This window comes from Limimaricola variabilis, from assembly GCF_014195545.1.
Taxonomy (GTDB): domain Bacteria; phylum Pseudomonadota; class Alphaproteobacteria; order Rhodobacterales; family Rhodobacteraceae; genus Limimaricola; species Limimaricola variabilis.
Window position 1 is genome coordinate 27,616 of record NZ_JACIBX010000010.1, and the last position, 57,070, is coordinate 84,685.

A 57,070-nucleotide genomic window follows, 5' to 3' on the forward strand; every position below is an offset into this window, starting at 1 on the left:
GTCGGCGTTCTCGCCCGCCGCGCCGTCGCCGATCTCGGTCACCGCGCCTTCCAGCGTCGAGGCCGCGATCACCGGCGCGTCATTGGTGCCGGTGATGGTGACGGTCAAAGTCGCGGTGGCCTCTGCACCATCGGCGGCCAAGGTTACGTATTCAAGAAGGATCTGGCGCTCCTCGCCCGCGGCAAGGGCATCAGCCAGTGCGGTGATCCGCACTTCGCCATCCGTGTCGACCTCGATCGTCCCCAGAACCATTCCGTCCTGCGCGACCAGGTCACCGACGAACGTTGCGCCGGCCAGCATCAAACCGCTGACGGCGGCCACTTGCACCCCCCGCGCTGCCCCCCCCTCATCCGTCGTCTGGTCGTTGTCGAGCAGGTTCAGCCGGTTGCCGGAGGCCGTCGGATCGGAATTCTCCAGGACAGAGGCAACGTCATGGGACGCAACCCCGACACCCGCATGGCCAAGCTTGAGCGAGCCTTTGCGGCTGCCGCCTTCATCCCCGACCGAGGTGTATCGGATGCCGAAGTCCGCAAGGTTCAACATGTCGAGCGAGAGAGGGCCGCCCGACGCGCTCAGTACGAAGCTGCCGCCCCGGATATCGTCCTTCGCCTCACCTGAGGTGCCGAATTCGATGCCGGCGTCGAAATCTCCGAATTCCTTGGAAACGCTGCCCTTGATGTTGGCGCCGTTCCCGAGATCATTGACGGCGCCCTCCGCATAGGCTTGGTCGGTAACGATCCCGGTGCCTCCGTCATCCACCGACAGGCCGTAAGTCGAACTGTCAATCCCACTGAGATCGAAGAACAACCCACGCAGATCGCCAATGCTGGCGCTGTCATCATCGATGGCGAGATCGAATTTCAGGCGCCCATCGTCAAGTTCGGTGACGGTAATCCGGGTGGCGACGTCACCGGGAATGACAAAGGTAATAGAACGGGTCACGAGGCTTCTCCATGCCATGCGCATGCAGGTCCGCCATCACGCAGGCCTTGGCCTACGCGTTGATCGCGGGGGGATCGATCACGCTCCCTTTGATGCCACCTGTCGAGGGGATGATGAAGCCATCCTTAGCCTCGCCTGCCGGACGCGTGCGGAGACGGGCGAGGCCATCGACCCGGACCGAGTACGGATGGATGGTCTCCGAGGGTTACGAAGACATATCGATCAAACACGAACCTGCAAATTTGGTAATAGCTAATAGAATGACCGTTTCCGGCAGCCCTAACTATTAAGTCGCGTCATGATGAGCGTAATCCCCCATTTGGGGGAAGACTGGAGCAGGGTCTTATGTGCTGGTCGCGAATCCGTTTTCACGGCCCGGCATGGGTCAGGACTTTTTGCGCAATATCAATAGCATCGGCGGCGGGCCGATGGCGACTGCGTGAGAAAAAAATCTCCGTAAGGATGTGTCGCCCCGCCGGGATGTACGTGTTTGACACCCCAGCCGTGGTTTACTGCGGGGGAGAGGGGCTGATGATGCGCTATATCGAGAGGTGACGAGAAGTTCGCGCGATGTACCAGATAGTAGACCGTCAGACGCCACCGAATCCATTGATGGAGAGATCTCCTCTGACACGACTTGGTGGCCAACGGCGATCCTATGGGCCGTGACTGTTAATCTTTGGGCCTAGTCTCAAACAATGAGGTCAAGGAATGACCTGCCGTCTCTCTCACTCAGGAACTCTCATTGCGACGTTACGGGGGCGAGGGAAAAAAAGGTGGTTCTGCCCGTGCTATAAGCGTCGTCCGCTCCGTTAAAGGAGCGCCCCCCGGACCGAGGGAAACTGGCAGGAGCCTCTGGGAGCGGCCGTGAAGAATATTACTGAATTCCAGGGCTGCCATGCTTCAGTCCTATTCCTCCGCCAGCCCAGCATCGCGCAGCGTCTCGGCATGGGGCAAGTCCTACAGGTCCGCTAGCCCGAAGGCCGCAAGGAACCCCGGCGTGGTGACGTAAGTGCAGGGCGCGCCCCGCCGCGGCGTGCGCGGTCCCGGCGATCAGGTCGCGCTCGGACAGGCCGATTTCCCGGTCGTCGTATAGGCGGCAGCGCGGATCACCGCGTCCCTAAGCGGGTCGGGTGCACAGCGACCAGCCCTCGCCGACCCGCCCCATCTCGCAGGGCCGATCGGTCAGTTCCGCGCCAAGGTCGTAGAGCAGTAGGTCGAGTGTTGCCCCGACCCTGCCCCACCCGGACCAGGTTGGTGTGCCCGGCAGCGTCCTGCAAGTGCCCGGTGATACCTCCCGGCACGGCAAAGGTGCTCAACTTCGCGGCAATAGCGGGGTTTCGACACGTCGATCTCCCTACGCGGTCTGGGCGCGCACGTTCCTGGAATGCAGGCCTTGCATGCAAGACTGATCGACCACGGAGCCTCACCCCCATGCCGGACGGTATTGAACGCAGCCTGCTCGCCGCCATCGTCGAGGGCCGTCTCGCCCCCGGCGCGCAGCTGTCGGAGGCGCAGCTCGCCGAGGCCTTTGGCGTGTCGCGCACGTTGGTGCGCGAGGCGCTTGCCCGGCTGCAGGCGCGGCACGTGGTCGCCGTGCGCCCGCGCCGCGGCTGGTTCGTGGCCCGCCCCGACAGCGACGAGGCGGCGCAGGTCTTCGCCGCCCGCCGCGCGGTCGAGCACGGCTTTCTCGCCACTGCGCGCCCCTTCGACGCCGAACAAGTCGCCCGGCTCGAGGCGCATCTGGCCGAGGAGCGCGACGCCATCGCCCAGGGCGACAAGCCACGGCTCACCTATCTGATGGGCGATTTCCACGCCCGGATCGTGGCGCTCTCAGGCAACGAGCCGCTGACCGAGATCATGCGCAACCTGACCGCACGCACCATCCTGATCTCGCTGTGCCGTCAGTCGTCCGACGACGCGCTGGCCTCGCATCGCGACCATGTCCGCATCGTCGGGGCGATCGCGTCGGGCGACATGGCACTGGCCGCAAGGCTCTCGGTCGAACATCTCGATGCGGTCGAGGCAGGTCTGGGGCGCGACACCGCGCCCGACCCGCTGGCCGCACTCCGCGACACCCTCCGTCTCGATCCGGCGCCGGACGGAGCGGCCTCCCCCCTCGCGCCCTCCCCCCACTGACAACGGACCCCTCCCATGATGCACAGACGCAGCCTCCTCGTCGCCGCCACGCTGGCGCTCGGCTTCGCCGGAAACCTCGCGCGCGCCGACGCGCTCTCCGACATCCAATCCTCGGGAACGCTGCGCGTCGCGGTGCCGCAGGACTTCCCGCCCTTCGGCTCGGTCGGCACCGACATGACGCCGCAGGGCTACGATATCGACGTGGCGAAGCTGATTGCCGGAGAGATGGGTGTCGATCTGGAGCTGGTGCCGGTCACCTCGGCCAACCGCATCCCCTATTTACAGACCGGCAAGGTCGATCTGGTGATCTCGTCGATGGGCAAGAACCCTGAGCGTGACGCGGTGATCGATTTCTCGATGGCCTATGCGCCGTTCTACAATGGGGTCTTCGCTCCCGAGGACATCGCCATCGAAGGCCCGGACGATCTCGCCGGCAAGGTGGTCGGCGTCACCCGCGGCTCGATCGAGGATCTGGAACTCAGCGAGATCGCCCCCGAGGAGGCGACTCTGCGCCGATACGAGGACAACAACGGCACCATCCAAGCGTTTCTCTCTGGCCAGGTCGAGGCGATCGCCACCGGCAACGTCGTCGCCGCCGCGATCCTCGAACGCAACCCGCCCCAGCGGCCGGAGATGAAGTTCCTGGTCAAGGATTCGCCCTGCTACATCGGTCTGAACGAGAACGAGCCCGCGCTGATGGAGGCGCTTGACGCCATTCTCGCCGCCGCCAAGACCGACGGCCGCCTCGACGCGATCTCGCAGCAGTGGCTCGGCATGCCGCTGCCCGAAGGGCTGTGATCTCGCGGGGCCGCCACCGCGCGGCCCCGCTCACCCGGAGACATTCATGACCTACAGCTTCGATTTCGGCTGGCTGGCCAGCTACTGGCCGGTCTTCGCCGCGGGCGTGGCGATGACGCTGCAACTGATCTTCATCGGCGGGCTTCTGGGCATCGCGCTTGGCATTGCCTGCGCCTGGGCGCGCAGCCTTGGGCCACGCTGGCTCGGCACGCCGGTCGCCGTCTATGTCGAACTCATCCGCAACACCCCCTTCCTGATCCAGCTGTTCTTCATCTTCTTCGGCCTGCCAGCGCTGGGGCTGCGGCTGGGCGAGGTGCAGGCCGCGACGCTGGCGATGGTGATCAACCTCGGCGCCTATGCCGCCGAGATCATCCGCGCCGGGATTGAGGCCACGCCGAAGGGCCAGTTCGAAGCCGGGGCCAGCCTGGCGATGAGCCGCATCCAGACCTTCCGCCACGTGGTTCTGGTCCCGGCACTGGAGCGGATCTGGCCGGCGCTGGCCTCGCAGGTGGTGATCGTCATGCTCGGCTCGGCGGTGGTCAGCCAGATCGCGGTCGAGGATCTGACCTTCGCCGCCAACTTCGCCCAGTCGCGCAGCTTCCGGGCCTTTGAGGCCTACGCGGTCTCGACCGTCATCTATCTCGGCCTCGCCATCGCGCTGCGCGCCGCGCTGATGCGCTTGGGCGGACTGATCTTCCCGGCACCGGAGACCGCGCGATGACCCAGTTCACCTTCGTCGACATCCTCACGAACCTGCTCTGGGCCAGCCGCTGGACGTTGCTCCTGTCTCTCGCGGCCTTCGCGGGTGGCGGGCTTCTGGCGCTGGGGCTGTTGTTCGCGGCGATCGGCCGAGCGCGCTGGCCGGGGCGACTGGTGCGGCTCTATGTCGAGATATTCCAGGGCACGCCGCTTCTGATGCAGCTGTTTCTGGCCTTCTTCGGGCTGGGGCTTCTGGGCATCGACGTCTCGCCCTGGCTCGCCGCCTGCGCGGCGCTGATCCTGTGGAGCGCGGCCTTCCTGGTCGAGATCTGGCGCGGCTGCGTCATGGCCATCGGGCGCGGACAATGGGAGGCCTCGGCCGCGCTCGGCATGGGCTACGCCGCGCAGATGCGCCACGTGGTGCTGCCGCAGGCGCTCAGGCTCGCGGTGCCGCCGACGGTCGGCTTCTCGGTGCAGGTGGTCAAGGGCACGGCGCTGACCTCGATCATTGGCTTTCTGGAGCTGACCAAGGCCGGGACCGTGCTGTCCAACGCCAGCTTCCAGCCCTTTACCGTCTTCGGCCTCGTGGCCCTGATCTACTTCGCGCTGTGCTTCCCGCTGTCGGTGGGCGCGCGCCGTCTCGAAAGGAAACTGAATGTCGCTCATTGAGATCGCCGGCCTGCGCAAGAGCTTCGGGTCGACCGAGGTGCTGCGCGGCATCGACCTGTCGGTGGCTTCGGGCGAGGTTGTGGCAATCATCGGCCGCTCGGGCTCGGGCAAGTCGACGCTGCTCCGCTGCATCAACGGACTGGAAAGCCCGGATGCGGGCGCCATCACCGTCGCGGGCGAGGCGCTGGGGACGGGCGAGGCGCGGCTGCGGGCGCTCAGGCTCAAGGTCGGGATGATCTTCCAGCAGTTCAACCTCTTTCCGCACAAGACCGCCGGGCAGAACGTGATGCTGGCCCGGCAGGTGGTGCGTGGCCACCCGCGCGCCGAGGCCGAGGCGCTGGCGCGGCGGATGCTCAACCGGGTGGGGCTGGGGGCGAAGTTCGATGCCTATCCGGCGCAGCTCTCGGGCGGGCAGCAGCAGCGGGTGGCGATCGCGCGGGCGCTGGCGATGGAGCCGCTGGCGCTCTTGTGCGACGAGGTGACCTCGGCGCTCGACCCAGAGCTGGTGGGCGAGGTGCTGGGCGTGGTGCGTGAACTGGCCGCCGAGGGGATGACGCTGATCATGGTCACCCACGAGATGGCCTTCGCCCGCGAGGTCTGCGACCGGGTGGTGTTCATGCACGAGGGTCGGGTCCACGAGGTTGGCCCGCCGGCCGAGATCTTCGCCGAGCCACGCACGCCCGAGCTGCGCGCCTTCGTGGCCCGCGGACATTGAGCGGGTGACAAGAGCATCACGCAGCTGGCCATTGCGGCGCGTACCTTGGATGCCCCCGCGAGGGCGAGCATCCGGAACGCTGGCTCGGCGCTCAGACAGGTTTGGTCTCTATCGCGCGAAGTTTGAGTGCCTCCCCGCCAGCCCCGCATCGCGCAGCGCTTCGACATCCGGCAGGTCCCGCAGATCCCTCAGTCCGAAGACCGCAAGAAAGCCCGGCGTAGTGACGTAGGTGTAGGGCGCGCCGCGTCGTGGCGCGCGTGGCCCCGGCGCGATCAGTTCCCGCGCCGCCAGCCGACCGATCAGGTCGCGGGAAATCTCGCGTCCGAAGATTTCGGCCAGCCCGTCACGGGTGATCGGCTGGTGGTAGGCGATGGCGGCAAGCACCGCGAGGTCACGCTCGGACAGGCCGATCTCCCGGTCGCCGACATTGGCGGCGACGCGGATCACCGCGCCGTAGGCGGGCCGGGTGCGCAGCATCCAGGCGTCGCCGACCCGCACGATCTCGTAGGGCCGGTCGGCCAGCTCCGCGGCGAGATCGTCGAGCAGCAGGTCAAGCGCCGCCCCCTGCCCCACGACGCGCGCGAGATCGGCCCGCAGCACCGGTCTGGGGCTGGCGAACAGCACCGCTTCGATCCTCCGCATCCACTCGCGCCAGCGCAACTCGCGAGGCAGCTCGGCCAGCTCGCGGTCGATCATGTCCATGGTCAGAGCCCGTAGAGCCGGAAGCTGTCGCGCCCGGTCAGCTCGCGCAGCGCACCTAGGGCAACCAGGCGGTCGCAGAGCCGCCGCGCGGCGCGGCCCGACATTAGATTGGTCAAAGCTGTAGGCGTCAGCGCGTCCTGCGCGAGAAACAGCTTGAGGGCTGCTTCAGCCCTCTTGGCCCGCAGCTTCGGCGCCACGGCGTGCAGCCGCGCGGCGCGCTGGGTTAGATCCTGCGCCAGACCGGCCGCTCGGGTTGCGGCGCGCACCACGGCCTGGTGGCAGGCCAGCCGCAACTCGTCCCTCTCGCGCCGCAGGTCCCGCGGCGAAAGGCCGGCCGCCAGCAGCGGCACGATCCGCTCCCAGCCGAGTGCCCGGGCTAACGCCGCATCGGCGAGGATCAGTGCCGCCGCTTCGGCCCGGGGGGCCTCTGCCAGCACAGTCTCCAGCGTGGCAGCGGCTCGCGCGATGGCGGCTCCGGGCCGTGCCAGTTCCCGCCTGATCTCCTCAAGCGCCACCCCGGGGAGAGGCGCCAAGCCGCGCGCGGTCAGCGGCCGCGTTACCGCGCGGCGCCAGACCTGGCCGATCTCCCCGGCTGGCCCGAGCGGATCGCCCGGGCGCCCCAGATGCAGCGCGTCGCGCAGTTCCACCAGCCCCTCCGATCGCCCCGAAACCCTCACAGTTGCCGCGGCGGCCTCGAGCGCCAGCCGGTCGCGCCACAACGCCAGAGTCAAGCCAGGCTGGGTTTTCACGCCGTGCAGATGCGCCAGCGCCATGCCGGCGCGGAACGCCGCGTCCTCGGGATCGGCGGCGCGGCCCGTGACGGCCCAACTCGGTGGTGCGGGCCAGGAGGGGGCGGGATAGTCGGGATGCAGGAGAACGGACATGCTCCGCGCGTTATCGAAGCGCGGCGCTTTTGTCCATTATTCGACATTCTTACCGCCGCGCTATGCGGATCTTCACTATGTCCTATAATCTTGGTTTATCGGACATGACTGTGCCGCGCTGGATCTACTCCCAAATTATCTCGCGTCGGCTTGGCATTTGTAGTTCGCTTTACCCGGCTTTGCCGATACGAAGCTGCCCGTCGCCATCGATCTCGAGCGGCACGGGGTCCATCACGTAGCCGCCGAAAGCCTCCTTGCCGCCGTCTCGGAAGCCCATCAGCACGGGGCCCGTTTCGGTCATCAGCACCCTGGCCGCGTAGCGATAGCAGGGCAGATCGCCGTCGAGAAAGCCCGGCGCCACCCGCCATGACCCGCGCGGGCCGTCGCCGACGAGGTAGTGGTTGCCGGTGACCGGCGGCACGCCTGCCTTGGCCTTGCGCTCCTCGGACCAGTGGATGTCGGCGGTGCAGAACAGGCAGTACCAGCGCCCCTTGATCTCGAAGGCCTGCGGCACCTCGAGCTGGCCGTAATCGCCCACGAAGACCGGCGGTTGCAGGGTCCACTCATAGAGATCGGGCGAGGTCGCGAAGCCGATCGCGCCGCCGGCATTGGCTTCCTCGATGCCCGGCGCGCGGGCGGTGAAATACATGAGGTAGCCATCACCCTCGGGGTCCTTCATCACGAAGGGATCGCGCATCGCCCGGTCGGGCCAGAAGCCCACCTGCATCTCGGCCTCGTAATGGACGGCGTTCGGCCCTTCCAGGTCGAGACAAAGGCCGGAGCCGATGCGCTCCCAGGAATGCATGTCAGTCGAGGTGGCGTGGCCGATGCGCTGGTAGAGCCCGTTCTCAGCCGAACCGCCACCGGTGTAGAACAGGTGCCAGACCCCATCGGGGCCCTCGATCACCGATCCGGTCCAGGTCGTGGTGTCGTCCCAAGCGGGCTTCGGCGCGGGCCTCAGGCAGGTGCCCTTGTGCTCCCAGTTCACCAGATCGTCGGAGACGGCGTGGCCTTGGCTTACGTTGAAGTGGCGCAGATCCGGGTCGCCCAGCGACTTGTCGGCTTGCAGGAAATAGCCGTGCCAGCGCTGGCCGTCATGGGCGTACCAGCTGTCCCAGATCCATTTGTCGTCGAGCGAAAGCGGCATGTGTTGTTCCCCGTTGAAATCGTGCGTTGGCCCGGCCGTGAAAGGTGCGCGAAGCTTTGCTGTTTTATGGCGTTTGAAGGGAGTGGAATCGGCTGTCCGTTCCCCCGGTTACGCGCACTTACTCTTGATTCTATTCAGAAATTGAACGGCGCGACGGTCACCCGCCGCCCGAGCGTCATGGCGTCGGCGATATGGATCATCGGCGCGAGGTCGACATCGCTTTCGCCCTTCGCCACCAGCTCGGCCATCCGGGCATAGAGCGCGGGGTATTCGCCGGGATGCTCCGGCAGCGGCGCCGGTGTCCCGTCGATCTCGAGCCGCGCCCCGCCGTCGCGCAGGGCGATCGCGCCCTTGTTGGTCTCGATCTCGATGTCCCAGCTCTGCGGGCCTTCCTGCCGCCAGTCGAACACCGCGCCGACATTGCCGGTGAAGTCGAGCCGGGCCGCGATCGGGGTGTCGCGGTTCTCGGGAAACTCCAGCTCGGCGGAGACGAGATGCACCGGCTCGGGCAGGATCTCGGTCAGGATCGACAGCGCGTTGATGCCCGGGTCCATCACCCCCATGCCGCCGGGCTCGAAGACCCAGTCCTGGCCGGGATGCCATTTGCGCACATCCTCCTTCCAGGTGATGTGCACGCCCTGCACCACCCGCTCGATCAGCCGCGACTTCGCCGCCGCGACGCCCGCCGCCATGCGGCTGTGCCAGCTGGCATAGAGCGTGACGCCCTGCTTTGCGGCGAGCCGCTGCAGCGCCTGCACCTCGGCCAGCGTCTGGCCTGGCGGCTTTTCGAGCATCACGTGCCGCCGCGCCAGCAGCGCCTTGCGGGCATAGGCGAAGCGCGGCTGCGGCGGCAGGCAGAGCGAGATCACCTCGATGTCGGGACGCGCCGCGAGGAAGGCGTCGAAGTCGCGATGCGCCTCGACCCCCTCGACCGTGCCGGATCGGCTCACCGTCGCGGCGAGCTCCCAGTCGGGGCTCGCCTGCAGGGCCGGTACGTGCTGGTCGCGGGCGATCTTGCCGATGCCGACGAGGGCGATCTTGTAGGGACTGGTGCCGTGGGCCATCAATGGCTCTCCTTGCCGACCGCGTTGCCGCGACAGCCGACCAGGAAGTCGAAATCGGCGCCGGTCTCCGGCCCCATCACCCGCTCGTGGTAGAGGCTGGCATAGCCCGAGGCGGGGGCCTGCACCTGCGGCGTCCATGCGGCCAGACGCGCCGCCAGCTCCTCGTCCGAGATGTCGAGATGCAGCCGCCGCGCGGCGACGTCGAGCTCGATCATGTCGCCCGAGCGCACCACCGCCAGCGGCCCGCCGCGCGCCGCCTCGGGCGAGGTGTGCAGCACCACGGTGCCATAGGCGGTGCCGGACATCCGCGCGTCCGAGATCCGCACCATGTCGGTGATGCCCTTGCGCAGCACCTTGGGCGGCAGGCCCATATTGCCGACCTCGGCCATGCCGGGATAGCCGCGCGGCCCGCAATTGCGGAGGACCATCACGCAGCTTTCGTCGATGTCGAGATCCTCGTCATTGATCCGCGCCTTGTAGTCGTCGATGTCCTCGAACACGACGGCCCGGCCCCGGTGCTGCATCAGCGCAGGCGTCGCGGCCGAGGGTTTGAGCACGGCACCCAAGGGCGCGAGGTTGCCCTTGAGCACGGCGATGCCGCCCGACTTGGCCAGCGCGCGCTCGACCGGAAGGATCACGTCCTCGTTCCAGTTCTGCACCTCCTTGACCTCGTCCCAGATCGCGCCGCCTGACACGGTCAGCGCCTCGCGGTGCAGCAGCCCCGCTTCGCCGAGCCGCTTGATGACGACCGGCAGGCCGCCGGCATAGAAGAACTCTTCCATCAAATGCTGGCCCGAAGGCATCAGGTTGACGATGGTCGGCACGTCGCGGCCGCAGCGGTCCCAATCCTCGAGCGTCAGGTCGATCCCGACCCGCCCGGCGATGGCGAGCAGGTGGATCACCGCATTGGTGGAGCCGCCGATCGCCGCATTGGTGCGGATCGCGTTCTCGAAGGCCTCGCGGGTCATGATGTCTGAGGGCTTCAGGTCGTCCTTGACCATGTCAACGATGCGCCGACCGGTCAGATGCGCCATGACCCGGCGGCGGCTGTCGACCGCCGGGATCGCGGCGTTGCCCGACAGCGCCATGCCGAGCGCCTCGGCCATCGAGGCCATGGTCGAGGCCGTGCCCATGGTGTTGCACGAGCCGGGCGAGCGGCTCATCGAGGCCTCGGCCTCGACGAACTCGGCCTCGGTCATCTCGCCCGCGCGCACGGCCTCGGAGAAGCGCCACAGATGCGTGCCCGAGCCCACCCGCTCGCCGCGGAAATGGCCGTTCAGCATCGGCCCGCCCGAAACCACGATCGCCGGCAGGTCGACCGAGGCCGCGCCCATCAGCAGCGCCGGCGTGGTCTTGTCGCAGCCGGCCAGCAGCACCACGCCGTCGATGCATTTGCCGCGCACCGCCTCCTCGACATCCATGGCGCACAGGTTGCGATACATCATCGCGGTCGGGCGCAGCGTCGATTCCGACGGGGAGAACACCGGGAACTCGACCGGCAGGCCGCCAGCCTCGTAGATGCCGAACTTCACCCGCTCCGCGAGGTCGCGCAGATGCGCGTTGCAGGGCGTCAGCTCCGACCAGGTGTTGCAGATGCCGATCACCGGGCGGCCGTCGAACAGGTCGGCGGGCAGGCCTTGGTTCTTCATCCAGCTGCGGTGATAGATCGCGTCCTTCGACGTGCCGCCGAACCATTCCTGCGAACGCAGCTTGCGGGGCCAGGGGGCGGGGGTGAAGCTCATGGAAGGCCTTTCGAAAGCGGGGTGACGCGCGCCATGCCCGCATCGGGGGCCTGCGCGAGCGGGTTGATGAGCGGCAGGCCGAAGGGCGCGGCCTCGATCTCGAACACGTCACTGGTCAATTGGCAGGCTCGGCAAGTCATGAAGCGTAAGCCTCGTCATAGGCGGCGACGATGTCGTAGGCGCGGGTAGCGAGGTCCTCGATCGAAACACCGGGCGTGTAGAGCGCGGTGCCGATGCCGAAGCCATGGGCTCCAGCTTGGCGCCATTCGGCGAAGTTCGACGGCCCGGCACCGCCCACGGCGTAGATCCGCGCCTCCTTCGGATAGACCGCACGCATTGCTTTCAGCCCGTCGGGACCGATCAAGCTGGCGGGAAACAGCTTCAATCCGGTGGCCCCGGCGGCCAGCGCGGCGAAGCCCTCGGTCGGAGTCATCACCCCCGGCCAGCTTTGCATGTCGCGCTTCACCGTAGCGCGGATCACCTCCGGGTCCATGTTCGGCGAGACGATCAGCGTGCCTCCGGCCGCGCGGACCTCGGCCACTTGCGCGGTCGTCAGCACAGTGCCGGCGCCGATCGTCGCGCGGTCGCCACAGGCCTCAACCATGGTACGGATGCTGTCGAACGGGCGCGGCGAATTCAGCGGCACCTCGATCTCCGTGATCCCGGCGGCGATCAGCGTCTCGGCGACCGGGACCGCTTCGTCCGGGGTCACGCCGCGCAGGATCGCAATCAGGGTGCGTGTCATGAGGTAATCCCTTGTTTCCAAGCAGCGGTAAGGCCGGCGAGGGTGACCGCGGTGGCGTCGGCCTGCGTGGCGGGAGCGGCCTGGGCCGCAAGCGCGCGAACATAGAGCTCGGCCAGGTCACCGGCGCCGATCACGCCGATCTGCTGACCCAGCCAGTAGGGCTTGGCGGCAGCGAGTTCCGCCCCGATCAGAAGCCCCGAAAGCCGGGCACGGGCGACGCCGGATCCGTGCCCGTGCAGCAGGTCGGCGGCGCGGATCGAGAACAGGGAAGACGCCAGTCGTTCAGGGCGCGAGAGCGTCTCGTTCACCGCGGCGGCGAACGCCTCCTCTTTCCAGTCCGTCCCCTGCACCGAGTGCCGCAGGACGGTATGGGCCGAGAGCGCGGCGAACAGCTCGCCGGTCATGAAGCTGCGGAAGCTGACCACTTCGCCGGCGCTGACATGCGCCCATTTCGAATGGCTGCCGGGCAGGCAGAGCACGCCGCTCCAGTTCGGATTCAGCGCAAGGAAGCCGGCGATTTGGGTTTCTTCGCCGCGCATCACGTCGGCCGGTTCGGCCTGAGACAGGCCAGGGATGATTGACACGTCGAGCCCGCCCGGCACTTGGGTCAGCTGTGACGCGAGCGGCGCGCAGGGCACCGCCGAATAGGTCGCCTCGACCCAGCCCTGCCGCGCGCCGACCATGCCGCAGGCGATCATCGGCACCGGGCCGTGGTCCAGCCAGTCGCCGCACATCTCGCGCAACGCCGGTTCAAACTGGTCGGGGGACAGCGTGCCCATGCCCTTGGCCGAGCCGCGCTCTTCCAGCACCGCGCCCGAGCCGCTCATCGCCCAGCCTCGCAAATGCGTCGTGCCCCAGTCGAGGGCAATCCAGTCTGGTGTCGTCATCAGATGATCCTTGATCGCCGCGCACGGATTGCCAGCCGCTGTCGGCCGGGCCCCGACGATGTCTCAGTGTTGCAGTTGCTCCGCATCGGCCTTTGAACCGAGCGGTTCCAGAAGATCCAGCCATTCCCGATGCCCCAGACAGCGTTGGGAGGCTTTGCAGTATTCGTCGATGAGCTCCCCATGCAGCTCCGCTGCCGTCCTCCGGTCTGCGGGTCGTGAGCCAAGCGCCTGCTCTGCGGCCTCGCGGTCGAGAAGCCCGAGACCCGCCAGCACCGGTCGCCAGAGCTGCTCCTCGACATGAGGCAACCGCATCGGGAAATGTGCAAAATCCGATCTCTCGGGCATCCGGTTTGCCCAATCGGCAAGTCGATCGGTCAGGGCCGCCGGGTGGCTGCCGGCCACGTCGCGCCAGAAGCCGGTGTCACGTCGCTCCGAGAAGTAATGCGCGCGGATGAAATCTCGAAAATCGTCCACCTGCCGCGCATGCGCGGCGTTGTAGCGCGCGCGGCCTTCCGGATCGTCGTGCCAACCCACGAGCAGCAACAGCTGGACGATGGTGCCATGAATCGAGGTCGCCTCGAGCGGCTCGAGAAAGGACGAGGCGAGCCCGAGTGCGACGGTGTTGCCGATCCAGGGTGCCCGCAGTCGCCCGGCCCGGATCGGGATGTCGGCGCGCGGTTCGATCGAATGACCGAGCGCGGCTTCGATCTCGGCTTGTGCCTGATCTGGCGTTGTATGGAGGTCGGAATAGACATAGCCGCACCCCATTCGGTCACGGGTGGGGATTTGCCACATCCAGCCTGCGCCTTGCGCCCATGCCAGAGTGAATGGCGCGACCTCGGTGTCTGGGTCATGATTGAGCCAGAACGGCATCGCGCGGTTGACCGGCAGCACGTCGCCGTAATCGATCCACTGGGCTCCGAGCGACCCGATCAGTGTCCGGCGGAACCCGGTGCAGTCGAGAAACAAATCGGCCTCAATGCGTCGCCCATCCTCGAGCGCCAGCGTGGTGATGCCAACCGGGCCGGTCTGGACCCCCGTGACCTGCGCATCGATCCGCGTGACGCCGCGCGCCTTGCTGCGTAGCCACATCCCCACACGGGCCTGGTCAAAGTGATAGGCATGGTGAAACGGTCCGGCGGGCACCAGCAGGTCTCCGATCCTTGCCACCGGGGCACGCCCTGCATCCATCAGCGCCTGAAACAGGTGCGCCTCTGTCAGGGGGCGCCCCGACGCCAACGCATACTGGGCCAGCGGCACGCCCGGGGCCACGAGGTGCGGATCGTCGATCGGACCGTCATAGTGATGGCCAATCCGCCGCCAGTCGCGGTGGCGGATGCCGTATTTCACCGTGGCCCCGGTGGCCGCCATGAACTCGGCCTCTTCGAGACCGAGATGCTTGAGCATTTGCCGGAACACCGCAGTGGTGCCTTCACCGACCCCGATTGTCGGGATCTTCGACGACTCCACCACGGTGACCGTTCCCACCTGTCCGCCCCCCCCCTGCCCGGCCCGCAGTTGCGCATCGCGCAGGATCAGTGCCGCGAGCCAGCCCGCGGTGCCGCCGCCGACGATGACGATGCGACCGGACAGGAGGCTCATGTCACGATGCCTTGCGTCGCTCGACCCGCGCGAACTCGGGCAGCCAGTCGCCATGCGCTTCGAGCAGTGCGTCGGTCACCGCCCAGATCTGGTCGAGATCGAGCTCGGCCGCGGTATGCGGGTCGAGCATGGCGGCGTGGTAGATGTGCTCAGGGTTCTGCTCCATCAACGCCGCGACGGTCAGCTCCTGCACGTTGATGTTGGTGCGCATCAGGGCGACCAGCTGCGGCGGGATGTCGGTGACCACCGTGGGCTGGAGCCCGTTGGCGTCGACCAGCACCGGCACCTCGACGGCGCAGCCTTCGGGCAGCTGCGGGATGAAGCCCTGGTTGCGGATGTTGCCGTAGATCACGCTGGGCTGGCCCGTGACCACCGAGTTGATGATCTCGCTGGCGTATTCATGGCTCGGCTTCACGGTGATGCTCTCGGCCTCGCGGTATTTCGCCGCCTGCCGCTCCCAGGCCTCGACCTGCTCGACGCAGCGCTTGGGGTATTCGTCGAGCGGAATGCCGAACTTCTCGATCAGGTCGGGACGGTCGCGCTTGATGAAATAGGGCAGGTATTCGGCGTGGTGCTCCGAGCTTTCGGTGACGAAGTAGCCCAGTCGCGACATCATCTCGTAGCGCACCTTGTTCGGGCAGCGCGGCGAATGCGAGAAGCGCGGGAAGCGGCCCTCGGCATAGCCCTGCTTCAGCGCCGGGTAGAGGTCGCGGAAGCTGCCATCGGGCTGGCGATGCTCGAAGTTCAGGAAATAGGCCATGTGGTTGATGCCGGCCGAACGGTAGCGGATCTCGTCGACGGGGATGCCGAGATCCTTGGCCAACTCCTTTGCGGTGCCCTGAACGGAGTGGCACAGCCCCACCTGCCGGATCTGCGGATACTTCGCGCCGATCGCCCAGGTGTTGATCGCCATCGGGTTGACGTATTGCAGCATGATCGCCTGCGGGCAGACCTCAAGCATGTCCTCGCAGATCGACCACAGATGCGGCACGGTCCTGAGCCCGCGCATGATGCCGCCCACACCCAGCGTGTCGGCGATGGTCTGGCGCAGGCCGAAGCCCTTGGGGATCTCGAAATCGGTGACCGTGCAGGGCTCGTAGCCGCCGATCTGGAAGCAGACCACGACGAAGTCCGCGCCGTCCAACGCCGCGCGTTGGTTGTCGAAGGTGCGCACGGTGGCGGTGCCGCCGAGCGTCTGCGCCATCTTGCCGACCACGACCTCGGATTCCTCGAGCCGCTTGGGATTGATGTCCATCAGCCGGATCTCGGCATCTTTCAGCGCCTCGCGGCTCAGGATGTCGCCGGCGATGTTCTTGGTGAAGACGGTGGAGCCCGCCCCGATGAAGGTGATTGTCGTCATGTCGCTATCTCGAAGGCTGCGCGGACAAGCCGCTGGGTGTAGTCGGTCCGGGGGTTCACGAGCACCTCGTTCACCGGTCCTTCCTCGACGATCTTTCCGTGCTGCATCACCATCACGCGGTGACACAGCGCACGCACGACCTTGAGGTCGTGGGAAATGAACAAATAGCTCAGGCCTTTTTCGGCCTGGAGTTTGCGCAACAGCGCGATGATCTGCGCCTGCACGCTGAGATCGAGCGCCGAGGTCGGCTCGTCGAGCAGGATGAACTCAGGCTCGAGCGCGATCGCGCGCGCGATCGCGAGGCGCTGCCGCTGCCCGCCCGAGAATTCGTGCGGGAAGCGGTGGGTGATGGTGTCGGGCAGGCCCGCATCGCGCAGCGCCTGCTGCACACGGGCGAAGCGGTCGCGGCGGCCCGTGCCGATGCCGTTGACGATCAGCCCCTCCTCGATGATCTGCCGCACGCTCATGCGCGGGTTCAACGAAGAGAACGGGTCTTGGAAGACGATCTGCATCCGGCTCCGGTAGGGGCGCATGCCGGCCCGGTTCAGCCCGTCGATCCGCTCGCCCTGAAACCGCACCTCGCCGCCGTCGAGCCGCCCGATCTTCAGGAGTGCCTGACCGAAGGTGGTCTTGCCCGAACCGGACTCGCCTACGAGGCCCAGCGTCTCGCCACGCCGGATGCGGATGTCGAGGCTGTCCACAGCCTTGAGGCTGTGGAAACTGCCGCGGAAGGCCCCGCCTTTGCGAAGCAGGAACTCGACCTTGACGCCCTGCCCCTCCATCACCGTCTCCGACGCATCGGCGATCGGGTTGGCCTGCCCTTTCGGATCGGAGGCCAGCAGGCGACGGGTGTAGGGGTGGCGGGGGGCCGCAAAGATCTCTTTGGTCGGGCCCTCCTCGCGGACCTCGCCATGCTGCATGACATAGACGTGGTCGGCGAACTGCCGCACCACGGTCAGGTCGTGGGTGATCAGGATCACCCCCATGCCGTGCTTTGTTTTCAGGTCGTCGATCAGGTGCAGGATCTCGGCCTGCACCGTGACGTCGAGCGCGGTGGTCGGCTCGTCGGCGATCAGCACATCTGGCCGGTTGGCCAGCGCCATCGCGATCATCACCCGTTGCCGCTGCCCGCCGGAGAGCTGGTGCGGATATTGCCGCGCCCGCGCCTCGGGGTCCGGCAGCCGCACCTCGTCGAGAAGCTCGACCACACGCGCCCAGGCCGTCTTGCGCGACATCTTCTGGTGCAGGCGGATCACCTCCACCAGCTGCGCACCGACGGTATAGAGCGGGTTGAGCGACGACATCGGCTCTTGGAAGATCATTGCGATCCGGTTGCCGCGCAGCTTGCGCATTTCCCTGGCCGACAGATGCGCCATGTCGCGGCCCGCATAGGTAATGCGGGTGTCGTCGGAGACGCTGGCGCGCTTGGACAGAAGCCGCATCACCGCCCGCGCCGTCACCGACTTGCCCGACCCGCTCTCGCCCACCAGCGCGGTGGTCTGACCGGGCCAGAGCTTGAACGACACGTCGCGCACCGCCTCGACATGGCCGCCATCGACCTTGAAGGTCACGCCGACCTTGTGCGCGTCGATCAGCGGTTCGATCCTGTTCATCTCGGTCATCACCGCCTCCATCAATACGGGTTGATCGCATCACGCAGCCCGTCGCCGAGCGCGTTGAAAGCGAAGACGGTCAGCAGGACGAAGCCCACCGGCGACAGGATCCACGGGTAGGATCCGATGGTCGAGAAGGTGCCGGCATCTTGAAGCATCAGCCCCCAGGAGATCATCGGCGGCTTCACCGCGAGGCCGAGAAAGCCCAAGAAGCTTTCCAGCAGCACGATGGTCGGAATGCCAAGCGTCACGGCGACGATCACGTGAGAGGTAACATTGGGGAGGATGTGGCGGGTAATGATCCGCCCGTCCCGTGCCCCCACCGCCATCGCGGCGCGCACATAGTCGACCTGCCGCAGCGACATGGTCTTGGAGCGGACCTCGCGCGACAGCTGCGCCCAGCCCAAGCCGACGATGACCAGCACCACGAAGGTGATGAACAGCCCCGAAGGCGCGGTGGCCGGGATGAGCGAAGCCAGCGCGAGGTAGAGCGGCAGCTGCGGAAAGGCGAGGATGATCTCGACGAAGCGCTGGAACCAGGCGTCGAACCGCCCGCCGATGTAGCCTGACGTGATCCCCGCCAGCGTGCCGATGATGGTGATCAGAGCGATGGAGGACAGCGCGATCGCCAGCGTGATCCGGCTGCCCACCACCCCGCGCGAGAAGATGTCGCGCCCGAGCTTGTCAGTCCCGAGGATGTGCAGCGGCGAGCCGTCGGCCGAGAGGAACAGGTGCCGCGAGAAGGTCAGGCCGAGGAACTCGTACTCCCAGCCCTTGGCGAAGAATGCGATGCCGCGCGGGTTGTCGTAGTCCGGGCCGGTCAGCGGCTGGAAGGTGATCGGATCTAGCTCGTCACTCTCCGCGATCGGGAACACCACCGGCATGAGCCGCCAGCCGCTCTCCTCGCCCTCGCCCGGCACGTGCCAGGAGATCCGGTCGGGCGGCTGAAACGCCACGTTGGCGGCGCGCGGATCGACCGGGGCCACGAAGGGCGCGAAGATCGCAGCCAGGAGCAGCAGCGCTACCAGCACCAGTCCCAGCATCCCCGGCACCGACTTGCGCAGCCTGCGCCAGACCAAAGCGAGGTAGGACTGCCCCTCGGTCGAAACGGTCGACACGCGGGCGTCGAGCGTCTCGGAGCCGAGATCGTGCTCCCAGTCGACGGGCGGTGTCTCGTCTCCGATGTTGCGCTCGGGGCGCTTGCCCTCGGGCAGGTGGCGGGCGGGATCGAATGTGTCCGACATCACTGGTTCCCCACCCGAATGCGCGGGTCGAGCAGCATGAGCAGCAGGTCCGCGATGATGTTGCCGATGATCAGCGTCGCACCCAGCACCAGCAGCAGCGTCGCGGTGACGTAGGTGTCGCCGATCCCCATGGAGCCGACGATGGCCGGTCCGACAGTGGCAAGGCTGAACACGATCGCCACCTCGATCTCGCCGGTTAGCATGTAGGGCATGACCACGCCCTGATAGGCAACCAGCGGGTGCAGCGCGTTGGGCACGGCGTGGCCCATGATCACCCGGTGCTCGGGCAGGCCCTTGGCCCGCGCGGTCTCGACGTATTGCGCGCCGAGCGTGTCGAGCAGGTTCGCGCGCATCACCCGCATGTTGTAGGCGAGGCCACCGATCGCGGCGATGGCGATTACCGGCCAGATGTGCTCCATCAGGTTGACGAACTTGCCCCAGCTCATCGGCTGGCCGCCCCAATAGGAAGAATAGAAGCTGCCCAGCTCCTGCACGTCGAGCTTGAAGGCCAGGATGTAGAGCACGATCAGTGCCAGCAGGAAGCGCGGCACCGTCATGCCGATGAAGCTGATGAAGCTCAGCACCGTGTCGGTCCAGCCGTATTGCCGTGTCGCAGCGAGGATGCCGAACAGGATGCCCAGCAGGGACGCCACGAAATGGCTTGCCAGAGCCAGCGCGATGGTGCGCGGCAGGCGCTCTCCCACGACCTCGGAGACGGGCTTGTTGTAGTAGAAGGAATGGCCGAAATCGCCGCGCGTCACGATGCCGGTGATCCAGCGAATGTACTGCACCACCATCGGATCGTTCAGCCCGTTCTGCTCGCGATACTGCTCGGCGGCGGCCGTGGCGGCGGCGGGGCTGGCATTGCCCTGGGTGATCATCTGCGTGCGCAGGTAGTCGCCGTAGTCGCCCGGCGGCGCCTGGATGATGGCGAAGGTGATGACGCTCATCGCGAACAGCACCGGGATCGCCTGCAAGAGCCTCATGGAGATGAAGCGGATCATGTCTCGGACCTCCTTCGGGGGATGGCCGTGGGGGGCGGGTCTGGCCGAAGTGCGCGGGATGCGGCGGCGGCCGTGGAAACGGGCCTCGGGATCAGGGCCCGGCCCGGCGGGAGACCGGGTCGGGGATCGGGGACGCGCGTGGGAGGGGGCGCGTCCCCGAGCAGGAAGGGTCAGCCCGCGGTGACGGGGCCGTCCTCGCCGGGCGCGCCCGGCAGGGTCTCGGGATGCAGCTCGTGGTTCTGCTGCTTGTCCTCCGGGACGAAGAGGCGCTCGCGCATCACGTTGTCCTCGGCCCAGTTAAACATGAAGATCGGCGTCCCCTGCGGCACATTGGCAAAGCGCTTGTTGACCACCAGCGCGCCGGGATAGGCGGTCAGACCGACGCCGTAGAGGTTCTCCGTCGCCACGGTCTGGTAGCGCTTCATCAGCTCGGTCTTCTCCTCGGCATCGTTCGAGGACATGAAGTCGCGCACGATCTGGGCCAGCTCCTCCTCGAAGGGTAGAAGGTCCATCTCGCCTTCGGCGTTGGCCATGTGCAGCTGCGAGGTGTTCGGGCCCGTCGGTGCGAGGTTGGCGGTGTTCTGCACCCCGGTCACCAGCTCGGTCCCGGTGCGCTGGATGCGCCAGTCGTAGCGGCCCGCGTCGCGGGTGGCATCGAAGTCGTTGCCGGCAAGCAAGTTCAGCGAGACGTTGATCCCCGCATCCTGCAACATCGCCACCACGCCCTCGGCCACGGTTCGGTCGGTGCCGTAATCGGTATTGGCCATCAGGGTCATCACCACGTCACTGCCCCCCATGTCCTTGGGCAGGTTGAGGATGCCATTGCCGTCCGTGTCCTCGAGCCCGGCCTCCGCGAAATGCGCCTTAGCGCTCTCGAGGCTGTAGGGATAGAAGACGGTGCTCTCACGGTCGAAATAGGTGGTGTCGGGCAGCAGGCCGCCAGCATAGGGGGTGGTGAACGGTCCCTTCACCAAGCTCTCGCCGAGCCGCTGCCGGTCGAGCGCCTGGGCGATGCCCTTGCGGAAATGCTCGTTGCGATTCAGCTCGCGGATCGTCTGGGCCCGCTCGTCCGGTTCGCCCCAGCCATTGCCCGAGAGGTTCGGATAGAGGCCGTAGCCGATGATCCGCGGCCCGAATTCGAGGGCGGCGGGCGCATCCTCCTCGGCGGCGCGCCGCAGGCTCTCGACGAAGTTGGCCGGCTGTTCGAGGTTCGAGAAATCGCCCGTACCGGCCACCGCCTGAATGTCGCGATCCGCCCAGGTCGAGAGGCGATAGTGCATCTCGTCGAGATAGGGCAGCTGGTTGCCGTCGCTGTCGACCTTCCAGTAGTATGGGTTGCGTCGCATCACCACGATGTCGTCGGGACGGTACTCGACCGGCACCCAGGCGCCCATCACCGGAAAGTTCAGGAAATCCGGCGGAAACGCGTTGCGGAACTCCTCGTAGCTGTTGTCCGAGAACTCCGGATGCGCTGGCCGCAGCATGTGCTCGGGTCCGGGGCAGAAAGTGCCGTAGCCCATGGCGTAGAGGATCTGCTCGGGCCGTTCGGTGGTGAAGTCGAAGCGCACGGTGAAGTCGTCGACGCGGGTCAGCGTGGTGCCCTCGCCAAAGGTGCCTGGGTTGGCACCGTTGAGCGGCGTGACCTCTGGGTCCTGCACGATGTGGTCCCAGTAGAACATCACGTCGGCGGCGTCGAACGGGTCTCCGTCGGACCACTTCGCACCCTCGACGAGATGCACGGTCAACGACTTGCCGTCTTCGGACCATTCCCAGCCCTTCGCGAGGTTCGGCAGTGGCGCGAGATCCTCTGGCTCGACCTGAAACAGCGGACCGACGCGGGTCAGGCACTCCATGGTGCCGATGTCGATCCCGCCCCAGCCTTGGCTGTTGCCGGCGGCATAATTCCAACCCTCGGGGCGGCCACCGATCACGTGGCGCATCACGTCGCCGTAGACACCGGCGCCGTCGGGCATGTTGGCGGTTTCCATGACCAGCGGCTCGGCGGGCAGCCGCTCCTCGACGGGGGGCAGCTTGCCCGCCTCGACGAAGGCCTTCACGAAGTCCGGCTCGTTGTAGCTGTCGAGCTTGCGGAAACCTTGGATCGCGTCGCGCGGCACGAAGATCGGCGCACCTTGCGCGGCGAAGGCCGGCGGTTCGGGCGGGGCCGTCGGCTCGACGATCTGGGCCATGAGGGCGCCGGGCGCAGCGCCCGCCATCAGCATGGTCAGCAAGGTGCGCTTGAACGTTGTCATTCGTGTTCCTCCCCTGTCGGCGGTCCATCTCGGCCGGCCTGTTTGCGTCCCGAGCCCGCCTTCGGCTTGCTTCAGGTCCCTCCGCCTCCACGGACGGGATGCCGGCAACGTTGCGCTCGACACGCCCTTGCGGCAATGTCGGAACCGGACGATGTTTTCCGGCTTTCTCAGGTTTGCGGAGGATTTCATGACCAGATCGTCGCGGGATCGGGCACGCAGCATTCACGAGCGGCAATTCTACGCGCTCAACCGCGCCGTGGGACGCTTCGGGATTCGCAGCTTCAGGCCGCAGATCATGGCGGCGCCGCATTGGCACGGGCATGTCGAGTTCAACTACCTCGAGAACGCATCGATGACCTATGACGTCGACGGGCGCGTGGTGGAACTGCCGCCCGGACGACTTGCGCTGTTCTGGGCCGGGGTGCCGCACCAGCTGACCGCGGTGACGCCGGTGGGCGAGGCCCCGCCCCGGCTGACCAATCTCTACCTGCCGCTCGACGCCTTCCTGTTCATGCCGCATGTCGCCGCCTTGCAGATCACGCTGCTCAATGGCGGGCTGGCCCTGATGCCGGAGGCGGTCTGCGACGCGGCGACGCTCGACCGCTGGTATCGCGATTACCGCTCGAACGATGTCGAGCGGGTCGAGATCCTGAAGATGGAGCTGAACGCCATGCTCCGGCGCGGGCTTCTGGGCGGCATCGATTGGCTTCTGGGCGATCCCGGCGCGGAGAGCGGCCGGACCCAGGCCCCGGCGCATGCCCATCACGTCGTGGCGATGATCCGTTTCATCGTCGAGAACCTTGCCGAGCCGATGAGCAATGCAGACATCGCCGCTGCGACTGGGCTGCACGAGAACTACGCCACGACGCTGTTCAGCCGCGCGATGCGGCTACCGCCGAAGCAGTTCCTGATCCGGATGCGGCTTCTCAGGGCCCGCGCTTTGCTGATGGAGAGCGGCACCCCCGTCACCGCCATCGCCGCCGCCTCGGGCTTCAGCTCGAGTAGCCAGTTCTACGCGCATTTCCGGGCCGCCTACGGCATGCCCCCTCAGGTGATGCGCGACCGGTACATGGCGATGACACTGAGGTAATCGGATGAGCCGATTAGTGGCGGACTTGCTTCGGTCTCCGGTGAGGTTCATTCGCCATTGTGCTTACCGAGGGCCAGACTGGTATCAACCTTGCTTGTCTGACAGGAAGTTATACTCCGCTATTCTTCAGACCCTCAGCAAAGTGGGTTTCCGATGCTCCTTCATGTCCAGTAAAATCCCCTATCGGATATGACCGTGCTACGCCCGTCTGCATGCCGGACACGCTCGAAATCCCCCCAGATCGCCCTGCCCGACCACGTCGCGGGCTCCGGCCAGCTCGACCGGCTGGTCGACACCGCCCGGGGCTACGCCGACCACGCCATCGCCGAGAACACCCGCAGGGCCTACGCGCGCGATTGGGCCGGTTTTGCCCGCTGATGCCGCCTGAAGGGCGCCGATCCTTGCCCCCTCCCCTGAGTTGGTCCTGGGCCTACGCGCAGCGCGGAGTTCGACTCGATCGCCGCGACCGGCACATCGTCTCCGTCCTCGCTGGCATCCGCCGCCGCCACGCCCGGCCACCGGTGCAGAAGGACGCGATCGGACCCGACGATCTGCGCGCCATGCTCGCGACCCTCGGCCACGACCTGCGCGGGTTGCGCGACCGGGCGATGCTGCTGGCCGGCTTCGCGCGGGCGCTGCGGCGCTCGGAACTCGTCGGGCTCGACCGGACCAAGGACGACACCATCGACGGCAGCGGCTGAGTCGAGATCTTGGAGGCCGGGGTGCTGGTGACGCTGCGTGGCAAGACCGGGTGGCGCACGGTCGAGATCGCGCGCGGCTCCAGCGCCGCGACCTGTCCGGTGCAGGCACTGGAGCGCTGGCTGGACTTCGCGAAGATCGACTTTGGCCCGCTGTTCACGGCCGTCAGCCGGGGCGGGACCCGGGCGTTGGAGCGCCGCCTGAACGACCGCCACGTAGCACGACTGGTGCAACGCACGGCCCTCGCGGCGGGGCTGCGGCCTGAGTTGCCCGAAGCCGAGCGCCGCGCACTGTTCGCCGGGCACTCTTTGCGCGCTGGCCTCGCGACATCGGCGGAGATCGACGAGCGCCACGTGCAGAAGCAGCTCGGGCATGCCTCGGCCGAGATGACCCGTCGATATCAGCGAAATCGGGATAGATTTCGGTTCAATTTGACCAAGGCTGCGGGACTGTAACGGGCCCCTTGCCCCAAATTTAGTGAGGACAGCGTCCACAAGACACGGGGCTATTCAGCTCGCTTAATAGGCCAAGTCCAGAATACGACTGCTCGGTCGCTACCACGTAGCTTGCACTTTCAGCGTCTTGTCCGGCCCCCTGCCGGAAATGAGGTCGGGGATCTCCGAAAGCGGCAGCTGGTGCGAGACCAGTCGTCCGATATCGGGCCCGAAACTGCGGATTGCCTCCAAAGCTGCGTCGATGTTGTGGTTCAGCGAATGCGCTCCGGCCATGGTAATCTGCCGTCGGAAAATCTCGTAAGGTGAAACTGAAATCTTCGCTTCGGGCGCGCAGACACCGAAGAAGAGAACCTTGCCCCCATTCGCCGTGTAGCGCACCAGGCTCTCGGCCACCGCTGGACGTCCGGTCGCATCAACCGAAAGGTCCATCTGCCCCAGCAGAGGCTTCAGCGCTTCGCCTTCGCTGAGAAGCGGCCTGAAGCCGAATGACTCCGCGAGTTCGAGCCGCCCTCCATCGATATCCGCCACGTGAATATCCGAGACGCCGCGGGTTCTGAGCGCGATCGCCATCAGCAGGCCGATCGGCCCCGCTCCGAAGATCAGTGCCCGCTCGACGCTATTGCTACCAACTGCCTCGATACCGTTGAGCACGCAGCCCATGGGCTCCGCGAGGGCCGCGATCGCGAAAGGCATGTCGCCGATTGAGACCAGGTTGCTTTCTTGAACGACGCTGAACTCGGCGAACCCGCCGTTCCGGGTGACCCCGTAGGCCCCGAGCATTTGGCACAGGTTCGTCAGCCCTTTCCGACAGGGTCGGCAACTGCCACAGCTGATATTCGGATCCACAACTACGCGGTCACCAGCCTTGAAGGCTTGCACCTCTTCGCCGACTTCCACGACCTCCCCGGCATATTCGTGACCGGGCACGAGGGGAAAGCGTCCCTCCCCGTAGCGGCCGTGTAGAATGTCTATGTCCGTATGGCAGACGCCACTTGCTCGACACCTGAGCAGCACCTCCTTCGCGCTTGGTTGCGGCGGAGCGATATTCGCGACCTCGGCCCGGCCGAGAGCTTCGTAGACCATTGCTTCCATCGGGGTTGATCCTGGCTCGGGAATGCAGATCCCCCAGCGGCAGCATGCCGCTGGAGACGACGATCACGCCGTCAGCTCATCCACTGGCCGCCATCGACGTTGTAGGTCTGCGACACGATGTAGTCGGCCTCGTTCGAGGCCAGGAACACGGCCATGCCGGTCAGGTCGTCGGGCGTGGCGAAGCGGCCGGCGGGGACGCCGGCGGCGACCTCGGCCTTCTTCTGGCCGGGCTGCTTGCCTTCGAGCTTGGCGAACATGGCATCGACATGCGCCCAGTGCTCGCCGTCGACCACGCCGGGGGCGATGGCGTTGACGTTGATGCCGTGCCTGATCAGGTTCAGCCCCGCCGACTGGGTCATCGAGATCACCGCGGCCTTGGTCGAGCAGTAGACCAGCACCAGGCTCTCGCCGCGGCGGCCCGCCTGGCTGGCCATGTTGATGATCTTGCCGCCATGGCCCTGGGCGATCATCTGCCGCGCCGCCGCCTGCATGGTGAACAGCGTGCCGGCGACATTGACGGCGTAGAGCCTGTCGTAGCTGTCGCGGGTGATGTCGACCGTCTCGGCGGCGTCGAACAACGCGGCGTTGTTGACGAGGATGTCGATCTTGCCCGCCTGCTCCACCACCGTGGCGATGGCGGCGTCGATGCTGTCCTGTTTCGCGACGTCGATCTGCACCGCGTAGGCGCCCGCGCCGATCTCGGCCGCGGTGGCCTGCGCCGCATCGAGGTTGATGTCGGCAATGGCCACCGTCGCGCCTTCGGCCACGTAGCGTGCGGCGAAGGCCTTGCCGATGCCGCGTGCGGCACCGGTGATCAGGGCAGATTTTCCAGTAAGGCGTGTCATGCTGCTCGCAGTCCTTTGCTGTCAAAGCGGTGAATCTTGTCATGTTGGGGGGTCAGGAACACGGTGTCACCGTGATGGAGGCCGACCTCGCCGCCGGCGCGGATGGTGATGGTTTCCGCCAGGCCGGTGTCGTGCACGTGGAAGAACGTGTCCGAGCCCAGATGCTCTGCGACGCCGATGCGACCCTTCCAGGTGCCCTCGCTGGCCGAGACGTCGATATGCTCGGGCCGTACGCCGATCGTCTCGGCGCTGTGCTTCTTGGCCTCGGCGCCATCGATCAGGTTCATCTTGGGCGAGCCGATGAAGCCCGCCACGAAGGTGTTGCGCGGGTTGCGGTAGAGCTCGAGCGGGCTGCCCACCTGCTCGATGTTGCCGGCGCGCAGTACCACAATCTTGTCGGCCATGGTCATCGCCTCGACCTGATCGTGGGTGACGTAGATCATCGTGGTGTCGAGCTTCTTGTGCAGCTCGGAGATCTCCATCCGCATGCCGACGCGCAGCGCCGCGTCGAGGTTCGACAGCGGCTCGTCGAACAGGAAGGCCGCCGGTTCGCGGACGATGGCGCGACCGATCGCGACCCGCTGACGCTGGCCGCCCGAGAGCTGGCCGGGGCGCCGGTCGAGATAGTCGGTGAGGTTGAGCGCGCGCGCCGCGTTGTCGATGCGCCGCTTCTGCTCGTCCTCGGGCATGCCCGCCATCTTCATCGGGAAGGCGATGTTCTTGCGCACCGACATGTGCGGGTAGAGCGCGTAGCTCTGGAACACCATGGCCAGGCCGCGCTTGGCGGGCGGCAGGTCGGTGGCGGGCTTGCCGTCGATGCGGATCTCGCCGCCCGAGACGTCCTCGAGCCCGGCGATCAGCCGCAGCAGCGTGGACTTGCCGCAGCCCGAGGGGCCGACGAAGACGACGAACTCACCGTCTTCGATGGTCAGGTCGAGGGGCGGGATGACCTCCACATCCCCGAATTTCTTGGTCACCTTGTCGAGCGTGATGCGTCCCATGGGTATATTCCTTATTTCACTGCGCCGAAGGTGAGCCCGCGGACGAGCTGCTTCTGGCTGAACCAGCCGAGGATGAGGATCGGCGCGATGGCCATGGTCGAGGCGGCCGAGAGCTTGGCGTAGAACAGGCCCTCGGGGCTCGAGTAGCTGGCGATGAAGGCGGTGAGCGGAGCGGCCTTGGCGGCCGTGAGGTTGAGCGTCCAGAACGCCTCGTTCCAGGCGAGGATGACGTTGAGGAGCAGCGTCGAGGCGATGCCCGGCACGGCCATCGGCGTCAGAACATGGATGATCTCGTCGCGCAGGGTGGCGCCGTCCATCCGGGCCGCTTCGAGGATCTCGCCCGGGATCTCCTTGAAGTAGGTGTAGAGCATCCAGACGATGATCGGCAGGTTGATCAGCGTCAGCACGATCACCAGACCGGTCTTGGTGTCGAGAAGGCCCACGTCGCGGAAGATCAGGTAGATCGGGATCAGCACGCCGACGGGGGGCAGCATCTTCGTCGACAGCATCCACATCAGCACGTCCTTGGTGCGTTTGCCGGGCACGAAGGCCATCGACCAGGCGGCCGGGATCGCGATGATCAGGCCCAGAACGGTCGATCCGAGCGAGATCACCACCGAGTTCCAGAAGTGCCGGAAGTAGTTCGAACGCTCCTGCACCGTGGTGTAGTTCTCGAGCGTCCAGTCGAAGAACAGGAAGCTCGGCGGCGATGAGATCGCCTCGGCCTCGGTCTTGAAGCTGGTGAGGATCGTCCAGAGGATCGGGAAGAAGATCGCGAGGCCAACGGCCCAGGCGGCGATGGTGAAGCCGATCTTGCGGCGGGTGGAGACGGCGCGGGCCATGTCAGGCGCTCCCTCTGTTCGGCGTGCGGGGCGTGCGCGGGGTCTGGCCCCGCGCGGCGAAGGTGATCTGCTCAGGCATCGAGGTTCTTTCCGATCATCCGCATCAGGAAGATCGCGACGATGTTGGCGAGGATGATCGCGACCACACCGCCGGCCGAGCCGCCGCCCACGTCGAAGTTCAGCAGCGAACGGGCGTAGACGAGGTAGGTCAGGTTGGTCGAGGCGTTGCCCGGACCGCCATTGGTGGTCACCAGAATCTCGGCGAAGACCGACAGCAGGAAGATCGTCTGGATCAGGATCACCACGGTGATGGCGCGCGAGAGGTGCGGCAAGGTGATGTACCAGAACCGCGACAGCGCCGAGGCCCCGTCCATCTCGGCCGCTTCCATCTGCTCGCTGTCGAGCGACTGGATCGCGGTGAGCAGGATCAGCGTGGCGAAGGGTAGCCACTGCCAGGACACGATGCCGATGATCGAGGCCAATGGTGCCTGACTGAGAAAGTCGAATGGCGCCAGTCCCACTGCCTTGGAGAACTCCGCGAAGAGCCCCGAGACCGGGTTCATGAACATGTTCTTCCAGACCAGCGCCGACACGGTGGGCATGACGAAGAAGGGCGCGATGACGAGGATGCGCACGATCCCCTGCCCCCAGATCGGCTGATCGAGCAGGATCGCCAGGAGGATGCCCCCGACCACGGTGATGATCAGCACCCCGCCGACCAGCAGCAGCGTGTTCAGCATCGCGGTCCAGAAGGCCGGGTTCTGGTAGAACAGCTTGTAATTGAGAAAGCCCACGAAGCGCTCGGTGCCCGGCATCAGCAGGTTGTAGCGCAACAGCGAGAAATACACCGTCAGCACCAGCGGCACGATCATCCAGGCGAGCAGAAGCACGACGGCGGGCGAAATCATGATCCGCGCAGCGGAGCGGGAATGTTGGGTGGCCATCGGAGTTCCTCTGGTCGTGTGACGGACGGGCGACGGCGCGCCACCCCATGCAGAGAAGCATCGAGGGGTGGCAGGCGGTAACCCGTGACGATGGGAGGGAAGACCGTAGGGTGGCGGGGCCGACTGGGAGGAGCCGGCCCCGCCTCTCATGCAGGCCAGGTTACTGGGTGTAACCGGCCGCCTGCATTTCTTGCATGGTCGACTGCTGCGCCGCCTGGAGCGCTTCTTCGGCCGACTTCTGACCCGCGAGTGCGGCCGAGAACTGCTGGCCGACCATAGTGCCGATGCCCTGGAACTCGGGGATCGAGACATACTGGATGCCGGTATAGGGCACCGGCTCGGCGGTCGGATCGGAGGGGTCAGCCGCCTTGATCGAGTTCAGCACCGTTTCGGCGAAGGGCGCCGCGTCGATGTAGTTCTGGTTCTCATAGGTCGAGACGCGCGTGCCCGGCGGTACCGCGACCCAGCCCTTTTCCTCGCCGACGAGGTTCACGTAGTCCTCGCTCGTGGCCCAGGCGAGGAAGTCCTTAGCGACCTCGGTCTTGCTCGAGCTGGTCGGGATCGCAAGGCTCCAGGCCCAGAACCAGGCATTGCCCTTGTCGGTTTCGGCGATCGGCGCGGCAGTGAAGCCGACATGCTCAGCGATGTCGGACTGAGACGGGTCGAACACCCGGCCAGCCGCCGAAGTGGCATCGATCCACATGGCGCATTTGCCGGTCTGGAACAGCGCCTGGTTCTCGTTGTAGCCATTGGAGGTGGCACCCGGGGGGCCGTATTTTTCCATGACGTCGAGATAGTAGGTCAGCGCGTCGTTCCACGGCTGCTGGTCGAGCTGCGGCACCCAGTTCTCGTCGAACCAGCGGCCACCGAAGGTGTTCACCAGCGTGCCGATGAAGGCCATGTTCTCACCCCAGCCCGGCTTGCCACGCAAGCAGAGGCCGTAGAGCTCGTTTTCCCTGTCGGTGAGCGTCTCCGCGAACTGCGCGATCTGCTCATAGGTCGGCTGATCGGGCATCTCCAGACCAGCCTCTTCGAACAGGTCCGTGCGGTAGAGGGTGAAGGAGCTCTCGGCATAGAAAGGCAGCGCATAGAGCGTGCCTTCGTGCGAAAGGCCTTCGCGCACGGCGGGGATCAGGTCGTCGTAGTCGTAGCCCTCGATGTCGCCGACCGGCTCGAGCCAGCCCTGGGCACCCCAGATCGGTGCCTCGTAGGAGCCGATGGTCATGATGTCGTATTGCCCACCACCGGTGGCGATGTCGGTGGTGACGCGCTGGCGCAGCACGTTCTCTTCCAGCGTCACCCAGTTGATGGTGTTGCCGGTCTCCTCCTCCCACTGCGAGGACAGTTCCTGCATGATGATCATGTCACCGTTGTTGACGGTGGCGATGGTGATCTCTTCGGCATGCGCTGCGGATGCCGCGATCGCGAGACCGGCCGCCGACACGAGCAGATTGCGCTTGATGGACATTTCTGTCTCCTCCCATTTTTACGCGAGTAAAGTTTTGCGGCAGGGCAAGACAGGAGTCAACAGAAATCGGGCCAGAAACGTTACGTTCGTAAAATTTTGCTCGGCTGGCGTGCGTCAGGCGGAATCGCGCAACCGTAAAGCCGCCTCGAAGGTCTGCTCCATGGCGCTTGCGTCGCGCGGAGCGTCCGCCCGCACCCGCTGCATGAGCATCCGCATCGCGGCATTGGCGATGGCAGGGGCATCCTGCGACACCGTGGTCAGCGGCGGCGTCATGTAACGGCTGAGCGGATGATCATCGTGGCCCGCGATGCGCAGTGCCGGGGCCTCGCGCGCGTCGGGCCGAAACAGCCTGTGCCGATTGGCGGCGCGAATGGCCCCGATCGCCAGGCGGTCATTGGCGCACAGGATCGTGGCCTTGGTGTATGTCCCGTGGCTGAAATGCCGGTCGAGAAGTTCGTAGGCAAAGCCCTCGAAGTCCCAGCTGTCCTGCTGCCCCCCCGCCTCGACGAAGGCCGGCTCATGACCCAGGCGTTCCATCTCTCGCAAATAGGCCGCCTCGCGCTCCTGGCTGTTGGAGTTCAGCCGCGGCATCCTGAGGAACACCGGTGCAGGCCCCGTGCGGCAGAGATATTCCACGATCAGGCGGATGCTCTGGCGATTGTCGGTCCCGACGAAGTCGGCGTTGTCCGGCATCGAGATGGGACGCGAGTCGACGAAGACCAGCGGCAGGTTGGCGCTGAGCCGTTCGATGGCGGCCGGGTCGCTCGATGCGCCCAAGGGTGCCACGATCGCCCCGTCCGCGTTCATAGACAGCAATTTCTCGACGGCCCGGGCTTCCAGAGCCGCATCCCCATGCGAGCTCTGTGTGATGACGGTGTAGTCCGCGGCGATGGCCGCGCGTTCGATCGCCTCGAGCAGGCTCGTGTAGAACAGGTCGTTCAGGTAGGGGATGATCACGCCGATCAGGCCGGTCGCCTTGCGGTTCATACGTGTGGCGAAGAAGTTCGGCACATAATCGACACGCTGCAAGGCCGTCTCGATCTTGGTGCGCGTCGAGCTGCGCACGCTTTCGGGGTCCTGAAAGTAGCGCGACAGGGTCGGTCGCGACACGCTGATCGCGCTCGACAACTCCTCCATGGTGTTGATCTTCGGCTTCCTCATCGCCCGCCGGCCCCCGTCCTTCGCTGCGCCCATCCCTGGTCGAAACGTCATCGACGCTCTTGCAAGCGAGCGCAACAGCAGCATCATCCCACCAGATATTTTGACACGCGTAAAGTTTTTTGTTACATGACGGGGAAACAGCGCGCCCGAGGAGGATTCATGGACGCTCCCACCCTTTGCACGATCGGCGAGCTTCTGGTCGAGTTCGTCTCCCACAAGAAGGGCTGCGGCCTCAGGACGATCGCCGATTACAGCGGGCCCTACCCCAGCGGCGCACCAGCCATCTTTCTGGATCAGGCGGCTCGTATGGGGGCTCGCACGCGCATGTATGGCGGCCTCGGCGAGGACGGTTTCGGTCAGCTCCTGCGTGACCGGCTCGACCGAGACGGCGTCGGCACCGAGGGCGTCGAAAACGTGCCTGGCCGCACGACCGGAACGGCCTTCGTGTCGTATTACGACGATGGCAGACGCGATTTCATCTTCCATCTGGCGAATACCGCCGCCGACGGCTTTTCCTTCGACGCGGGCACGCTGCCGGACGGCGATTTGGTGCTCCATGTCTCGGCCGCCTCCCTCGGCGCGGCGCCCCTCCGGCATGCCATCATGCGGGGCGTCGAGGCCGTTCTGTCCCGTGGCGGCCGGATCACCTGCGACCCCAACGCCCGGCCAGAGCTGCTGCGGGACGATGCCGCGCGCGAGGCGCTGGAATACGTCGTGGCCCGAAGCTGGTGCCTGATGCCCAGCACGAGCGACCTCGGCTTTCTCTACCCCGATCTCGACGAGAGCGCCGCGATCGACAGGTTGCTGGACTCCTCGGCAGAGATCGTCGCGGTGAAGCGTGGCGCCGGCGGCGCCACCCTGGTGGGCCATGGCGAGCGACACGACCTTCCGGGCCATGCCGTCACCGAGATCGATCCCACCGGGGCCGGTGACGGCTTTTGCGGGACGCTCGTCGCCCTGCTTCTCCAGGGCCGGCCCCTTGCCGAAGCCGGCCGCTTGGCGAACGCCGCCGGTGCCATCGCGGTCACGCGACGCGGCCCCATGGAGGGCAATTCCACGCCCGCCGAGATCGAGGCTTTCCTGGCCTCATCGCTCAATCCCGAAGGAAAATCCGCATGACCGATATCCATGCCCTGATCGAGGCCAATCGCACCGGTGACACCGTGGGCCTGCCCAGCTTCTGCACCGCCAACGCGCATGTCCTGCGGGCCATCCTCGGCTGCGCCGGCCGGGTCGACGCGCCGATCGTGATCGAGGCGACCTGCAACCAGGTGAACCAGGAGGGCGGCTATACCGGCATGACCCCGGCCGACTACATGGCCTGGATCACGGAACTGGCCAGCGAGGCCGGCGTCTCCATGGATCGCCTGATCCTCGGCGGGGACCATCTCGGCCCCAACCCCTGGCGCAAGGAGACGGCGGAGAGCGCCATGGAGAAGGCGCGCGAACTGGTTCGCCAATACGCCGAGGCCGGTTACCGCAAGATCCATCTCGACGCGAGCATGGCTCTTGGCGGTGAGCCCCAGCCGAGTTTCGAGCTGGTTGCCGAGCGCGCCGCCGAGCTGTGCGCCGTGGCCGAGAAGCATGCCCCGGAACCAGAGGCACTGATCTACATCATCGGGACCGAGGTACCGATCCCCGGCGGCGAAACCGAGGACACCGATACGCTCGACGTCACCTCGACCGAGCGGCTCGAGAAAACGATCGAAACCCATCGTGCCGCCTTCGCCGCGCGGGGCCTCGAGGCCGTCTGGCCGCGCATCGTCTCCGTGGTCACCCAGCCCGGCGTCGATTTCAGCCACACCTCGATCTATCCCTTCGATCCCGCCCCCGCCGCCCCGCTGCGGGACGCCATAAAGGGGGTCGAGGGCCTGAGCTTCGAGGCGCATTCTACCGATTACCAGTCGACCGAGGCTCTGGCGCAGCTCGTGGCGAACCACTTCTTCTTTCTGAAGGTCGGACCCGAGCTGACCTTCCGCTTCCGGGAGGCGGTCTTCGCCCTGGCGGCGATCGAGGCGGAGCTGGGCCTGTCGGATCCGAGCCGGATCATCGAGACGCTGGACGCATGCATGGCCGAGCGGCCGGACCACTGGCAGGATTACTATCAGGGCAGCGCGCAGGAGATCAGGCTGCTCAAGCGCTATAGCTACAGCGACCGCATCCGCTATTACTGGGGCGACCCGCAGGTCGCCGGTGCGCTCGACAAGCTGCTCACAAACCTGCGGGGCGCCAGGCTCAGCGAAAGCCTCGTGTCGCAGTATTTCTCCGGGTTCGACTTCGGCACCATCCCGACCTCCCCGGACGAGATGATAGCCCGGCACGTGCAGGGATCGGTGCTGCGCTACTTCGCGGCCTGCGGGTTCAAAGCGCACTGAGCGAGGCGCGCGCATCGCAGCTCCCCGGCCCTCAGCGGCCGGGGAGCGTCTCGAGATCGTCCTCGAAACGCGCCGCAGCCAGCGCGGCCTCCTTCATCAGCGTGTCGAAATCGTCCGGCGGGTTGCCGCTGTCCAGCATGCCCTTGAACGTCGCATAGGCATCGGTCCTGCGCCCATAGGCCCGCAAGGATCGCTCGTCGTTCACCCAAGCGAGCACGATGACCTTGGCAGAACTGTCGAAGCGGTAGAACAAGCGATACTGCTGGAAGAATTTTGCACGAAACCAGTGTTTTCGCTGTTCGCCCAAGGTATCACCCTGTCGAAAAGCCGGCGCGGCGGGATCGGCAGGAATGTTCTCGCAGACCAGTTTGAAGATCGCCGCGAGCCGCTTCGTGCAGTTCTTCTTCTGCCAGGTTTTCGGGTCACGTTGTCGGCGTGCCTCGACTTCCTCGATCAACCCTTCGAGCTGATCAAGGAAAACGGGATGGGCATAGATTGACCAGCCATTGACGAGGAGCGGCGCATTCACGTCCGGACCGCCCTTGGTCATTCATCCTCGGGGGAAAGCGGTTCGTCGAGATCGATCTCGATCTCGCCCACGAGCCCTGCGAGACGATCCCGCAGGCCCCCATCGAACGCACGGAGGCGTTCGGGATGCGTCTGGATATCTGCTTCGAGGAAATCGAGGAATGCTGCCAGGGCAGGATCTTTTTCCCCAGACCGCATGGGCTCGATGTAGACCCGGCCGCTCGGCTCGATGCAATAGGCGATCTCATCGCCCTTGCCGAGTTTGAGCTGCTTGCGCACGCCCCGCGGCACCGTCGTCTGATAGCGATCCGTCAGTTTCGAGCGTTCCTGAGCGAGCGGGGTCATGGCAACCTCCCAAGGCGAGCGTGTGGCCGACAATGTAATGCAACCGCATTACATCATCAAGCGGGCCTTCACTTCCGATTTCAGAGTTTTCGGCAGCCGCCCGTTCAACCCCAATCCAGAGTTATCCAGCGCTGGAGACAAGCTTTCCTCGCAACAAAAGCACCGTTGCATACAAATTGACGCGCGTAAATTTTATATGATACACATGATTCATTCGAGGCTGGGGAGCCCTCGATCACTTCGACCATGCGCTCCCCTTCAGCATTCATCGCAGGGAGGAGAACCCGCATGTCCCGTATTCTCATCAAGAGCCTTGCCACCGGGGCTTTCGTTCTGGCCGCAGGTGCAGCCTGGGCCGACGGCATCGGCGCATCGCTGCTGACGCAGCAGCATCCGTTCTACATTGAAATCGCCAACGCGATGACGGCCGAGGCCGAGGCTCGTGAGGTCGATCTCGAGATCTCGATCGCCAACCAGGACCTGTCCAAGCAGCTTGCCGATGTCGAGGACTTCATCGTCAAGGGCGTGGACGTTCTGGTGATCTCGCCGGTCGACAGCCAAGGCGTTCTGCCCGCGATCCTCAAGGCCCAGCAGGCAGGGATCGAGGTCATCACCGTAGACGTCCCGGCTCAGGGCGTCGAGGTCACGTCCTATGTCGGCACGGACAACTACACCGGAGGCGTGAAGGCGGCCGAGCTGATGGGTGAGGTTCTCGGGGGCGAAGGCAAGGTGGCGATCATCGACTATCCAACCGTGCAATCGGTGGTCTCGCGCATCGAGGGCTTCAAGAAGGGGCTCGAGGATTTCCCCGGCATCGAGATCGTTGCGCAGCAGACCGGCATTACCCGCGCCGAGGCTCTGGCGACGGCCCAGAACATGCTTCAGGCCAATCCCGAGATCACCGGCATCTTCGGCTTCGGCGACGATGCCGCGCTTGCGGCGGCCGTGGCGGTGAAATCGGCCGGGCTCGAGGAGCAGGTCAGGGTCATCGGCTTTGATGGCATGGAAGAAGCCCGCAATGCTGTCGACACCGACCCGGTGATGGTCGGCGTGATCCAGCAGTTCCCCGATCAGATGGGCAAGATCGCGGTCGAGACCGCACTCAAGGTCGCGAGCGGCGAAGCCGTCCCGGCAGAGCAGCCGATCGTGCCGGGCGTCTACACCAAGGAGTGACGCCCGCGGGCGGCTGCGGGCTCCTCCCGCCCGCAGCCGCCTTGTCGCCCCCAGGCCTGCAAACCGAAAGGAGGCCTCCATGTCGCAACCCGATGCCAGCGCCGTGCTCACTCTGAAGGATGTCGAGAAAACCTTCGGCCCGGTCGTCGCGCTGAAACGCATGAGCCTCACCGTTCGGCCAGGCCGGGTTCACACCCTTCTCGGCGAGAACGGCGCCGGCAAATCCACGCTGATGAAGATCCTGGCCGGGGTGCATGCGCCATCCGCTGGCACCATCACCCTTGAGGGTCGGCCCTTCGTCCCGCTCTCGCCGCAGGATGCGGCGGCACGCGGGCTGGCGATCGTTTTCCAGGAGCTGAGTCTTTGCAACAACCTGACGGTGGCCGAGAACATCCTCGCCACGCGCGAGCCGGCTGTCGCGGGGTTTATCTCCGACCGCAAGCTGATTGCCCGGGCGCGTCAGCTGGTCGAGGAGCTCGGCCTACCCGTCAGCGTCACCGCGCGCGTTGCCGACCTGTCGATCGCGCAGCGCCAACTTGTGGAGATAGCCAAGGGGCTCAGTCACGACGCGAAGGTTGTCATCTTCGATGAACCAACGTCTTCGCTGTCGGACTCCGAAGCCGAGATCCTGTTCCGGATCATCGGCCGGCTGAAAGCCCAAGGAAAGGCGGTCATCTACATTTCGCACCGCATGGAAGAGATCATGCGTCTCTCCGACGACATCACCGTCATCCGCGACGGCGAATACATCACCACCGTCGAGGCCCGCGAGACCACGATCGATCACCTGATCGCGCTGATGGTGGGACGGCGGATGGACGAAATCTATCCACCTCGGATCGGAGATGGGCCCAAGCTCCACGTGGCGCCGGTGCTGGCGGTCAAAGGTCTGACCCGCATGGGCGATTTTGAGGATGTGAGCTTCGACCTGCACGCCGGCGAAATCCTCGGCGTCTTCGGTCTTGTGGGTTCCGGCCGCTCGGAGGTGATGAACGCCCTCTTCGGCATGCGCCGCGCCTCCGGCGAAATTCGGCTGGACGGCAAGCCGGCAACGATAGGATCGGCGACCGAAGCAATCCGGCACGGGATCGGGTTCGTTACCGAGAACCGCAAGGAGCAGGGGCTCGTGCTGTCGCACGCCCTGCGCCCCAACATCTCCATGGCGGCCCTGCCCCGTTTCTCGGCGAAGGGATTTCTCAAGCCCCGCGACGAGTGCGCCGAAGCGCGGGCCGAGGTCGCCCGGTTGGCGATCCGGACCAACTCGATCGAAACCATCACCGGCACCCTGTCCGGCGGCAACCAGCAGAAGGTCGTGCTGGCCAAGTGGCTGGCGACGCATCCGCGCGTGCTGATCCTCGACGAGCCCACCCGCGGTGTCGATGTCGGCGCCAAGTTCGAAATCTACCGCATCATTCGCCAGCTCGCGGCGGAGGGCACCGCAATCCTCATGGTTTCCTCCGAGCTGCCAGAGGTTCTGGGTCTCTCCGACCGCGTGATGGTCATGTCCGAAGGACAGGTCAAAACCATAACACCGCGCGAGGAACTGACGCCCGAGCGGGTCATGTCCTTTGCCACGGGAGGCCAGAAATGAACCAGACACCCGCGACCACGTCCCGGCCGACGCTCGATCGATCCGCGCGGCAGGATCTCTTTCGCTCGATGCTGCGCCAGTATGGCGGCATCCTGCTCGCACTTCTGGTGCTGTGCATCTTCTTCTCGGTCGCCAACCCGCGCTTCATGTCGGTAGCCAACTTCATGAACGTGTTCCAGCAGGTCGCGGTCATCGCCATCGCCGCCTTCGGCATGACCTGGGTCATTCTCCTGGGCGAGATCGACCTGTCGGTGGGCTCGATCATCGCGGTCGCCGGCATGGTCGGTGCGCAGATGTTCGCCTTGGGCTGGGGCTTCGCGCCGGCCCTACTCGTGACGCTGCTGACCGGGGCGGTGATGGGCTTGGTGAACGGCATGCTTACCGCGAAGCTGCTTCTGCCCTCCTTCATCGTGACGGTGGCCACGATGAGTATCTATCGCGGGATGGTCAGCCTGCCGACCAACGGCGCACCGGCGATGATCACCGACCCGACCTGGACGGCGATCGGCGCCAACGCCTTTCTCGGCCTGCCAATCATCATCTGGATCGTCGTCGCGCTTTTCCTCGTCAACCACATAGCGCTGTCGCGCACGACCTTCGGACGCAAGACCTATCTGACCGGCGGCAACCGGGAGGCGGCGCTCTATTCCGGAATCAAGGTCGACCGGATGAAGATCGTCATCTTCATGATCTCGGGCCTGATGGCCGCGATATCCGGAATCCTGCTGTCCTCGCGTCTCTATTCGGCGCAGACCAACGCCGGAATGAGCTATGAACTCGACGCCATAGCCGCGGCCGTTCTCGGCGGCACGTCGTTGGCCGGCGGCGTTGGGACCATGGTCGGCACGCTGATCGGGGCGCTCATCATTGGAGCGCTGAACAACGGCATGAACATGATGTCGGTGCCCTACTTCTACCAGCTGATCGTGAAGGGCCTGGTCATCATCGTGGCCGTCTGGCTCGATGTCCGGTCGAAGCGGAAAAATGCCTGAACCTGGCACAGCGGGGATCCGTCATTCTATCGCTAACAGCGACTAAGATTCAGGTGCGCCATTCTCAATGGCTTGACCGTGGTCTACCTATCGGGGTTTGAACTGCCCCCTGCCTCACTTGCTTTGCCAGCCCATACCGCGCACTCAGGCAGGCCCAACCGGCAGGTCAGCATAGCGGCCATGCTGACCTGGTGGCTACCGAAATCGCCCACACGTCTTTTTCCTGTGACTGAGCCGCTATGCTTTTGGTAAATTTTGCTCAGAACTCCTCCAGGTCTCGGAGCGATTTTTCTGCCGTCTTTTTGATCGACACTGCTCGAGGAGGTTGGATGCGTCACGCGGATGGAATGACGAGCAAGCGCTTGCAGCGAATATTCATGGCACGGGCACGTTTGGCGGTAGCTACCATCACCTCATGGCGCTCCTTCCATGCTCCGGATGGTCAGTAGGCGCGAAACGCGTCGAACGAACTGGACCTGACACTCATGAGCGCAACGCAAGCTATGGCCGTACGGATCACTTCTCGTGTCCCTCAACGCGCATGCCCGACGGCCAGCCTGCCGCCCACTAAGTAGGTTAAGCATTTGAATTTAATGTGTTTTACATGAAATAAGCAAATCAGCCTCTATGATCGGCGTCGAAGTTCCGGAGGCCTTCCGCCAAGTTCTCAGTCGCCATCGCGTCGACTTTTATTTCCCCGCGAAACCTGGCTTCGCCCACCTCCCGGACCTCCATCTCCACGACCTGTTCCTGTCTCAGAGCATGGGGCAGTTCAGAGGTATCTTGCGACAGCTCGCACAGAAGGGCCGGAGCGATGGTCAGCCTGTCATACCCAGCCAACGCCTTGATCTGCGCCACGTTGCGGAACGACGCTCCCATGACAATGGTCCCGATGCCACTGGAATTGTAGTAGTCGAAGATCCGCCGCACCGACCGCACCCCTGGATCGACGTCGGAGGCATAGCCATCGACGCTGTCGGCTTTCCAATGCCAGTCGGTGATCCGCCCTACGAAGGGCGAGATCAGATAGACCCCGGCATCAGCACAAGCGGCCGCTCGGACCAGTAAAAACAGTAGCGTGAGGTTGCAATCGATGCCCTTGGCCTGGAGGATATCCGCTGCACAAATACCCTCCCAGGTCGCCGCGAGCTTGATGAGGGCGCGATCCTGCGGCATGCTACGCGCTGCGTAATCAGTGATGATCTCATGCGCGCGGACCACCGACCCGGCGGTGTCGAAGGACAGACAGGCATCGACCTCAGTCAACATCCGGCCAGCACCAGTAACGGGTTGGTGGTGCAGTCGACCGGCGCATATCGCCGCATCGCCATCAGATCGCCGGTATCTGCAACCGCCGTCGTTATCTCGCGCAGTTGATCGAGAACGCTTGCGATCAATCGGCCTCCAAGGTGATCTGTTGAAGGCGAGCGCGGGAGTCCTCTACCCGTTCCGCGCTCTCCCTGATCCCGGCGGGACCGGTCGCCGCCAGGTCGCCGAGCGCGGTCATTGCGGCGATCAGTACCGGATCACGAGTTAGCGCCTCATACTGGCGATAAAGCCGGGTATACACGGAATGGGCCCCGGGATCGGAGCGGTATCTTCGCGCGGTGGTGGTGCCGAACCGCGCGGCGCCTTCACCGAAATCCGCGACGAGACCCGATGCGACCGCGCCATGTATCGCGGCACCGACTGCGGTGGGATTAGCGATCTCGGGAACCTCAACATCGCGTCCCAGCACATCGGCCATGATCTGAATCAGCAGCGGATTGCGAGCCGCCAGCCCGCTGGTCATCACGACGCGATTGATCTCGAACCCACCCGCCTCGTAAAGCTCGACCATTAGCCGCATTCCGAAACACAGCGACTCGAGGAGCGCTCTGTACATACCCACGGGGTCGCTGCGGTGGGTCAGTCCCACGAACAGGCCGCTCAACGCGGAATTGGCATGCGGCACCCGGTTACCGTTCCACCAGTCCAAGGCCAGAAGCCGGTTCTCGCCCGGTGCAAGCCAGCCGGCGGCGGCGTTGTAATGGGCGAAACTCTCATCGCGATCAGCGCCACGCGGAAACGCATTAACGAACCAGCTCAACATGTCGCCGAAGCTGGCCTGCCCGGCCTCATAGCACCACAGGCCGCGGATCGACCCGTCATGGGCCGTCCCTTCGATCCCCTCTGGCAGCGGGCGATAGGCGTCGGTGAGCATGAGCGAAACTGCCGAGGTGCCGAGTGCACCGACAAAGCAACCATGATCGACCGCTCCGATGGCGGGCAGCACGACATGGCTGTCGATTACCGCCACGGCGACGGCGCAGGGACCGATGATCCCGGTCCGCGCCAGCCACTCCGACGACAGGTGACCGGCTATGTTGCCAACGGGTTCGGGCCGGCCCAGCCGCGTCGCCAAGCCCGGCACGACATTGTCGGGATAGCCCGTGTCCGGGTCGTATTGCGCCTTGTAGGCGGCGAAGCCGAGGCTACGCACCTCGTGCCCGGTCAGTTGCCAGACCAGCCAGTCGCCCGCCTCAATGAAACGCTCCGTGCGATCCCAGCTCTCAGGACTTTCCTCGGCGATCTGGGCGGCCTTGGCCAACAGCCATTCGCCCGACACCTTGCCGCCGAAGCGATCCATGAAAGCCCCGCCCGTCGCGTTGATGCGATCGGCCTGGCCCTGGGCGGCGCCGTGCTTCCACAGCTTGACATAGGCATGCGGATCCTCCGGGTGCAGTACTGACAATGGAGTGCCGTCGGCCAGCGTCGGCATTGGCGAGCTGGCGGTGAAGCCGATACCGATGCCCGCCACCTCGCGGCCCCTGCCGATTGCACTGAGAATCGCTTCGGCGGCCTCGGTGTAATCGGTGGCAACCTGAAGTGCCCAGCCATGCGCCAGCGGTTCTCCGCACGGCAATCCGGTGGTCAGCGTATCATGACGATACGCATGCACATGCGATGCGATCTGCCGGCCGGTGTCGGCCTCGAGCAGCACGCCACGGGCCGAGGCCGAGCCGAAATCGAGGCCGATGACGTGACGGGTCATGATCCGAGGCTTTCCACGGCTTGGATGACCGCCTCAGGCGTCAGCCTGAAATAATCGAACAACGCATCGGGTGCGGCGGATTCTCCGAAGCTGTCGATGCCGATGCAGCGCCCGTTCGGCCCGACGTATTTGTGCCAGCCGCCGGTGGCCCCCGCCTCGATGGACACCACGGGAACGCTCGCGGGCAGCACCGAATCGCGGTATTCCGCTGGCTGGCTGTCGAAGCGGCCGGTCGACGGCATCGACACGACGCGCACATGGACATTGCGTTCTGCCAGCCGCGCGGCGGCGGCGGTCGCGATCTCGACTTCCGAACCAGTGGCCAGCAGGATCGCCGCCAATGCGCCCTCTTCGCGACGGAGCACATAGCCGCCCCGGCGGATCTCGCAGACAGTCTCGGGGGTGCGATCCTGCCGGGTCAGACCCTGACGGCTGAGCGCGAGCACGGTCGGCTTGGCCCTGTTCTCGATCGCGACAGTCCAAGCGACCGCGGCTTCCACCGCATCGCAAGGTCGCCAGAGGTCAAGGTTCGGCATTAGTCGCAGGCTGGCGAGATGTTCGATCGGCTGGTGCGTCGGACCATCCTGCCCCAGTGCGATGGAGTCGTGGGTCAGCACGTGGATCGTCCCGAGCTTCATCAGTGCGGCCATACGGATCGCGTTGCGGGAGTAGTCCGAGAAGGTCAAATAAGTGGCACCAAAAGGCCGCATCCCGCCGTGGGCGGCAAGGCCGTTCATGATTGCCGCCATGCCGAATTCGCGCACGCCGTAGTAGATGTAGTTGCCGCCTTGCTCCGCCGTGATCGGATCCATCCCGGACCAGTTCGTTAGGTTGGAACTGGCCAGATCGGCCGAACCACCAATCAATTCCGGCAACAACGGGGAAAAATGGGTGATCGCATCGAGACTGGTCTTGCGAGTGGCCACGGAGGCCGTCTCGGCCCCGATCCGAGCGATAAAGGCCTCGGCCTGCGTCTCGAAGTCCACGGGCAAGTCTCCCGCCATCCGCCGCTCGAGAGAGACCGCCAGATCGGGGAACGCTCGACGGTAGTCGGCGAAGCGCTCAGTCCATTCCGCCTCGCGGATTTCGCCCTCACTGCGCATGTCCCACGCCTCGGCAATCTCGCGGGGGATCTCGAAGGGTTCGTGCGGCCAGCCGATGGCGGCGCGCGTCGCGGCGATCTCGGCATCGCCCAGCGGCGAGCCGTGGCTGTCATGACTGTTGGCCTTGTTGGGGGCGCCCTTGCCGATCGTGGTCTTGCAGCAAATCAAGGTTGGGCGCGATGCATCGGCCCGGCCCTCGGCGATGGCGCGGTCGACCGCATCGACATCGTGGCCATCGACATCGGCGATGACCTGCCAGCCGTAGCTGGCAAAGCGTCGTGGCGTGTCGTCGGTGAACCAGCCATCGACATGGCCATCGATCGAGATGTTGTTGTCATCGTAAAGCACGATTAGCTTGCCCAACCCCAACGTACCGGCGAGCGAGCAGACCTCGTGCGAGATGCCTTCCATGAGGCATCCATCGCCGAGAAAAACATAGGTGTAATGGTCGACGACGTGGTGGCCGTCGCGGTTGTATTCCGCAGCCAGCGCCTTCTCCGCGATAGCCATGCCGACGGCGTTCGCGATCCCCTGCCCCAGCGGTCCGGTCGTAGTCTCGACGCCCGGGGTATAGCCGCGTTCGGGATGGCCGGGCGTCTTGCTGTGCAAGCTCCGAAAGGCCTTGAGATCGTCAATCGAAAGATCGTAGCCACTCAAGTGCAGCAGCGCATAGATGAGCATTGAGCCGTGCCCGTTGGACAGGACGAACCGATCGCGGTTTATCCAGTCCGGGTTGGCAGGATTGTGACTCAGATGCCGCCGCCACAGCGCCGTGCCGATCTCAGCCATGCCCATCGGCATACCGGGGTGGCCAGAATTGGCCCTTTGGACTGCGTCCATGCTGAGCGCACGAATGGCATTAGCCATATCTGTCGTGTTGCTGGTCATTGAACTGGCTCTCCTTCGGGAATCTTATGGACGACCGGGGGCGCCATGGCGCCGGTCATCATGGCCACGACATCGGGCATGGTCGTTTCGGACGTGGGCAGAACGCACAGGCGGCGCCCCAGCCGATGGATGTGGATGCGGTCCGCGATCTCGAAGACATGTGGCATGTTGTGGCTGATCAGCACGATCGGCAGTCCACGAGCGCGCACGGCGAGGATCAGGTCGAGAACCCGGCGCGATTCCTTGACGCCAAGGGCAGCGGTAGGCTCGTCGAGGATCACCACCTTGCTGCTAAAGGCACAGGCACGGGCGACCGCGATGCCCTGCCTTTGCCCGCCCGACAGCGTCTCGACCCGCTGGCTGATGTTCTGCACGGTAGTCAGGCCCAGAGCCGTGAGCTGTTTTCGGGCTTCGGCATCCATCGCTTTGCGGTCGAGATCACGGGACAGTCGGCCCCAGATCCCGCCCTTGCGGCGCTCCCGGCCCAGGAACAGGTTGTCCGAGATCGACAGCGCCGGCGACAGGGCCAGGCCCTGATACACGGTCTCGATCCCGGCATCCCGCGCCTCGAGCGGCGACGCGAACTGCACCGGCTTGCCCTCCAGCCAGACCTGACCAGCCGAGGGCTGCACCGCGCCCGACAGCGCCGAGATCATCGTCGACTTGCCGGCGCCGTTGTCGCCGACCACGGCGAGGATCTCGCCGGGCATCAGGTCGAAATCGGCATGGTCGATGGCTGTGACGCGTCCGAATTTCTTGACGAGGTTGCGGGCCTTGAGAACGGGAGTGCTCATTGCGACACCTTTCGGATCCACTGGTCGAGAAGCACGGCGAGGATGACCAGCAGGCCGACCGCGAATTCCTGCCAGAGGATGTCGGCGCCCGACAAGGCCAGGCCGTTGCGGAACACTCCGACGATCAGCGCGCCGATCAGGGTGCCGAGCACCGAGCCCCGCCCGCCGAACAGGCTGGTGCCGCCGATCACCACGGCGGTGATGGAGTCGAGGTTGGCGAGCGCGCCGGAGGTCGGCGAGACCGCGCCCACCCGGCCGATCATCAGCCACCCGGCGAAGGCGCAGATGGCGCCCGCCACCACGTAGACCGCCAGAAGCGTGTTACGAACGTTGATGCCCGACAGGCGCGCGGCGTCGGGGGCGTCGCCCACCGCGTGCACGTGGCGGCCGAAGGCGGTGCGGGCGAGCACGAACCACAACACCGCCGCCAGCACGAGCAGCAGGATCGAGCCCACGGTCAGCTGCGCGCCTCCGATCCGGAACGATGTCCCGGTCAGCAGCAGGCTCGGCGTGGTCTCGGCCAGCTCGCGGCCGCTGATCGTCTGCGAGCCGGAGACATAGAGAACCATCGCGCCGATCATCGCGAAGGTGCCCAGCGTGACGATAAAGGGCGGCAGGCGGAACACGGCCACCAGAAGGCCGTTCAGCAAGCCGCAGCCCAGGCCCACGGACAGCCCGATGGCGAAGATGAACTCGGCGGGCAGTCCGAAGCTGACCGCGGCGCGCCCGGCGACGACCGTGGTGAGGATCATCACGACGCCGACCGAGAGGTCGATGCCGGCGGTCAGGATGATCAGCGTCTGCGCCATCCCGACGGTCCCAATGATCGTCACCTGCTGGAGGATCAGCGACAGGTTGTAGGGATGCAGGAAGGTCCGCCCCGAGATCCAGCTGAACAGCACGACACCCAGCAGCAGCACCAGCAGGGGAACGGTGGTCGGATACTCGTTCAGGAAGGTCTGGATCCGACGCAGCCACCCGCCATCGGTTTCGGCGAACTGTGCGGTGTCGCTGGAGGCTCCGGCAGCCGCAACCTCGTAATCCGCAGGCCCGCGCCGCAGCACGGCGAGCTTTTCATCAGTCATCTGCGTGTCCGATCATGAGAGGGGACGGGGCCGCGCGGTGGCACGGCCCCCGGGGAGGTGGAGGGATGCTCGGGCGGGCCCGATCAGCCCCAGCATTCCTCCAGCGCTTCCTCGGAGGTGATCGAGGGCACGCCCTCGACCGGCGCATCGGTCACCAGCTTCACGCCGGTGTCGAAGAAATCGAGCCCCTCGGTCGGCGTCGGCTTCTCGCCGGTCCGGGCGAACTCGACCACCGCCTCGACGCCGAGCGCCGCCATCTTCAGCGGGAACTGCATTGCCGTGGCGCCAATCACCCCGGCCTGCACGTCGCGCACGCCAGGACAGCCGCCGTCGACCGAGGTGATCAGCACGTCGTCCTGCACGCCGGCGGCCTTCAGCGCCTCGAAGGCCCCGGCCGCGGTCGGCTCGTTGATGGTATAGACCACGCCCAGATCGGGTGCCTGCTGGAGCAGCATCTCCATACCGGTGCGCCCGCCCTCCTCGGAGCCTTGGCCCCAGCGATGGCCGACGATGCGGGGATCATCCTCGTCGAGATATCGGCTCGGGTCCTTGGCGTCGATTCCGAAGCCCATCATGAAGCCCTGGTCGCGGGCGACGTCGACCGTGGGCTGGTTCTCGAGCGCATCGAGGAAGGCGACCTTGGTGGTCTCGGCCGCGTCACCCAGCGTGCCGGCGGCCCACTGGCCGATCAGCCGGCCCGCCATCACGTTGTCGGTGGCGAAGGTCGCGTCGGCGGCCTCGGCCGGATCGAGCGGCGTATCGAGCGCGATCACGAGGATACCTGCGGCCCGTGCCCTCTCGATAGACGGCACGATGGCCTTGGTGTCGCTGGCGACGATCAGGATGCCGCTGGCACCGGCCGCGATTAGGTTCTCGATGGCGGCGATCTGGGTCTCGTTGTCGCCATCGAACTTGCCGGCGAATGAGCGAAGCTCGACGCCGAGCCTGTCGGCCTCGGCCTGGGCGCCCTCGTCCATCTTGGCGAAGAAGGCGTTTGAGGCGGTCTTGGTGATCAAGCCGACGATGATCGGTTCCTGTGCAGACGCACTGCTTGCAAGAATGCCCAGGCTCAGCGCGGCCGCCGCAGTGCGGGCGACGGTTTTCTTGATGTTCATTTGGGTCTCCTCCCCAGAAATCTCCCGGCTTACCGGGATGAGCGGAGTAGATCTTCAGTTTATGATAAAATCAATACATAAGTATTGATGCTAAAGTATTATATTTTTCATAAGCATGGGTTTATATTGTAAGTCAGTAGGATAAGGCGAAGCTCTTCCTCGATGACTTTCACCCCTGACAAGCTTTTCCAACCATCTATGCAGCCTAACCGTGCACACCGGCAGCTGGCAGGCGGCAGCGCCGGACTTTTGTAAAGAATCGTATATATCTCCTTTCCGTGACGCGCGCGGGCCTTTACACTCATGTCGATGCAGAATGACAGGTGTGACTTGCCCTCCTCCGACAAGACGTCCGCTCATCCCTCTCACGGGGCATTGTCATTGTTGACTCATATCGCATTGGCCCGCGGGGACATGTCGCGGTCCGATCTGGTCGATACCACCGGCCTCAGCCGCGTCACAGTGGGCCAGCGGCTCAACGAGCTTTTCGAGCATCGGCTGATCGTGGAGGCAGAGCGGACCAAGTCGTCCGGCGGACGCCCGACCCGGCCGGTCACCCTCAATCAGGATGCCGGGCTGATCGCGGTGGCGGATCTGGGAGAGACCCATGTCCATTTCGGACTGACGGATCTCGACGCGCGGCTGTTGATCGAGGACACGACTGCCTTCGACATCCGCCAGCCGCCTGGTGAGACCCTCGACCTGATCTCCGACGGCATCGGAGACCTGATGTCACGGCTGGGCGGCGACGGTCGGCGGCTGGCTGGCCTCGGCCTTTCCCTTCCTGCACCGGTCAACTTTCAGGCCGCCACGGTCGAGGGGCCGTCGGTCATGACCGGATGGGACAATTTCGACATTCGCGGACATCTCGCCCGTCGCCTTCCGGTGCCGGTCATGGTCGACAACGACGTGAACCTCTTGGCCATCTCCACCGTCGCGGGCATGCAGGACCGCTCCGCGCAGATCGTCTTCATCAAGGTCGGGACCGGCATCGGCTGCGGCATCATCGCCGATGGCCTCGTCTTTCGCGGCGCCAACGGCGCGGCCGGTGATGTCGGCCACATGCAGCTGACGGCCGAGCCGGACAAGCTGTGCCGCTGTGGCAAGCTCGGCTGCGTCGAGGCCGTGGCCGGCGGATGGGCGATCGCCCGCGATCTCCGGGCGCTGGGAATCGAGGCTGAAACCGCCCGCGACGTGGCCGATCTCGTGCGTCAGAACGTACCCGAGGCGATCCAGCTTGTGCGCCGCGCCGGCCGCGTCGTGGGCGAGGTCGTCGCCAGCCTCGTCAGCGTGCTCAATCCCGGGCGGATCGTCGTCGGCGGGATGATGGCGGAAACCGGCGAACACCTGCTCTCCGGCGTGCGCGAGATCGTCTACCAGCGCTGCCTGTCGCTGGCGACACGCGACCTGACCATCTCGATGGCCCCCCACGATCCGTCCGCCGGCCTGCATGGCGCGGCGTTGCTGGTGCGGGAGACCATCTTCACCCCGGCCAACGTTGCAGAAACGACGATCCGGCTCCTGTCCCCCCCGGAGGCCGCGCGGCAGTCCGCTTGACCGGCCCGCGCGCTCCGACGGCTCACCGCCGCAGTTCGGTCCGCGCGTCGAAGACGTGCAGCGTCGCCAGGTCGGGGCGCAGGCCGACGCGCTCGCCTACCGCGACCGGGCGCCGGTCGCGATAGAGGACCGTGAGTTTCGCCTCACCCACCGCGACCGTCGCCACCGTCTCGCCCCCCATCGGCTCGATCGCGTCGATCACGCCGTCGATGCCGTCCTCTGGCGCGCAAAGCTGAAAGTTTTCCGGGCGAACACCGCAGACGACATCCTCGGGAAGCGTTTCGGCCTGACGCCTTTGCTCCCATGGAAACGTCACGCCGAACAGCGTGAGACCTGTGTCGTCGGTCGTGGCCGGCATCAGGTTCATTGAGGGCGAGCCGATGAACCCCGCGACGAAGACGTTGCGCGGTGCATCGTAGACGTCGATCGGTCGGCCAGCCTGCTGGATCTCTCCGCCGCGCATGACCACGATCTTGTCGCCCATCGTCATCGCCTCGACCTGATCATGCGTCACGTAAATTGAAGTTGCCCCCAGCCGCCGATGCAGCGCCTTGATCTGGGCACGCATCTCGACCCTCAACTTGGCGTCGAGATTGGACAACGGCTCATCGAACAGGAACACGGAAGGATCGCGCACGATCGCCCGCCCCATCGCGACCCGCTGCCTCTGCCCGCCGGACAGGGCGCGCGGCGTGCGATCCAGCAGCGGGGTGAGCGCGAGAAGCTCGGCCGCCTCGGCGACGCGACGTTCGATCTCGGCCTTCGGAAACTTCCGCATCTTCAGCGAGAACCCGATGTTCTGACGAACGGTCTTGTGCGGGTAGAGCGCGTAGTTTTGGAACACCATGGCGATGTCGCGGTTCTTGGCCGCGACGGTGTTGACCACCCTGTCGCCGATCCGCGCCTCGCCGCCGGTGATCGCCTCGAGCCCGGCGATCATGCGCAGAAGTGTCGATTTTCCGCAGCCGGACGGGCCGACCAAGACGACGAACTCGCCATCCGCGATTTCGAGATCGAGGTTCTGGATCACCTCCACCATGCCATAGGTCTTGTTGAGGGCCGATAATGTCACCGAGGCCATGGCCATCTCCTGAGTTAGGTTCCGCGAGGGTTACTTGACGGCGCCGCTGGTCAGGCCGCTGACGATCTGCCGCTCGAACAGCAGGTAGAGAAACAGGATCGGGATGATCGTGGTGATCGTGAATGCATTGATTAGCGGCCAGTCGGTCAGCCCCATGTTGTCGCGCATGGCAAACAGCTGGAACGGCAGCGTGCGCATGTCGCCCGAGGTAGTGAAGGCCAGCACGAAGGGGAATTCGTTCCATGCCTCGCGCAGCGACAGGATGCCGGCCGTCACCATTCCCGGCAGCGAGATCGGCACCACGATCCCCCAGATCCGCTGCCAGATCGAAGCGCCGTCGATCGCCGCCGCTTCCTCGAGTTCACGCGGCACGGCTTGGAAGAAGCCGATCAGGATCCAGGTCGCCATCGGGACTGCGGTGGCGGTGTAGGTGACGATCAGCACCGTATAGGTATCGAGCAGGTCGAGCCGAGCGATGACGTCGTAGAGCGGGATGATCAGGCTGGCACGCGGCAGGATGCGCGGCACCAGGATGAACAGCAACAGGACATGCCGCCATGCAAAGGCGTATCTGGCGAAGCCGTAGGCTGCCAGCACGGAGACAAACAGTGTCAGGACGGTGGAGGTGATCGCGAGATACAGGCTGTTGCCGAGATACTGATAGAACCCTTCCGAGGAGAGGACCCGGCCGTAATTGTCGAGTGTCGGATTCTCGGGGATGAAGCCCTCGGAGTAGAGCGTCAGCGGCGTCTTGAACGAGGCCGACAGCGACCACAGGATCGGCAGCACGGCCCAGATCGTCAGCAGGACAAGGGCGGTCCAGGCTGCGAAGCGCGTGCCCTTGGAGGCGATGCCGGTTTCACTTGTCATGTTGCGCCCTCCCGGCGGCACGGAGAAAGACCGCGCTCAGAGCGATGTTGATGATCAGGATCACGATCATCACCGCCGCCCCGGTGGAATAGTTCAGGTCGCGGAACGCCAGCTGGTACATGTAGACGGCCAGCACTTCGGTCGACCGGCCCGGGCCGCCGCCGGTCAGCGGCAGGATGATGTCGAACATGTTGAAACTCGCGAAGCTCAGCCACATCAGCGCCAGCGACAGCATCGGCACGATCGAGGGAACCGTGATATGGACGAATTTCTGCGGTGCGGAGGCTCCGTCGATGTCGGCGGCGGCATAGAGCTCGGGATCGATGGTCTGCAGCCCGGCCAGCAGGATCAGCGTCGAGAACGGCGCGATGAACCAGACATTCGCCATGGTGATCACCATTAGCGCCTTGGTCGGATCGGCCAGCCAGGAAACCGTGGAATAGCCGAGTGCGCCGGAAATCTGGGTGACAATGGCGTTGTCGCCGGTGAATAGGAACCGCCACATGACGGCCGTCGCGACACCGGAAACGAGATAGGGGATCAGCGCGATGGCGCGAAACAGGCTGCGCGCGAAACGGATCTGGTTCAGGGCAAGCGCATGAACCAGCGACATCAGCACGCCGATCACGATGGTGGCGCCGACGAAGATCAGCGAGATGACCAGCGAATTGCGGAACCCGTCCGATCCGAACAGATCCCTGTAATTGCGCAACCCCACGAAAGGTTGGCCCGGCTCCCAGACCTCGATCTGGTAGAATGACATCAATATGCCCCGCACTACCGCGTAGCCCAGTACCCCGGCGACGATGGCGATGGCGGGAAACAGCAACAGATAGGGCGTCAGCCCTTGGGCCAACCGGTCGCGGAAGCTTGGTTGGATCGTGTTCATCGGATCACCTCACATGCGTGCGGCGGACAGGGCGGGGGCCGGATGTCTCCGGCCCCTGACTGGCGTAGCGTTGCGCGGATCAGCCGCCGACGAGATCGCGGATGGCGGCCTGATGCTTGGCCGCGATCGCGGCCGGATCGCCGTCGGGCGTGTTCAGCGCCTCCTGCATCGCGTCGAGCAGGATCTGGTAGATTTGCGTCTGGCGCGGATGCGTCGGCAGCGGCGCCAGATCGGAGAAGGCTTCCGCGAAGCTGGAGGCCCAGGGTTTGACCCCGTTGTAGTCCTCGGACTCGAACACCGACAGAACCGTGCCCGGCTGGTAACGCGCCGAGACCTCGCCGACATTCTCCGGGTGGGCCAGATACTGCATGACCTTGAGGATAGCCGCGTCCTCGGCCGCGTCCGTCGTCACCAGGAACGGCCAGCCGAGCGTCATGGTGCGGGCCGCCTCCTCCGCGCCCGGGCGCGCCGGCGGACGCGCGCCCGCCCATTGCGCATCCCACTCCAGGCTTTCGTTCAAGGTCGGATAGATGTTGTCGCCCAGCAGCGCCTGCGCCGCCTCTCCGCCGATGAAGGCCGTGCGCATGGCGCTCGAATCCCAGGCCAGCACATCGGGAGAGGTCAGCTCTTCGCGCACAAGCGTCTGGTAGAAGCCCAGCAGGTAGTGCCCGGCCTCGCTGTCGAGCTGCGGCACACCGTTCTCGAACTGCCCGCCCATAGACATGAAGGCCGACAGGAACCAGACCGGATCATGCGCCCTGCTGCCGATGAGCGCAAAGCCTGTATAACCCTCGGCCTTGGCCGCACGGGCGAACTCAAGGACATCGTCCCAAGTCTGCGGCTCATCCAAGCTGACCTCGTTCAACCAATCCTTGCGATAGGTGTACCAGAACGGACCCGCATAAAGCGTCACACCATAGGGCGTGCCATCGAGGGAGGCCATCTCAAGGCCGACCGAGGAGATATCGTCGAGTGCCGCCGGATTTTCGGCCCGCCAAGCCTCCAGTAGGCTCGAGACGTCCCTGACTGCGCCCTGCGCCACCAACGGGGCAAGCCCGTCAGCTGGAACCTGCACAATATCCGGCGCCCTGTTAGATTGCGCCGCCCGGAGCGTGTCGGCTACGGCCTGCTCAAGCCGTACCACGTCGGTGGTCACCTGAATATCAGGGTTGGCCGCGTGGAAGCTCTCGAACGCATCAGCAGGGATGAAATTTTCGCGGCCGAACCACACGGTGATCTCCGTCGTTTCCTGCGCCAGCGCGCTCTGCGCAAAGCCCATGAGCATCGCGCCCGAGATCATCAATCTGTGCGCTATCGGTCGCCAACGTCCCAGTACGGTGGTGGTCTGAATCTGCGTCATATGGGTCTCCTCCCAGCAATGGTCGCTTCACTCTGTGTCGGAGAAGACCGAGACAATGCGCTTAACCAGGGCTACCTGCACAGGCACCTACGGCACCCCCTTTCGTTGCCGCCCCCTCGACCTCTCCGGGTCGGCCCTCCTGCCAACAGAACCAAAGTTACCCCAAGGATTTTCATATATGCAATATGTTCTATCATTTTTCTTACATAAGAATACCATATCATGTCTGTTTTTTTCGTAAGTGGCCCGGATTTGAAGACTTGGTAAGTTTCCATGCTCGGCTCTCCCGCTCGGTCAGTGCGTCGACACCATCCGCAGGCATGCCGCCGTCGGCGCAAAAGACGCGGGCAACCGACGTGCGTGACCGCGCTATGACTTGCAACGCCCAGCGATGTTCTGCGTCGGTTGCGTGAGTGGGAGGTGCTGCTGATAGGCTATTCGGTCAGAGCCCGAAGTAGCAGCTCGATTACTACCTGCACCGCCCCACTCGGCTCTGAAAAACATCTCATCCGCCAAATTTGCCATGAAAACGACATTGGACCAGTAGGCCACATAGCCTTAGATCGTGACCTGCTTCCGGGAAATTGGACCGCTGGCATTGGGAAAAGTCTCGTAAACTGCCGAGCAAACAACGCAAGGAAGACCGATGCGGACATTTTGGTTCAGCAAACAGCAGATCGCCTTCATCCTGAAGAAGGCGGATGACGGGCTCAGGTCAGAGTCTCAAGAAAGGCGGGTTTTATGTCATCAGGCATAATGGCCATACGCCCGACAGCATGACCGGATCGGCAGAACGGCTGGCCTCCACCACTACGCCGCGAGATTTCTTCTGACTTGCCCTCGCGAAGAATGAGAAATCCGGGGGATGTGGCATCAGCCTTAAACCAAGCTACAGGAAGCCATAGGTTGGAGCTGACAACCTTCTGATACGGTATCAGCTATCATCCAATAGTGAGGAATCCGGGGTAGCCTTCCGCCTTAGGCGCTCTTTGCGCAAAGAGATTGCTATAGAGGGCAAGGGTGCAATGTGCTGCACCTGTCCTGCGATGCGGGCACGTCGACCGACCTTGGGCCTCTGCGCTTCTGCCCAAGCCGCCTTGAGCTCTTCTTCCGACTTCCGCCACCAACCGACACGGATATGCGTGACCCGTCGCCCGGTCTTCAAGGGCGCGACCGTGATATTGAAAGGCGCAAGGGCGTTGATTTCGTCTACTGCCGGTTTCAGCACATGCTTGTTAAGTGCGCCGAAGGCCGGATACTTGCCCTCTTCTACGCCCAGCATCTGCCGGAAGTCGTCCAGCCCGATCTCTTGAAACACCTTGCGGCTCAGATTTGACCACTGAGAAGCGTTTTCATAAAGTGAAACCGCATACTTAGAGCTGAACGCCATCAGTACCGGCAGTGCGATCTTGCCCCAGATCGAACTATCGCGAAGCATCTCCACCAACCGCTTGTCGAAGGAGTAGCTAAGCGTTCCGGCTCGGCGGTCAGGGTCATCCATGTCGTTGCCACCGAGAAACTGTACCCGGCGCGTCCGCCCCCCCGAAAGCTTCACAGTTAGAATCGTCTGCATCAGCGAAACGATCGCTTCCTCGACCATTTCAGAGCCTTTATGCCCATCCGGCCGCAACTCAGCCAGCTCGATAGTATAATCCTTACCCTCGCGGATCCCCTGCTGGTGGGCATTGTGCCAAAGGATCGTGATCGCCCGGCGCGCGTTTAGTGTAAGCGTCTGATGGCCCGTGATTTGAATCAGTTCGGAGGGCTTAATGGCCTCATCACGGGATGGCGTTAAGGCCAAGACACGGAGCTCTTCAGACATGGCGCCACCTTAGGGTGAGTCGGATTTATTGTGAAACACAATTTTGCTCAAGATTCACATTTTAAGCCCAGCAAAGACGTCTGTGGATAAGTCGAGCCGCGTTCCCCCGGAAACCTCACATTTAGGCCCCGAAGTCCTCATCCGTCGCCCCGGAGACCTCACTTCTTGCCCCGAGAACCTCACCGCAAACCCCGAAAACTTCACAGATTGGCCCGTAGCATCCTGAATACATGAGAAAAAAAGGACCCTGAATCTATGAATCTATGAATCCCGAAAGGGATAGAAGTGACTCACCGCCGCCCCTGCCCTTCAAACTCACGCATCAGGATGTCGAGCATATCGGCATAGGTCCGACGATCGGATTTGCAAAGAAGCTTGAAGCGCTCGATGATATCGAGCGGCGCCTTGATAGAGATCTGACCATCTCGAACTTCTTGGCGGCTTGGCCATCGTGCTGGTGAGGCCGCGTAACTTCCTTCCCGAGATGATTCGGAAAATGAGGAATCCGGGGCCTCTCGTCGCGGTCGTACCTCATCACGTGGCGCCGTCCGCTGGCGAGACTCGGGTTCGAACTGTTGCAAGCGGCTGAAATCAAGCGACTTGGGCATTCATGGCCTCCTCAAGCATGTCTATCACCTCGGACGCGAAGCGCTGCGCGTTCTCGACCGCTTTGTCGATGCCATTCACATCGGCAGGGTTGAGATCGCGAAGTCCAGCGCCGGCATTGTGCAGCGATGAAAACGCCGTGCGGCGGTGCAGTTGCGTGGCAAAGACTGGAGCCGCGGCCTTTAGTTCGGCTTGAATATGGCGCTCCAGCTTACTCTTTACAGCAGCAGAGGTGCGCGCGAACAAGATGGCCGCAGGAATGTCTCGACGGCGAGCCCTGCCCTCCATGGCTACTTCAGCCAAGGTCTCGATCGCGGCATCTGCATCCTGTTGTTCCTCACCAGCAGGAATGATGACGAGATCGGACTCGGAGATAGCAAACGACGTCAATCGGCTGGCGGTCCCTTCCAAGTCAATCAGTACGAACGGAGCGCGGCCTCGTGCGACAGCAATCTCATCCTGAATGTGACGTTCTCCAGCGCTCGCGACCACCTCGATGCCCTGCGGTAGCGGCGCAAGCTGCGACCACCGTTTCAGACGCTGCGCCGGATCAGCGTCTATGATGACGACTTGTGTGCCTTGTGCCGCAAGTTCAGTGCCCAGGACGATGCAAGACGTGGTCTTGCCTGCGCCACCCTTTGAACTGGCGAATGATATGGTAGGCATGAACCAGCTTCCCTGTTCTTGACTGCTCTGCCTCAACCTACCCATAGGAAGGAGTAGCATGGCAAGGCCAGGACTGCACCGACATGGCTGACCATTGGTATCGTGTGGCTTGAATGCCATTGGTTGGATACCCACGGGTACCCTACGGTACCGCGGGGAACGGTACAGTATCGAAAATCGGCGGATCAATAAGCAGTCACTCCTGATGTAATAATGCAGGTTCGCGACGTATAGTATTGTTATAAGATAGTATTATTCTGTCAACGTTCACGCGACGCACAGCATGATCGCGAATGTCTACACAAGTGTAGGGTAGGGTCCGAATGCTACGGATACTCTTGGCTGTCCCTGGATATCCTATGGTACCAAGTAGTGCTCATTGGAGGAATTGAACTGACGCGCATTGCAATCGAAAGAAGTGACGGACACCTCCCAACCAAAGCCGAAAATCTAAAATTATGACAGGCGATTTGGCATGGCTCGCCTGTTGATGCCATGCAGAGCAGTGCTTCGATGTCGCTCGTGTTCCATCCAAAAAAGGGCAGGGAACAACCGAAGAAAAACCATCATACTCACGCTTACCTCCATGTCGGTTTAGTTCGAAGCATATCCAAGGCCGCCCTCTATTAAGTACTTGGTTCAGGAAGCGGAGAGAGATCTGCCTTTGGGCGAGAGCGCTGCACCCCGTATGACCCACAAAGCTCAACAAGGGCGCCATGGATGCGCTCGATGATCTCGCCACGCGTCGAGACTTGCCGTTCCACCAGTCCGATCCGTCGGGTCAGTTGGGGCTCGCCGAACGGAATGCGTACCAGCGCCTCGTTCTCTGGTTCCTGCAATGCAACGTGGGGCACCACCGAGATACCAAGGCCTTGGCGCACGCAGGTCATGATCGCGCCGATCGTGTCGATAGCGGCCACGTCCTGTGTCACCACCCCCAAGCGCGACAGTTCGGTGTCGATCAGGTTGGCCAGCGGTACTGGACTCTGGAACCGGACGAAGGGCAGGGTAGCAAGCGCCTGCGCCGCGCCCTCGATTTCAGTGCCCGGCGGCGCAACCAGCCAAAGGGGCTCGCAAAGGAAAGGGCTCCAGCGTAGGGCAGGGGGGAAGCCGACATGCTCGGCCACCACAGCGGCGTCGAGCCGGCCCGCCGCCACGTCGGAGATAAGCGTGGTGGAGTTAGCGACGACGAGGCTCGTCTTCAGCTCGGGATAACGTGCCCGCATCTGCACGTCATTTCGAAGCACGGGGTCGGGGTGGACAACATCGATCTCGAGGCCGCGGCGCGGCGGGGCATCCCGGTGCTGGTGGCCACCGGAGCGAACGCCGTCTCCGTGGCCGAGCATGCCATTGCGCTGTTGCTGGCCGTGGTGAAACGGGTCGTGCCGCTG

50 protein-coding genes and 2 pseudogenes (1 of these 52 cut by a window edge) are annotated in these 57,070 nt (G+C 64.8%); 14 read left to right on the forward strand and 38 right to left on the reverse strand.

The window, feature by feature from the left end; translation table 11 throughout:
- The coding region (locus FHS00_RS17915; RefSeq protein WP_183474420.1) for a VCBS domain-containing protein at positions 1-942 on the reverse strand (942 nt) is incomplete at its 3' end.
- Between the two features lie 1,434 nt (positions 943-2,376).
- On the opposite strand from FHS00_RS17915, the gene FHS00_RS12990 reads away from it, so the two are divergent.
- Genes FHS00_RS12990 through FHS00_RS13010 form a run of 5 tightly spaced genes read left to right on the forward strand, consistent with a single transcriptional unit; the run spans position 2,377 to position 5,962 of the window.
- Positions 2,377-3,081 carry a GntR family transcriptional regulator gene (locus FHS00_RS12990; protein WP_183474422.1) on the forward strand — a complete coding sequence of 235 codons (705 nt, stop codon included), beginning with the start codon at positions 2,377-2,379 and terminating at the stop codon, positions 3,079-3,081.
- 15 nt (positions 3,082-3,096) lie between these two features.
- On the forward strand, positions 3,097-3,879 hold the full coding sequence (locus FHS00_RS12995) for a transporter substrate-binding domain-containing protein (RefSeq protein WP_183474425.1): 783 nt from the start codon (positions 3,097-3,099) through the stop codon (positions 3,877-3,879).
- A 46-nt stretch (positions 3,880-3,925) separates the two neighbouring features.
- Entirely contained in the window at positions 3,926-4,600 is a 675-nt protein-coding gene (locus FHS00_RS13000; protein ID WP_183474428.1) for an amino acid ABC transporter permease, read from the forward strand.
- Entirely contained in the window at positions 4,597-5,247 is a 651-nt protein-coding gene (locus tag FHS00_RS13005) for an amino acid ABC transporter permease (RefSeq protein ID WP_183474431.1), read from the forward strand. The genes FHS00_RS13000 and FHS00_RS13005 overlap by 4 nt, the downstream gene beginning before the upstream one ends.
- Positions 5,234-5,962, forward strand: coding sequence for an amino acid ABC transporter ATP-binding protein (locus tag FHS00_RS13010; RefSeq protein WP_183474434.1), 729 nt, complete (start codon positions 5,234-5,236; stop codon positions 5,960-5,962). The genes FHS00_RS13005 and FHS00_RS13010 overlap by 14 nt, the downstream gene beginning before the upstream one ends.
- Positions 5,963-6,070: 108 nt before the next feature.
- Here the strand turns inward: FHS00_RS13010 and scpB are convergent, their stop codons facing one another.
- The 13 genes from scpB to FHS00_RS13075 form a co-directional block, all read right to left on the reverse strand.
- The gene (scpB, locus tag FHS00_RS13015) at positions 6,071-6,664 is read right to left on the reverse strand and encodes an SMC-Scp complex subunit ScpB (protein WP_183474437.1); all 594 of its coding nucleotides are present in this window, start codon (positions 6,662-6,664) and stop codon (positions 6,071-6,073) included.
- Between the two features lie 2 nt (positions 6,665-6,666).
- Positions 6,667-7,548, reverse strand: a complete 882-nt coding sequence (locus tag FHS00_RS13020; RefSeq protein ID WP_183474440.1) for a DUF1403 family protein — start codon at positions 7,546-7,548, stop codon at positions 6,667-6,669.
- Positions 7,549-7,717: 169 nt separating this feature from the next.
- Positions 7,718-8,695, reverse strand: coding sequence for a glycoside hydrolase family protein (locus FHS00_RS13025; protein WP_183474443.1), 978 nt, complete (start codon positions 8,693-8,695; stop codon positions 7,718-7,720).
- Positions 8,696-8,829: 134 nt separating this feature from the next.
- A complete protein-coding gene (locus FHS00_RS13030; protein ID WP_183474446.1) occupies positions 8,830-9,759 on the reverse strand; it encodes a Gfo/Idh/MocA family protein in 930 nt (309 codons plus the stop codon).
- Positions 9,759-11,501, reverse strand: a complete 1,743-nt coding sequence (gene araD, locus FHS00_RS13035; RefSeq protein WP_183474449.1) for an L-arabinonate dehydratase — start codon at positions 11,499-11,501, stop codon at positions 9,759-9,761. The genes FHS00_RS13030 and araD overlap by 1 nt, the downstream gene beginning before the upstream one ends.
- 136 nt (positions 11,502-11,637) lie before the next feature.
- The gene (locus tag FHS00_RS13040) at positions 11,638-12,246 is read right to left on the reverse strand and encodes a 2-dehydro-3-deoxy-6-phosphogalactonate aldolase (RefSeq protein ID WP_183474452.1); all 609 of its coding nucleotides are present in this window, start codon (positions 12,244-12,246) and stop codon (positions 11,638-11,640) included.
- Positions 12,243-13,133: a 2-dehydro-3-deoxygalactonokinase gene (locus FHS00_RS13045; RefSeq protein ID WP_183474455.1), complete on the reverse strand. Its 891-nt coding sequence runs from the start codon at positions 13,131-13,133 to the stop codon at positions 12,243-12,245. Before FHS00_RS13045 ends, FHS00_RS13040 begins: the two co-directional genes overlap by 4 nt.
- 63 nt (positions 13,134-13,196) lie before the next feature.
- Entirely contained in the window at positions 13,197-14,735 is a 1,539-nt protein-coding gene (locus FHS00_RS13050) for a tryptophan halogenase family protein (protein ID WP_183474458.1), read from the reverse strand.
- Between the two features lies 1 nt (position 14,736).
- Positions 14,737-16,095 carry an alpha-glucosidase/alpha-galactosidase gene (gene melA, locus FHS00_RS13055; RefSeq protein ID WP_183474461.1) on the reverse strand — a complete coding sequence of 453 codons (1,359 nt, stop codon included), beginning with the start codon at positions 16,093-16,095 and terminating at the stop codon, positions 14,737-14,739.
- The gene (locus FHS00_RS13060; protein ID WP_183474583.1) at positions 16,092-17,708 is read right to left on the reverse strand and encodes an ABC transporter ATP-binding protein; all 1,617 of its coding nucleotides are present in this window, start codon (positions 17,706-17,708) and stop codon (positions 16,092-16,094) included. The genes melA and FHS00_RS13060 overlap by 4 nt, the downstream gene beginning before the upstream one ends.
- A gap of 20 nt (positions 17,709-17,728) precedes the next feature.
- Complete coding sequence (locus FHS00_RS13065; protein ID WP_183474464.1) at positions 17,729-18,952, reverse strand: ABC transporter permease; 1,224 nt, start codon at positions 18,950-18,952, stop codon at positions 17,729-17,731.
- Positions 18,952-19,956, reverse strand: a complete 1,005-nt coding sequence (locus FHS00_RS13070; protein WP_183474467.1) for an ABC transporter permease — start codon at positions 19,954-19,956, stop codon at positions 18,952-18,954. The genes FHS00_RS13065 and FHS00_RS13070 overlap by 1 nt, the downstream gene beginning before the upstream one ends.
- Positions 19,957-20,126: 170 nt before the next feature.
- A complete protein-coding gene (locus FHS00_RS13075; RefSeq protein WP_183474470.1) occupies positions 20,127-22,208 on the reverse strand; it encodes an ABC transporter substrate-binding protein in 2,082 nt (693 codons plus the stop codon).
- Between the two features lie 187 nt (positions 22,209-22,395).
- Between FHS00_RS13075 and FHS00_RS13080 the strand changes: the two genes are divergently transcribed.
- On the forward strand, positions 22,396-23,298 hold the full coding sequence (locus tag FHS00_RS13080; protein ID WP_183474473.1) for a helix-turn-helix domain-containing protein: 903 nt from the start codon (positions 22,396-22,398) through the stop codon (positions 23,296-23,298).
- Between the two features lie 189 nt (positions 23,299-23,487).
- Positions 23,488-24,452 (forward strand): annotated as a pseudogene (locus tag FHS00_RS13085) (tyrosine-type recombinase/integrase).
- A gap of 99 nt (positions 24,453-24,551) precedes the next feature.
- Here FHS00_RS13085 and FHS00_RS13090 read toward each other — a convergent pair.
- The 7 genes from FHS00_RS13090 to FHS00_RS13120 form a co-directional block, all read right to left on the reverse strand.
- Positions 24,552-25,544 (reverse strand): alcohol dehydrogenase catalytic domain-containing protein, encoded by a 993-nt coding sequence (locus FHS00_RS13090; RefSeq protein ID WP_183474476.1) that lies wholly within the window; start codon positions 25,542-25,544, stop codon positions 24,552-24,554.
- Between the two features lie 71 nt (positions 25,545-25,615).
- Positions 25,616-26,389, reverse strand: a complete 774-nt coding sequence (locus FHS00_RS13095) for an L-iditol 2-dehydrogenase (protein ID WP_183474479.1) — start codon at positions 26,387-26,389, stop codon at positions 25,616-25,618.
- Entirely contained in the window at positions 26,386-27,390 is a 1,005-nt protein-coding gene (locus FHS00_RS13100) for an ABC transporter ATP-binding protein (RefSeq protein ID WP_183474482.1), read from the reverse strand. Before FHS00_RS13100 ends, FHS00_RS13095 begins: the two co-directional genes overlap by 4 nt.
- Before the next feature lie 11 nt (positions 27,391-27,401).
- Positions 27,402-28,232 carry a carbohydrate ABC transporter permease gene (locus FHS00_RS13105; RefSeq protein WP_183474485.1) on the reverse strand — a complete coding sequence of 277 codons (831 nt, stop codon included), beginning with the start codon at positions 28,230-28,232 and terminating at the stop codon, positions 27,402-27,404.
- Between the two features lie 71 nt (positions 28,233-28,303).
- Positions 28,304-29,176, reverse strand: coding sequence for a carbohydrate ABC transporter permease (locus FHS00_RS13110; protein WP_183474488.1), 873 nt, complete (start codon positions 29,174-29,176; stop codon positions 28,304-28,306).
- Between the two features lie 160 nt (positions 29,177-29,336).
- On the reverse strand, positions 29,337-30,644 hold the full coding sequence (locus FHS00_RS13115) for an ABC transporter substrate-binding protein (protein ID WP_183474490.1): 1,308 nt from the start codon (positions 30,642-30,644) through the stop codon (positions 29,337-29,339).
- A 114-nt stretch (positions 30,645-30,758) separates the two neighbouring features.
- Entirely contained in the window at positions 30,759-31,892 is a 1,134-nt protein-coding gene (locus FHS00_RS13120; RefSeq protein WP_246391320.1) for a LacI family DNA-binding transcriptional regulator, read from the reverse strand.
- 72 nt (positions 31,893-31,964) lie between these two features.
- On the opposite strand from FHS00_RS13120, the gene FHS00_RS13125 reads away from it, so the two are divergent.
- Together FHS00_RS13125 and FHS00_RS13130 are read left to right on the forward strand one after the other, a co-directional pair.
- Positions 31,965-32,924, forward strand: coding sequence for a carbohydrate kinase family protein (locus FHS00_RS13125; RefSeq protein WP_183474493.1), 960 nt, complete (start codon positions 31,965-31,967; stop codon positions 32,922-32,924).
- Positions 32,921-34,180 carry a class II D-tagatose-bisphosphate aldolase, non-catalytic subunit gene (locus FHS00_RS13130; RefSeq protein ID WP_183474496.1) on the forward strand — a complete coding sequence of 420 codons (1,260 nt, stop codon included), beginning with the start codon at positions 32,921-32,923 and terminating at the stop codon, positions 34,178-34,180. Before FHS00_RS13125 ends, FHS00_RS13130 begins: the two co-directional genes overlap by 4 nt.
- Positions 34,181-34,211: 31 nt before the next feature.
- Here the strand turns inward: FHS00_RS13130 and FHS00_RS13135 are convergent, their stop codons facing one another.
- Together FHS00_RS13135 and FHS00_RS13140 are read right to left on the reverse strand one after the other, a co-directional pair.
- Positions 34,212-34,730 (reverse strand): type II toxin-antitoxin system YhaV family toxin, encoded by a 519-nt coding sequence (locus tag FHS00_RS13135; RefSeq protein ID WP_183474499.1) that lies wholly within the window; start codon positions 34,728-34,730, stop codon positions 34,212-34,214.
- Positions 34,727-35,053 carry a type II toxin-antitoxin system PrlF family antitoxin gene (locus tag FHS00_RS13140; protein WP_183474502.1) on the reverse strand — a complete coding sequence of 109 codons (327 nt, stop codon included), beginning with the start codon at positions 35,051-35,053 and terminating at the stop codon, positions 34,727-34,729. Before FHS00_RS13140 ends, FHS00_RS13135 begins: the two co-directional genes overlap by 4 nt.
- A gap of 288 nt (positions 35,054-35,341) precedes the next feature.
- Here FHS00_RS13140 and FHS00_RS13145 point away from each other — a divergent pair, with 288 nt between their 5' ends.
- From FHS00_RS13145 to FHS00_RS13155, 3 genes are all read left to right on the forward strand, one after another.
- Positions 35,342-36,226, forward strand: a complete 885-nt coding sequence (locus FHS00_RS13145) for a substrate-binding domain-containing protein (protein WP_183474505.1) — start codon at positions 35,342-35,344, stop codon at positions 36,224-36,226.
- A 79-nt stretch (positions 36,227-36,305) separates the two neighbouring features.
- Positions 36,306-37,817: a sugar ABC transporter ATP-binding protein gene (locus FHS00_RS13150; protein WP_183474508.1), complete on the forward strand. Its 1,512-nt coding sequence runs from the start codon at positions 36,306-36,308 to the stop codon at positions 37,815-37,817.
- Positions 37,814-38,809, forward strand: a complete 996-nt coding sequence (locus tag FHS00_RS13155; RefSeq protein ID WP_183474511.1) for an ABC transporter permease — start codon at positions 37,814-37,816, stop codon at positions 38,807-38,809. The genes FHS00_RS13150 and FHS00_RS13155 overlap by 4 nt, the downstream gene beginning before the upstream one ends.
- Positions 38,810-39,427: 618 nt before the next feature.
- Here the strand turns inward: FHS00_RS13155 and FHS00_RS13160 are convergent.
- The 7 genes from FHS00_RS13160 to FHS00_RS13185 all read right to left on the reverse strand — a co-directional run bounded on the left by FHS00_RS13160 (position 39,428) and on the right by FHS00_RS13185 (position 46,828).
- Positions 39,428-40,078 (reverse strand): transaldolase family protein, encoded by a 651-nt coding sequence (locus tag FHS00_RS13160; protein WP_246391322.1) that lies wholly within the window; start codon positions 40,076-40,078, stop codon positions 39,428-39,430.
- The gene (locus FHS00_RS17875) at positions 40,072-40,206 is read right to left on the reverse strand and encodes a hypothetical protein (protein ID WP_281372315.1); all 135 of its coding nucleotides are present in this window, start codon (positions 40,204-40,206) and stop codon (positions 40,072-40,074) included. The genes FHS00_RS13160 and FHS00_RS17875 overlap by 7 nt, the downstream gene beginning before the upstream one ends.
- Positions 40,203-41,843, reverse strand: coding sequence for an FGGY-family carbohydrate kinase (locus tag FHS00_RS13165; protein ID WP_221188837.1), 1,641 nt, complete (start codon positions 41,841-41,843; stop codon positions 40,203-40,205). The genes FHS00_RS17875 and FHS00_RS13165 overlap by 4 nt, the downstream gene beginning before the upstream one ends.
- Positions 41,840-43,834 carry a transketolase gene (gene tkt, locus FHS00_RS13170; protein WP_183474514.1) on the reverse strand — a complete coding sequence of 665 codons (1,995 nt, stop codon included), beginning with the start codon at positions 43,832-43,834 and terminating at the stop codon, positions 41,840-41,842. The genes FHS00_RS13165 and tkt overlap by 4 nt, the downstream gene beginning before the upstream one ends.
- Entirely contained in the window at positions 43,831-44,628 is a 798-nt protein-coding gene (locus FHS00_RS13175; RefSeq protein ID WP_183474517.1) for an ATP-binding cassette domain-containing protein, read from the reverse strand. Before FHS00_RS13175 ends, tkt begins: the two co-directional genes overlap by 4 nt.
- Positions 44,625-45,713 (reverse strand): ABC transporter permease, encoded by a 1,089-nt coding sequence (locus tag FHS00_RS13180; RefSeq protein ID WP_183474520.1) that lies wholly within the window; start codon positions 45,711-45,713, stop codon positions 44,625-44,627. The genes FHS00_RS13175 and FHS00_RS13180 overlap by 4 nt, the downstream gene beginning before the upstream one ends.
- A gap of 83 nt (positions 45,714-45,796) precedes the next feature.
- Positions 45,797-46,828 carry a substrate-binding domain-containing protein gene (locus tag FHS00_RS13185; RefSeq protein ID WP_221188838.1) on the reverse strand — a complete coding sequence of 344 codons (1,032 nt, stop codon included), beginning with the start codon at positions 46,826-46,828 and terminating at the stop codon, positions 45,797-45,799.
- A 414-nt stretch (positions 46,829-47,242) separates the two neighbouring features.
- Here FHS00_RS13185 and FHS00_RS13190 point away from each other — a divergent pair, with 414 nt between their 5' ends.
- Positions 47,243-48,385 (forward strand): ROK family protein, encoded by a 1,143-nt coding sequence (locus tag FHS00_RS13190; RefSeq protein WP_221188839.1) that lies wholly within the window; start codon positions 47,243-47,245, stop codon positions 48,383-48,385.
- Positions 48,386-48,407: 22 nt separating this feature from the next.
- On the opposite strand, the gene FHS00_RS13195 is transcribed toward FHS00_RS13190, so the two are convergent.
- From FHS00_RS13195 to FHS00_RS13230, 8 genes are all read right to left on the reverse strand, one after another.
- The gene (locus FHS00_RS13195; protein WP_183474523.1) at positions 48,408-49,466 is read right to left on the reverse strand and encodes an ABC transporter ATP-binding protein; all 1,059 of its coding nucleotides are present in this window, start codon (positions 49,464-49,466) and stop codon (positions 48,408-48,410) included.
- Between the two features lie 30 nt (positions 49,467-49,496).
- Positions 49,497-50,336: a carbohydrate ABC transporter permease gene (locus tag FHS00_RS13200; RefSeq protein ID WP_183474526.1), complete on the reverse strand. Its 840-nt coding sequence runs from the start codon at positions 50,334-50,336 to the stop codon at positions 49,497-49,499.
- The gene (locus FHS00_RS13205) at positions 50,326-51,225 is read right to left on the reverse strand and encodes a carbohydrate ABC transporter permease (protein WP_183474529.1); all 900 of its coding nucleotides are present in this window, start codon (positions 51,223-51,225) and stop codon (positions 50,326-50,328) included. Before FHS00_RS13205 ends, FHS00_RS13200 begins: the two co-directional genes overlap by 11 nt.
- Positions 51,226-51,304: 79 nt before the next feature.
- Positions 51,305-52,585: an ABC transporter substrate-binding protein gene (locus FHS00_RS13210; RefSeq protein ID WP_183474543.1), complete on the reverse strand. Its 1,281-nt coding sequence runs from the start codon at positions 52,583-52,585 to the stop codon at positions 51,305-51,307.
- 934 nt (positions 52,586-53,519) lie between these two features.
- Positions 53,520-54,407, reverse strand: a complete 888-nt coding sequence (locus tag FHS00_RS13215; RefSeq protein ID WP_183474545.1) for a replication initiation protein — start codon at positions 54,405-54,407, stop codon at positions 53,520-53,522.
- A 290-nt stretch (positions 54,408-54,697) separates the two neighbouring features.
- Positions 54,698-55,015 carry a hypothetical protein gene (locus FHS00_RS13220; RefSeq protein ID WP_183474547.1) on the reverse strand — a complete coding sequence of 106 codons (318 nt, stop codon included), beginning with the start codon at positions 55,013-55,015 and terminating at the stop codon, positions 54,698-54,700.
- Complete coding sequence (locus tag FHS00_RS13225; protein WP_183474549.1) at positions 54,999-55,679, reverse strand: ParA family protein; 681 nt, start codon at positions 55,677-55,679, stop codon at positions 54,999-55,001. The genes FHS00_RS13220 and FHS00_RS13225 overlap by 17 nt, the downstream gene beginning before the upstream one ends.
- A 626-nt stretch (positions 55,680-56,305) precedes the next feature.
- Entirely contained in the window at positions 56,306-56,905 is a 600-nt protein-coding gene (locus tag FHS00_RS13230; protein WP_183474551.1) for a LysR substrate-binding domain-containing protein, read from the reverse strand.
- Between FHS00_RS13230 and FHS00_RS13235 the strand changes: the two are divergent.
- A pseudogene (locus tag FHS00_RS13235) lies at positions 56,795-57,070 on the forward strand (hydroxyacid dehydrogenase); it runs 641 nt beyond the window's last position. The gene FHS00_RS13230 and the pseudogene FHS00_RS13235 sit on opposite strands and share 111 nt — an antisense overlap.

Coding starts and splice junctions, on each gene's coding strand:
- FHS00_RS12990 (WP_183474422.1), top strand. CDS start 2,377: ATGCCGGACGGTATTGAACGCAGCCTGCTCGCCGCCATCGTCGAGGGC.
- FHS00_RS12995 (WP_183474425.1), top strand. CDS start 3,097: ATGATGCACAGACGCAGCCTCCTCGTCGCCGCCACGCTGGCGCTCGGC.
- FHS00_RS13000 (WP_183474428.1), top strand. CDS start 3,926: ATGACCTACAGCTTCGATTTCGGCTGGCTGGCCAGCTACTGGCCGGTC.
- FHS00_RS13005 (WP_183474431.1), top strand. CDS start 4,597: ATGACCCAGTTCACCTTCGTCGACATCCTCACGAACCTGCTCTGGGCC.
- FHS00_RS13010 (WP_183474434.1), top strand. CDS start 5,234: ATGTCGCTCATTGAGATCGCCGGCCTGCGCAAGAGCTTCGGGTCGACC.
- scpB (WP_183474437.1), bottom strand. CDS start 6,664: ATGGACATGATCGACCGCGAGCTGGCCGAGCTGCCTCGCGAGTTGCGC.
- FHS00_RS13020 (WP_183474440.1), bottom strand. CDS start 7,548: ATGTCCGTTCTCCTGCATCCCGACTATCCCGCCCCCTCCTGGCCCGCA.
- FHS00_RS13025 (WP_183474443.1), bottom strand. CDS start 8,695: ATGCCGCTTTCGCTCGACGACAAATGGATCTGGGACAGCTGGTACGCC.
- FHS00_RS13030 (WP_183474446.1), bottom strand. CDS start 9,759: ATGGCCCACGGCACCAGTCCCTACAAGATCGCCCTCGTCGGCATCGGC.
- araD (WP_183474449.1), bottom strand. CDS start 11,501: ATGAGCTTCACCCCCGCCCCCTGGCCCCGCAAGCTGCGTTCGCAGGAA.
- FHS00_RS13040 (WP_183474452.1), bottom strand. CDS start 12,246: ATGACACGCACCCTGATTGCGATCCTGCGCGGCGTGACCCCGGACGAA.
- FHS00_RS13045 (WP_183474455.1), bottom strand. CDS start 13,133: ATGACGACACCAGACTGGATTGCCCTCGACTGGGGCACGACGCATTTG.
- FHS00_RS13050 (WP_183474458.1), bottom strand. CDS start 14,735: ATGAGCCTCCTGTCCGGTCGCATCGTCATCGTCGGCGGCGGCACCGCG.
- melA (WP_183474461.1), bottom strand. CDS start 16,095: ATGACGACAATCACCTTCATCGGGGCGGGCTCCACCGTCTTCACCAAG.
- FHS00_RS13060 (WP_183474583.1), bottom strand. CDS start 17,708: ATGAACAGGATCGAACCGCTGATCGACGCGCACAAGGTCGGCGTGACC.
- FHS00_RS13065 (WP_183474464.1), bottom strand. CDS start 18,952: ATGTCGGACACATTCGATCCCGCCCGCCACCTGCCCGAGGGCAAGCGC.
- FHS00_RS13070 (WP_183474467.1), bottom strand. CDS start 19,956: ATGATCCGCTTCATCTCCATGAGGCTCTTGCAGGCGATCCCGGTGCTG.
- FHS00_RS13075 (WP_183474470.1), bottom strand. CDS start 22,208: ATGACAACGTTCAAGCGCACCTTGCTGACCATGCTGATGGCGGGCGCT.
- FHS00_RS13080 (WP_183474473.1), top strand. CDS start 22,396: ATGACCAGATCGTCGCGGGATCGGGCACGCAGCATTCACGAGCGGCAA.
- FHS00_RS13090 (WP_183474476.1), bottom strand. CDS start 25,544: ATGGAAGCAATGGTCTACGAAGCTCTCGGCCGGGCCGAGGTCGCGAAT.
- FHS00_RS13095 (WP_183474479.1), bottom strand. CDS start 26,389: ATGACACGCCTTACTGGAAAATCTGCCCTGATCACCGGTGCCGCACGC.
- FHS00_RS13100 (WP_183474482.1), bottom strand. CDS start 27,390: ATGGGACGCATCACGCTCGACAAGGTGACCAAGAAATTCGGGGATGTG.
- FHS00_RS13105 (WP_183474485.1), bottom strand. CDS start 28,232: ATGGCCCGCGCCGTCTCCACCCGCCGCAAGATCGGCTTCACCATCGCC.
- FHS00_RS13110 (WP_183474488.1), bottom strand. CDS start 29,176: ATGGCCACCCAACATTCCCGCTCCGCTGCGCGGATCATGATTTCGCCC.
- FHS00_RS13115 (WP_183474490.1), bottom strand. CDS start 30,644: ATGTCCATCAAGCGCAATCTGCTCGTGTCGGCGGCCGGTCTCGCGATC.
- FHS00_RS13120 (WP_246391320.1), bottom strand. CDS start 31,892: ATGATGCTGCTGTTGCGCTCGCTTGCAAGAGCGTCGATGACGTTTCGA.
- FHS00_RS13125 (WP_183474493.1), top strand. CDS start 31,965: ATGGACGCTCCCACCCTTTGCACGATCGGCGAGCTTCTGGTCGAGTTC.
- FHS00_RS13130 (WP_183474496.1), top strand. CDS start 32,921: ATGACCGATATCCATGCCCTGATCGAGGCCAATCGCACCGGTGACACC.
- FHS00_RS13135 (WP_183474499.1), bottom strand. CDS start 34,730: ATGACCAAGGGCGGTCCGGACGTGAATGCGCCGCTCCTCGTCAATGGC.
- FHS00_RS13140 (WP_183474502.1), bottom strand. CDS start 35,053: ATGACCCCGCTCGCTCAGGAACGCTCGAAACTGACGGATCGCTATCAG.
- FHS00_RS13145 (WP_183474505.1), top strand. CDS start 35,342: ATGTCCCGTATTCTCATCAAGAGCCTTGCCACCGGGGCTTTCGTTCTG.
- FHS00_RS13150 (WP_183474508.1), top strand. CDS start 36,306: ATGTCGCAACCCGATGCCAGCGCCGTGCTCACTCTGAAGGATGTCGAG.
- FHS00_RS13155 (WP_183474511.1), top strand. CDS start 37,814: ATGAACCAGACACCCGCGACCACGTCCCGGCCGACGCTCGATCGATCC.
- FHS00_RS13160 (WP_246391322.1), bottom strand. CDS start 40,078: ATGTTGACTGAGGTCGATGCCTGTCTGTCCTTCGACACCGCCGGGTCG.
- FHS00_RS13165 (WP_221188837.1), bottom strand. CDS start 41,843: ATGACCCGTCACGTCATCGGCCTCGATTTCGGCTCGGCCTCGGCCCGT.
- tkt (WP_183474514.1), bottom strand. CDS start 43,834: ATGACCAGCAACACGACAGATATGGCTAATGCCATTCGTGCGCTCAGC.
- FHS00_RS13175 (WP_183474517.1), bottom strand. CDS start 44,628: ATGAGCACTCCCGTTCTCAAGGCCCGCAACCTCGTCAAGAAATTCGGA.
- FHS00_RS13180 (WP_183474520.1), bottom strand. CDS start 45,713: ATGACTGATGAAAAGCTCGCCGTGCTGCGGCGCGGGCCTGCGGATTAC.
- FHS00_RS13185 (WP_221188838.1), bottom strand. CDS start 46,828: ATGAACATCAAGAAAACCGTCGCCCGCACTGCGGCGGCCGCGCTGAGC.
- FHS00_RS13190 (WP_221188839.1), top strand. CDS start 47,243: ATGTCGCGGTCCGATCTGGTCGATACCACCGGCCTCAGCCGCGTCACA.
- FHS00_RS13195 (WP_183474523.1), bottom strand. CDS start 49,466: ATGGCCTCGGTGACATTATCGGCCCTCAACAAGACCTATGGCATGGTG.
- FHS00_RS13200 (WP_183474526.1), bottom strand. CDS start 50,336: ATGACAAGTGAAACCGGCATCGCCTCCAAGGGCACGCGCTTCGCAGCC.
- FHS00_RS13205 (WP_183474529.1), bottom strand. CDS start 51,225: ATGAACACGATCCAACCAAGCTTCCGCGACCGGTTGGCCCAAGGGCTG.
- FHS00_RS13210 (WP_183474543.1), bottom strand. CDS start 52,585: ATGACGCAGATTCAGACCACCACCGTACTGGGACGTTGGCGACCGATA.
- FHS00_RS13215 (WP_183474545.1), bottom strand. CDS start 54,407: ATGTCTGAAGAGCTCCGTGTCTTGGCCTTAACGCCATCCCGTGATGAG.
- FHS00_RS13220 (WP_183474547.1), bottom strand. CDS start 55,015: ATGCCCAAGTCGCTTGATTTCAGCCGCTTGCAACAGTTCGAACCCGAG.
- FHS00_RS13225 (WP_183474549.1), bottom strand. CDS start 55,679: ATGCCTACCATATCATTCGCCAGTTCAAAGGGTGGCGCAGGCAAGACC.
- FHS00_RS13230 (WP_183474551.1), bottom strand. CDS start 56,905: ATGCGGGCACGTTATCCCGAGCTGAAGACGAGCCTCGTCGTCGCTAAC.